At 72.3% G+C, this 55800-nt stretch carries 53 protein-coding genes, 3 tRNA genes and 1 pseudogene (1 of these 57 only partly in view); 25 read left to right on the plus strand and 32 right to left on the minus strand.

Features of this window, described 5'->3' with window-relative positions; translation table 11 throughout:
• Window positions 1-205 precede the first annotated feature (205 nt).
• On the plus strand, window positions 206-1225 hold the full coding sequence (locus ACFWUZ_RS22820; protein ID WP_384375772.1) for an adenosine deaminase: 1020 nt from the start codon (window positions 206-208) through the stop codon (window positions 1223-1225).
• A gap of 3 nt (window positions 1226-1228) precedes the next feature.
• Here ACFWUZ_RS22820 and ACFWUZ_RS22825 read toward each other — a convergent pair whose 3' ends face one another.
• The 7 genes from ACFWUZ_RS22825 to ACFWUZ_RS22855 form a co-directional block, all read right to left on the minus strand.
• Complete coding sequence (locus ACFWUZ_RS22825) at window positions 1229-1645, minus strand: hypothetical protein (protein WP_384375775.1); 417 nt, start codon at window positions 1643-1645, stop codon at window positions 1229-1231.
• A gap of 16 nt (window positions 1646-1661) precedes the next feature.
• Window positions 1662-2957 (minus strand): UDP-N-acetylmuramate dehydrogenase, encoded by a 1296-nt coding sequence (locus ACFWUZ_RS22830; RefSeq protein ID WP_384375778.1) that lies wholly within the window; start codon window positions 2955-2957, stop codon window positions 1662-1664.
• A gap of 587 nt (window positions 2958-3544) precedes the next feature.
• The gene (locus ACFWUZ_RS22835; protein ID WP_384375781.1) at window positions 3545-3973 is read right to left on the minus strand and encodes a MaoC family dehydratase; all 429 of its coding nucleotides are present in this window, start codon (window positions 3971-3973) and stop codon (window positions 3545-3547) included.
• 1 nt (window position 3974) lies between these two features.
• Window positions 3975-4427: a MaoC family dehydratase N-terminal domain-containing protein gene (locus ACFWUZ_RS22840; RefSeq protein WP_384375784.1), complete on the minus strand. Its 453-nt coding sequence runs from the start codon at window positions 4425-4427 to the stop codon at window positions 3975-3977.
• Window positions 4428-4618: 191 nt separating this feature from the next.
• A complete protein-coding gene (gene rpmG / locus ACFWUZ_RS22845) occupies window positions 4619-4783 on the minus strand; it encodes a 50S ribosomal protein L33 (protein WP_006604855.1) in 165 nt (54 codons plus the stop codon).
• Between the two features lie 88 nt (window positions 4784-4871).
• A tRNA-Met gene (locus ACFWUZ_RS22850) sits at window positions 4872-4944 on the minus strand.
• Window positions 4945-4992: 48 nt separating this feature from the next.
• Window positions 4993-5065, minus strand: a tRNA-Thr gene (locus ACFWUZ_RS22855).
• Between the two features lie 349 nt (window positions 5066-5414).
• Here ACFWUZ_RS22855 and ACFWUZ_RS22860 point away from each other — a divergent pair.
• Together ACFWUZ_RS22860 and ACFWUZ_RS22865 are read left to right on the plus strand one after the other, a co-directional pair.
• Window positions 5415-6803, plus strand: coding sequence for an amidohydrolase family protein (locus ACFWUZ_RS22860; protein WP_384375787.1), 1389 nt, complete (start codon window positions 5415-5417; stop codon window positions 6801-6803).
• Window positions 6804-6857: 54 nt separating this feature from the next.
• Window positions 6858-7514: an SDR family oxidoreductase gene (locus ACFWUZ_RS22865; protein WP_384375790.1), complete on the plus strand. Its 657-nt coding sequence runs from the start codon at window positions 6858-6860 to the stop codon at window positions 7512-7514.
• 16 nt (window positions 7515-7530) lie between these two features.
• Here the strand turns inward: ACFWUZ_RS22865 and ACFWUZ_RS22870 are convergent, their stop codons facing one another.
• A complete protein-coding gene (locus ACFWUZ_RS22870; RefSeq protein ID WP_384375793.1) occupies window positions 7531-7866 on the minus strand; it encodes a DUF3574 domain-containing protein in 336 nt (111 codons plus the stop codon).
• A gap of 260 nt (window positions 7867-8126) precedes the next feature.
• Window positions 8127-8208: transfer RNA gene (locus ACFWUZ_RS22875), tRNA-Tyr, on the minus strand.
• A gap of 200 nt (window positions 8209-8408) precedes the next feature.
• Between ACFWUZ_RS22875 and ACFWUZ_RS22880 the strand changes: the two genes are divergently transcribed.
• Together ACFWUZ_RS22880 and ACFWUZ_RS22885 are read left to right on the plus strand one after the other, a co-directional pair.
• Window positions 8409-8897, plus strand: coding sequence for a YajQ family cyclic di-GMP-binding protein (locus tag ACFWUZ_RS22880; RefSeq protein WP_384375796.1), 489 nt, complete (start codon window positions 8409-8411; stop codon window positions 8895-8897).
• Window positions 8898-9438: 541 nt separating this feature from the next.
• Window positions 9439-10683: an APC family permease gene (locus ACFWUZ_RS22885; protein WP_384376177.1), complete on the plus strand. Its 1245-nt coding sequence runs from the start codon at window positions 9439-9441 to the stop codon at window positions 10681-10683.
• A gap of 366 nt (window positions 10684-11049) precedes the next feature.
• Here ACFWUZ_RS22885 and ACFWUZ_RS22890 read toward each other — a convergent pair whose 3' ends face one another.
• From ACFWUZ_RS22890 to ACFWUZ_RS22945, 12 genes are all read right to left on the minus strand, one after another.
• Entirely contained in the window at window positions 11050-11442 is a 393-nt protein-coding gene (locus ACFWUZ_RS22890) for a YccF domain-containing protein (RefSeq protein ID WP_384375799.1), read from the minus strand.
• Window positions 11439-12302: a zinc metalloprotease HtpX gene (gene htpX / locus ACFWUZ_RS22895; protein ID WP_384375802.1), complete on the minus strand. Its 864-nt coding sequence runs from the start codon at window positions 12300-12302 to the stop codon at window positions 11439-11441. The genes ACFWUZ_RS22890 and htpX overlap by 4 nt, the downstream gene beginning before the upstream one ends.
• A gap of 210 nt (window positions 12303-12512) precedes the next feature.
• Entirely contained in the window at window positions 12513-14054 is a 1542-nt protein-coding gene (locus tag ACFWUZ_RS22900; RefSeq protein ID WP_384375805.1) for an NADH-quinone oxidoreductase subunit N, read from the minus strand.
• A complete protein-coding gene (locus ACFWUZ_RS22905) occupies window positions 14051-15610 on the minus strand; it encodes a NuoM family protein (protein WP_384376180.1) in 1560 nt (519 codons plus the stop codon). The genes ACFWUZ_RS22900 and ACFWUZ_RS22905 overlap by 4 nt, the downstream gene beginning before the upstream one ends.
• A gap of 38 nt (window positions 15611-15648) precedes the next feature.
• Window positions 15649-17652: an NADH-quinone oxidoreductase subunit L gene (locus ACFWUZ_RS22910; protein WP_384375808.1), complete on the minus strand. Its 2004-nt coding sequence runs from the start codon at window positions 17650-17652 to the stop codon at window positions 15649-15651.
• Window positions 17649-18014, minus strand: coding sequence for an NADH-quinone oxidoreductase subunit NuoK (nuoK, locus tag ACFWUZ_RS22915; RefSeq protein ID WP_384375811.1), 366 nt, complete (start codon window positions 18012-18014; stop codon window positions 17649-17651). The genes ACFWUZ_RS22910 and nuoK overlap by 4 nt, the downstream gene beginning before the upstream one ends.
• On the minus strand, window positions 18014-18619 hold the full coding sequence (locus tag ACFWUZ_RS22920) for an NADH-quinone oxidoreductase subunit J (RefSeq protein ID WP_384376183.1): 606 nt from the start codon (window positions 18617-18619) through the stop codon (window positions 18014-18016). Before ACFWUZ_RS22920 ends, nuoK begins: the two co-directional genes overlap by 1 nt.
• 14 nt (window positions 18620-18633) lie before the next feature.
• On the minus strand, window positions 18634-19266 hold the full coding sequence (locus tag ACFWUZ_RS22925; RefSeq protein ID WP_384376186.1) for a NuoI/complex I 23 kDa subunit family protein: 633 nt from the start codon (window positions 19264-19266) through the stop codon (window positions 18634-18636).
• On the minus strand, window positions 19263-20231 hold the full coding sequence (locus tag ACFWUZ_RS22930; protein ID WP_384375814.1) for an NADH-quinone oxidoreductase subunit H: 969 nt from the start codon (window positions 20229-20231) through the stop codon (window positions 19263-19265). Before ACFWUZ_RS22930 ends, ACFWUZ_RS22925 begins: the two co-directional genes overlap by 4 nt.
• Window positions 20228-21544, minus strand: a complete 1317-nt coding sequence (locus ACFWUZ_RS22935) for an NADH-quinone oxidoreductase subunit C (RefSeq protein ID WP_384375817.1) — start codon at window positions 21542-21544, stop codon at window positions 20228-20230. Before ACFWUZ_RS22935 ends, ACFWUZ_RS22930 begins: the two co-directional genes overlap by 4 nt.
• The gene (locus tag ACFWUZ_RS22940) at window positions 21541-22143 is read right to left on the minus strand and encodes an NADH-quinone oxidoreductase subunit B (protein WP_384375821.1); all 603 of its coding nucleotides are present in this window, start codon (window positions 22141-22143) and stop codon (window positions 21541-21543) included. Before ACFWUZ_RS22940 ends, ACFWUZ_RS22935 begins: the two co-directional genes overlap by 4 nt.
• Window positions 22134-22541 carry an NADH-quinone oxidoreductase subunit A gene (locus ACFWUZ_RS22945; RefSeq protein WP_031145989.1) on the minus strand — a complete coding sequence of 136 codons (408 nt, stop codon included), beginning with the start codon at window positions 22539-22541 and terminating at the stop codon, window positions 22134-22136. Before ACFWUZ_RS22945 ends, ACFWUZ_RS22940 begins: the two co-directional genes overlap by 10 nt.
• A 147-nt stretch (window positions 22542-22688) precedes the next feature.
• Here ACFWUZ_RS22945 and ACFWUZ_RS22950 point away from each other — a divergent pair, with 147 nt between their 5' ends.
• The 7 genes from ACFWUZ_RS22950 (at window position 22689) to ACFWUZ_RS22980 (ending at window position 32171) form a co-directional block, all read left to right on the plus strand.
• The gene (locus tag ACFWUZ_RS22950; RefSeq protein ID WP_384375824.1) at window positions 22689-23858 is read left to right on the plus strand and encodes a sensor histidine kinase; all 1170 of its coding nucleotides are present in this window, start codon (window positions 22689-22691) and stop codon (window positions 23856-23858) included.
• Window positions 23859-24146: 288 nt separating this feature from the next.
• Window positions 24147-25448, plus strand: a complete 1302-nt coding sequence (locus ACFWUZ_RS22955; RefSeq protein ID WP_384375827.1) for a sensor histidine kinase — start codon at window positions 24147-24149, stop codon at window positions 25446-25448.
• Window positions 25449-25639: 191 nt separating this feature from the next.
• A complete protein-coding gene (locus ACFWUZ_RS22960; RefSeq protein WP_384376189.1) occupies window positions 25640-26299 on the plus strand; it encodes a LuxR C-terminal-related transcriptional regulator in 660 nt (219 codons plus the stop codon).
• 149 nt (window positions 26300-26448) lie between these two features.
• Entirely contained in the window at window positions 26449-28392 is a 1944-nt protein-coding gene (locus tag ACFWUZ_RS22965) for a 2-oxoacid:acceptor oxidoreductase subunit alpha (protein ID WP_384375830.1), read from the plus strand.
• Window positions 28385-29464: a 2-oxoacid:ferredoxin oxidoreductase subunit beta gene (locus ACFWUZ_RS22970; RefSeq protein WP_384375833.1), complete on the plus strand. Its 1080-nt coding sequence runs from the start codon at window positions 28385-28387 to the stop codon at window positions 29462-29464. The genes ACFWUZ_RS22965 and ACFWUZ_RS22970 overlap by 8 nt, the downstream gene beginning before the upstream one ends.
• A 226-nt stretch (window positions 29465-29690) precedes the next feature.
• Complete coding sequence (gene rarD / locus ACFWUZ_RS22975) at window positions 29691-30644, plus strand: EamA family transporter RarD (protein WP_384375836.1); 954 nt, start codon at window positions 29691-29693, stop codon at window positions 30642-30644.
• A 210-nt stretch (window positions 30645-30854) separates the two neighbouring features.
• Window positions 30855-32171, plus strand: a complete 1317-nt coding sequence (locus ACFWUZ_RS22980; RefSeq protein WP_384375839.1) for a M28 family metallopeptidase — start codon at window positions 30855-30857, stop codon at window positions 32169-32171.
• A 183-nt stretch (window positions 32172-32354) separates the two neighbouring features.
• On the opposite strand, the gene ACFWUZ_RS22985 is transcribed toward ACFWUZ_RS22980, so the two are convergent.
• The 4 genes from ACFWUZ_RS22985 to ACFWUZ_RS23000 form a co-directional block, all read right to left on the minus strand.
• Window positions 32355-32771, minus strand: a complete 417-nt coding sequence (locus tag ACFWUZ_RS22985) for a hypothetical protein (RefSeq protein ID WP_384375842.1) — start codon at window positions 32769-32771, stop codon at window positions 32355-32357.
• Complete coding sequence (locus ACFWUZ_RS22990; protein WP_229337077.1) at window positions 32768-32971, minus strand: ribbon-helix-helix domain-containing protein; 204 nt, start codon at window positions 32969-32971, stop codon at window positions 32768-32770. The genes ACFWUZ_RS22985 and ACFWUZ_RS22990 overlap by 4 nt, the downstream gene beginning before the upstream one ends.
• Window positions 32972-33100: 129 nt before the next feature.
• A complete protein-coding gene (locus tag ACFWUZ_RS22995) occupies window positions 33101-34306 on the minus strand; it encodes an outer membrane lipoprotein carrier protein LolA (RefSeq protein ID WP_384375845.1) in 1206 nt (401 codons plus the stop codon).
• Window positions 34307-34531: 225 nt separating this feature from the next.
• Window positions 34532-35542, minus strand: coding sequence for a polyprenyl synthetase family protein (locus tag ACFWUZ_RS23000; protein WP_384375848.1), 1011 nt, complete (start codon window positions 35540-35542; stop codon window positions 34532-34534).
• Window positions 35543-35732: 190 nt separating this feature from the next.
• Between ACFWUZ_RS23000 and ACFWUZ_RS23005 the strand changes: the two are divergent.
• Window positions 35733-36503: pseudogene (locus tag ACFWUZ_RS23005) on the plus strand (peptide MFS transporter); the annotation flags it as partial.
• Between the two features lie 176 nt (window positions 36504-36679).
• Complete coding sequence (locus ACFWUZ_RS23010; protein ID WP_384375851.1) at window positions 36680-38683, plus strand: CocE/NonD family hydrolase; 2004 nt, start codon at window positions 36680-36682, stop codon at window positions 38681-38683.
• A gap of 45 nt (window positions 38684-38728) precedes the next feature.
• Here the strand turns inward: ACFWUZ_RS23010 and ACFWUZ_RS23015 are convergent, their stop codons facing one another.
• Genes ACFWUZ_RS23015 through ACFWUZ_RS23025 form a run of 3 tightly spaced genes read right to left on the minus strand, consistent with a single transcriptional unit; the run spans window position 38729 to window position 39969 of the window.
• Window positions 38729-38920: a DUF397 domain-containing protein gene (locus tag ACFWUZ_RS23015; RefSeq protein WP_384375854.1), complete on the minus strand. Its 192-nt coding sequence runs from the start codon at window positions 38918-38920 to the stop codon at window positions 38729-38731.
• A gap of 21 nt (window positions 38921-38941) precedes the next feature.
• On the minus strand, window positions 38942-39136 hold the full coding sequence (locus ACFWUZ_RS23020) for a DUF397 domain-containing protein (RefSeq protein ID WP_384375856.1): 195 nt from the start codon (window positions 39134-39136) through the stop codon (window positions 38942-38944).
• Window positions 39133-39969, minus strand: coding sequence for a helix-turn-helix domain-containing protein (locus tag ACFWUZ_RS23025; RefSeq protein ID WP_384375859.1), 837 nt, complete (start codon window positions 39967-39969; stop codon window positions 39133-39135). Before ACFWUZ_RS23025 ends, ACFWUZ_RS23020 begins: the two co-directional genes overlap by 4 nt.
• Window positions 39970-40075: 106 nt before the next feature.
• On the opposite strand from ACFWUZ_RS23025, the gene ACFWUZ_RS23030 reads away from it, so the two are divergent.
• From ACFWUZ_RS23030 to ACFWUZ_RS23040, 3 genes are read left to right on the plus strand one after another with little or no spacing between them, the layout of a single operon-like run.
• Complete coding sequence (locus ACFWUZ_RS23030; protein ID WP_384375862.1) at window positions 40076-40315, plus strand: hypothetical protein; 240 nt, start codon at window positions 40076-40078, stop codon at window positions 40313-40315.
• A complete protein-coding gene (locus ACFWUZ_RS23035; RefSeq protein WP_384375865.1) occupies window positions 40312-40620 on the plus strand; it encodes a hypothetical protein in 309 nt (102 codons plus the stop codon). The genes ACFWUZ_RS23030 and ACFWUZ_RS23035 overlap by 4 nt, the downstream gene beginning before the upstream one ends.
• A complete protein-coding gene (locus tag ACFWUZ_RS23040; RefSeq protein WP_384375868.1) occupies window positions 40617-40973 on the plus strand; it encodes a hypothetical protein in 357 nt (118 codons plus the stop codon). Before ACFWUZ_RS23035 ends, ACFWUZ_RS23040 begins: the two co-directional genes overlap by 4 nt.
• A gap of 18 nt (window positions 40974-40991) precedes the next feature.
• Here ACFWUZ_RS23040 and ACFWUZ_RS23045 read toward each other — a convergent pair whose 3' ends face one another.
• Entirely contained in the window at window positions 40992-41798 is an 807-nt protein-coding gene (locus ACFWUZ_RS23045; RefSeq protein ID WP_384375871.1) for an HAD-IIB family hydrolase, read from the minus strand.
• A gap of 141 nt (window positions 41799-41939) precedes the next feature.
• Here ACFWUZ_RS23045 and fahA point away from each other — a divergent pair, with 141 nt between their 5' ends.
• From fahA to ACFWUZ_RS23085, 8 genes are all read left to right on the plus strand, one after another.
• Window positions 41940-43166 (plus strand): fumarylacetoacetase, encoded by a 1227-nt coding sequence (gene fahA, locus ACFWUZ_RS23050; RefSeq protein ID WP_384375874.1) that lies wholly within the window; start codon window positions 41940-41942, stop codon window positions 43164-43166.
• Between the two features lie 140 nt (window positions 43167-43306).
• Window positions 43307-44077 (plus strand): GntR family transcriptional regulator, encoded by a 771-nt coding sequence (locus ACFWUZ_RS23055; protein ID WP_384375877.1) that lies wholly within the window; start codon window positions 43307-43309, stop codon window positions 44075-44077.
• 33 nt (window positions 44078-44110) lie between these two features.
• Window positions 44111-44338, plus strand: a complete 228-nt coding sequence (locus ACFWUZ_RS23060; protein ID WP_384375880.1) for a ferredoxin family protein — start codon at window positions 44111-44113, stop codon at window positions 44336-44338.
• Window positions 44339-44352: 14 nt separating this feature from the next.
• The gene (locus tag ACFWUZ_RS23065; RefSeq protein ID WP_384375883.1) at window positions 44353-45714 is read left to right on the plus strand and encodes an ABC transporter substrate-binding protein; all 1362 of its coding nucleotides are present in this window, start codon (window positions 44353-44355) and stop codon (window positions 45712-45714) included.
• A complete protein-coding gene (locus ACFWUZ_RS23070) occupies window positions 45711-46517 on the plus strand; it encodes an ABC transporter permease (protein WP_384375886.1) in 807 nt (268 codons plus the stop codon). Before ACFWUZ_RS23065 ends, ACFWUZ_RS23070 begins: the two co-directional genes overlap by 4 nt.
• On the plus strand, window positions 46514-47296 hold the full coding sequence (locus ACFWUZ_RS23075; RefSeq protein WP_384375889.1) for an ABC transporter ATP-binding protein: 783 nt from the start codon (window positions 46514-46516) through the stop codon (window positions 47294-47296). Before ACFWUZ_RS23070 ends, ACFWUZ_RS23075 begins: the two co-directional genes overlap by 4 nt.
• Window positions 47297-47307: 11 nt before the next feature.
• The gene (locus ACFWUZ_RS23080; RefSeq protein WP_384375891.1) at window positions 47308-50058 is read left to right on the plus strand and encodes a fumarate reductase/succinate dehydrogenase flavoprotein subunit; all 2751 of its coding nucleotides are present in this window, start codon (window positions 47308-47310) and stop codon (window positions 50056-50058) included.
• Between the two features lie 124 nt (window positions 50059-50182).
• The gene (locus tag ACFWUZ_RS23085) at window positions 50183-50788 is read left to right on the plus strand and encodes a hypothetical protein (protein ID WP_384375894.1); all 606 of its coding nucleotides are present in this window, start codon (window positions 50183-50185) and stop codon (window positions 50786-50788) included.
• A 180-nt stretch (window positions 50789-50968) separates the two neighbouring features.
• On the opposite strand, the gene nuoN is transcribed toward ACFWUZ_RS23085, so the two are convergent.
• The 3 genes in view from nuoN to nuoL are tightly spaced (at most 5 nt apart) and all read right to left on the minus strand, a layout consistent with a single transcriptional unit that may run on beyond the window.
• A complete protein-coding gene (gene nuoN, locus ACFWUZ_RS23090; RefSeq protein ID WP_384376192.1) occupies window positions 50969-52615 on the minus strand; it encodes an NADH-quinone oxidoreductase subunit NuoN in 1647 nt (548 codons plus the stop codon).
• A 5-nt stretch (window positions 52616-52620) separates the two neighbouring features.
• Window positions 52621-54222 (minus strand): NADH-quinone oxidoreductase subunit M, encoded by a 1602-nt coding sequence (locus ACFWUZ_RS23095; RefSeq protein WP_384375897.1) that lies wholly within the window; start codon window positions 54220-54222, stop codon window positions 52621-52623.
• A 1-nt stretch (window position 54223) separates the two neighbouring features.
• On the minus strand, window positions 54224-55800 hold the 3' portion of the coding sequence (gene nuoL, locus ACFWUZ_RS23100; RefSeq protein ID WP_384375900.1) for an NADH-quinone oxidoreductase subunit L. 319 nt of this gene lie beyond the right edge of the window; the window shows 1577 of its 1896 coding nt (coding positions 320-1896); the start codon falls outside the window, past its right edge — the gene reads right to left on this strand; the stop codon is at window positions 54224-54226.

Here is a 55800-nt window from a genome sequence, read left to right on the forward strand (position 1 = left end):
CTGCCCCCGCTCCACACCCCGCGGCCCCCTCCCCCGCCCACCCCCCCCCCGGCGCGTGGGCGGGGGCGCCCCCCGCCCCGCCCCCCCGCTCAGTCATGTCCGGCCCGCCCGCGGGGAGCCCCGCGGGCCCGCTCGCGCGTTCGGGCAAGCCCCCGATCGGTAAAACCCCCTCCCGCCGAGCGCAGCCGTACGGCAGGATCACCAGATGGAGCACGTACGCGATCTCACGCTTCTGCCGAAAGCCCACCTCCACCTGCACTTCACGGGGTCGATGCGACCGTCGACGCTGCTGGAACTCGCCGACAAGTACGGCGTCCGGCTGCCCGACGCACTGACCGCCGGCGAGCCCCCCAAGCTGCGGGCCACCGACGAACGCGGCTGGTTCCGCTTCCAGCGGCTCTACGACGCCGCCCGCTCCTGTCTGCGCGAGCCGGACGACATCCGGCGGCTCGTCCGGGAGGCCGCGGAGGAGGACGTACGGGACGGCAGCGGCTGGCTGGAGATCCAGGTGGATCCCACCTCCTACGCCCCCCTGCTCGGCGGGATGATCCCGGCCGTGGAGATCATCCTGGACGCCGTGGACAGTGCCTCCCGGGAGACCGGTCTCGGGATACGGGTCCTGATCGCCGCGAACCGCATGAAGCATCCGCTGGACGCCCGCACCCTGGCCCGCCTCGCCGTGCGCTACGCCGACCGGGGCGTCGTCGGCTTCGGGCTCTCCAACGACGAACGCCGCGGCTTGGCCCGCGACTTCGACCGGGCCTTCGCCATCGCCCGCGAGGGCGGTCTCCTCGCGGCCCCGCACGGCGGCGAGCTGGCCGGCCCGGCCTCGGTCCGTGACTGCCTCGACGATCTGGACGCCGCCCGCATCGGGCACGGCGTACGCGCCGCCGAGGACCCCCGGCTGCTGAAGCGGCTCGCCGACCGGCAGATCACCTGCGAGGTCTGCCCGGCCTCGAACGTGGCCCTCGGGGTGTACGAGCGGCCCGAGGACGTGCCGCTGCGCACGCTCTTCGAGGCCGGCGTGCCGATGGCGCTGGGCGCGGACGACCCGCTGCTGTTCGGGTCCCGGCTGGCGGCCCAGTACGAGATCGCCCGCACCCACCACGGCTTCACGGACCCGGAGCTGGCCGAACTGGCCCGGCAGTCGGTGCGCGGGTCGGCGGCGCCCGAGGACGTGCAGGCCAAGCTGCTGACCGGGATCGACCACTGGCTCACCGGGTGAGCGTCAGCGCGTGAGCCTGAGGTCGCCCTCGTAGCAGTCGGCGCGGACCCGTCCGCCGTCGGGGAAGCCGATCTCCAGGTGGGTGCGGCCCTGTTCGGGCAGCGCGTACTCGGCCACGGAGGCGATGGTCTCGCCGAGGTGGCGCAGGAACGGGTGGTCGCCGAGGTCCTCACCGACCTCGATGCGGCCCCATTCCCCCAGGTCGTACGGCTCGTGCGGCGCGGCGGACTCCACGATGAGGCACTGGTCGGACCCCGTGGTGATGCGGATGGAGTCGCCGATGCTGTCGATCAGCCAGACGTCGAGGGGGGCCTCGGACCGCTCGCCCTCGCTGATGTGCCAGGACGCGACGACTCTGCTGAGCGTGCGCCCCACGAGGCGGGTGGGGTCCGTACCGGCCCCGTGCAGGGGACAGAGCATGGGCGGCCGGGACTCCTCAGATGCTGACGCCGACCGTCACCGGTTCGTTGACCAGGGTGACGCCGAAGGCCGCGTGGACGCCCGCGACGACCTCGCGGGCCAGGGCGAGGAGGTCCTCCGTGGTGGCCTCGCCGCGGTTGGTGAGGGCGAGGGTGTGCTTGGTGGAGATGCGGGCGGGGCCGGCGCCGTAGCCCTTGGTGAAGCCGGCCTTGTCGATCAGCCAGGCCGCGCTGGTCTTCGTACGGCCGTCGCCCGCGGGGTAGGCGGGCGGGGCGGTTTCGGGGCCGAGGCGGTCCTGGACGCGGGCGAGGAAGGCGGCGTAGGCCTCGTCGCTCAGGATCGGGTTGTGGAAGAAGGAGCCGGCCGACCAGGTGTCGTGGTCGGCGGGGTCGAGCACCATGCCCTTGGTCGCGCGCAGGCGCAGCACGGTCTCGCGGGCGGTGGCGGCCGGGACCCGGTCTCCGGCCACGACGCCGAGGGCGCGGGCGGTCTCGGGGTACTTGACCGGCGCGGAGAGGCCGCCCGCGTCCTCCAGGGCGAAGCGCACGCGCAGGACGACGTACCGCTCGGGCTGGTCCTTGAAGGTGCTGTTGCGGTACCGGAAGTCGCACTCGGCGGCGGTCAGGGTGACCGTCTCGCGGCGGGTGCGGTCGTAGGCGACGACCTCGGTGATGGTGTCGCAGACCTCCTGGCCGTACGCCCCGACGTTCTGGATCGGGGTCGCACCGGCGGATCCGGGGATCCCGGCGAGGCATTCGATCCCGGCGAGGCCGGCCTCGACGGTGCGGGCGACGGCGTCGCTCCAGTTCTCGCCGGCGGCGAGTTCCAGCGCGGTGCCGTCGAGGGTGAAGCCGGTGGTCGCGATGCGCAGGGCGGTGCCGTCGAACCCCTTGTCGCCGATGACCAGGTTGCTGCCGCCGCCGATGACCAGGAGCGGGGTGCCGCTGTCGTCCGCGGCACGGACGGCGGCGATCACCTCGGCGTCGGTGGTCGCGGTGACCAGACGGGCTGCGGGCCCACCGAGGCGGAAGGTGGTCAGCGGGGCGAGGGGGGCGTCGTGGAGTTCCTGCACGTGGACAAGAGTACGGTCCGTACCCCTCGCATCCCTGCGGGGCCACGGACCGCGACGCGGCAGCCCCGTACGGCGGGCCGCTGAGCCGTCCGTCCGGTAGGCCGTCCCCTGCTCGGCGCGACGGCGCTCGGCCTCGCCCCAGCCGCCCGGGACCTCGGCCGCGGGCACGGTCCAGAAGGTGCAGGCCGACTCCTCCATGTACGCGGCGGCCTTGCGGGAGCCGGGGCCGGGGTGATCCACAGCGCGGGGACGGTCCCGCTATGACTGCCGCAGGGGGCCGGTGGGTTCCGAGACGACCGCCGGCGCCCACCGGAGCAGGGGCGGCGGCCGCCGGTCTCCCCCTCCACAGGGGTCGCAGGCGCCGAGAGGCATGCAGTGTCTCCCCACATGGTGGCGGCTCACTGTCCAACCCCGGACGGACCGCAGACGCCAAGCAACGTGCCGTGCCCACCGGACCGGTGGCGGCCTGTGCCCAGACCCAGACGGGTCACAGGCGCCGAAACGAGAAGGGTGTGCGGGGAGTGGATGCGCTCCCCGCTCCTGCCGATGATCTGGTCGAGGTCTGGCTCCGGCAAGGGCCCTGGAGGCCAGGCCCTGCAACGCTGACCGCCCCGCATGGGCATCGGTCCCCGGTGAGCGTCTTTTTGGGGGGTTCCCGTCGGTCCTGTCTTTCCGTGGCGGGGCGGGCGGTCAAGGGGGGCCGAAGGCCATCGCGAAGCGACGCGACGAAGGAGCGCCCTTGAGGGCCCGCCCCGCCACGGAGAGACGATAGGACTGGCGGGAAACCCCCAAACCCTCCCTGATCCCGAGAAGGGGTAACAGCCCCCTCAGCCCAGCACGACCACCGCGCGGGACATGCCCAGGACCTTCTGGCCCGCGCTCATGGCCGTCAGGTCCACCCGTACGCGGTTGTCGTCCAGCTTGGCCGCGACCTTGGCGGTGACCTCGATCAGGCCGCCTCGGTCGTCGTTGGGGACCACGACGGGCTTCGTGAAGCGCACCCCGTACTCGACCACCGCGCCCGGGTCTCCGACCCAGTCGGTGACCACGCGGATCGCCTCGGCCATGGTGAACATGCCGTGCGCGATGACGTCCGGCAGGCCCACCTCCTTGGCGAACTTCTCGTTCCAGTGGATCGGGTTGAAGTCACCCGACGCTCCGGCGTACTGCACCAGCGTGGCGCGCGTCACGGGGAAGGACGCCGCCGGGAGCTCGGTGCCGACCTCGACGTCGGCGTACTTGATCTGCGCTGCCATGTCAGGCCTCCTCGGGGGCGCGGGAGACGAGCTTCGTCCACGCCGTCACCACGTGCTCGCCGGTCTCGTCGTGGACCTCGCCGCGGATGTCGATGATGTCGTTGCCCGCCATCGACTTCACGGCCTCGATGGTGGAGGTCACGGTGAGCCGGTCACCGGCGCGCACCGGCCGGGTGTACGCGAATTTCTGGTCGCCGTGCACCACACGGCTGTAGTCCAGCCCCAGCTGCGGATCGGCGACCACCTGGCCGGCTGCCGCGAAAGTGATGGCGAACACAAAAGTCGGCGGGGCGATCACATCCAGGTGGCCGAACGCCTTGGCGGCCTCGGGGTCGGTGTAGACGGGATTCGCGTCACCCACCGCAACCGCGAATTCGCGGATCTTCTCCCGGCCGACCTCGTACGGATCGGTGGGCGGGTAGCTCCGCCCCACGAAGGACTGGTCGAGCGCCATGACTCACTACCTCCTGGTGAAGGGACTTGAAAGACACAAAGTCAGGTACAGCGGCAGACGCGAAGCCGGAAGCAATGGCATCTGCGCAACCTGGGGCCCCTCACGGGGCTGGTGACAGAAACGACACAAGGCCGCCCCCCAATGAAGGGGACGACCTCATGACGGTGCCTGTATACGGGACTTCGCTGGGGTCAGCGGGTCTCGCGGTGCGCGGTGTGCGAGTTGCAACGCGGGCAGTGCTTCTTCATCTCAAGACGGTCCGGGTCGTTACGCCGGTTCTTCTTGGTGATGTAGTTCCGCTCCTTGCACTCCACGCAGGCCAGCGTGATCTTCGGGCGGACGTCGGTGGCAGCCACGTGAGTGCTCCTTGACGGAAATTGGGACGGATGAACGCATACAAGAGTAGCCGACCGGGAGACCGACCCCGCAATCGGCTACTGTGTGTAGCGGCGACCGGACTTGAACCGGTGACACAGCGATTATGAGCCGCTTGCTCTACCGACTGAGCTACGCCGCTTTGATGTGATCAGCTCCCCACCCGAAGGTGGGGAACCTCTCTCACCAGAGCCCCAATGCGGAATCGAACCGCAGACCTTCTCCTTACCATGGAGACGCTCTACCGACTGAGCTATTGGGGCGAGCGATGAAGACATTACACGGTTGCCTGCCGATCGCCCAAATCCTTTGCGGGAGCTGGGCTCCGGGGGGCTTCGTACGGCTTTCTTGATCAGGCCGCCAAGGGCTTTCGGTGCCGATTCCGCCCGGATTGTGTGCGGGCTCACACCCGGGGATGCAGCAGCGGGGCGTCGGCGCCGTTCGCGGGGCGCTCCTGCGGCGCCGGGCGCGTGGGCACCACACCGGTACGACTATTGCGCTCTTCCCTGAAGCGGGGTGCGCCGCGCCCTAGGCTCTGAGCACGCTGCGTGATCTTGGGCCGCGGGCCACGGCCAGGCCCAGGAACCGCCCGAGCCACCGCAGGAGCGCGCGATGTCCGACAGCCAGCCGCAGCAGCCGTCCCACTCCCCTCGTAGCGGCCACGGCGAAGGCGGCACCCACGGACCCGCCGACGTACCCGGGACGCACGGCTCCTCCGGTCGCCCGGCGCGCACTTCCGGCACCGGCAGCGCGGCAGCCGGTGCCGGGGCCGGGGCCGGAAGCGGCAGCGCGGCAGCCGCCGAGGCCACCACCCTGCTGCTCGCCGGCGCGCGCCTGACGGACGGGCGGACCGTCGACGTCCGCCTCAGCGGCGGCCGGATCCAGGCCGTGGGCACCGCCGGCAGCCTCCCCTCCCCCGCCCTGTCCCGGGTGGACCTCGGCGGCTACCTGCTGCTCCCCGCCCCGGCCGAGCCGCACGCCCACGGGGACACCGCCCTGACGGCGGACGGGGAGGGGCCCGTCTCGTACACCCCCGACGAGGTCCAGCGCCGGGCCACCGAGGCGGCCCTGCTCCAGCTGGGCCACGGCGCCACCGCCGTCCGTTCGCACGTCCGGATCGCGGACGTGCACGGGCTCGGCCCGATGGAGGCCGTGCTCCAGGCCCGCCGGTCGCTGCGCGGGCTGACCGACCTCACCGCGGTGGCCGTCCCCCGGCTGCTGACCGGGGTTGCGGGCGCGGACGGGCTGGCCATGCTGCGGGACGCGGTCAAGATGGGCGCCTCCGTGATCGGCGGCTGCCCCGACCTGGACCCCGACCCGACGGGCTTCCTGGAGGCCGTCCTGGACCTGGCCGCCGAGCACGGCTGCCCCGTGGACCTGCACACGGACGGTGACGACCCGGGCCGCCTCGCCCGCCTCGCGGCGATGGCCGGCGGGCTGCGCCCGGGGGTGACCATCGGGCCCTGCGGCGGCCTGTCGCGGCTCCCGCTGGACGTGGCCGCCCGGGCCGCCGATCAGCTCGCCGCCGCCGGCGTACGGGTGACCTGCCTGCCCCAGGGGGACTGCGCGGCCCTGGAGCGGCGCGGCCTGCGGACCGCGCCCGTACGGCTGCTGCGGACCGCAGGGGTGCGGGTCTGCGCCGGGAGCGGTGCGCTGCGGGACGCGGGGAACCCGGTCGGCCGGGGCGACCCGCTGGAAGCGGCGTACCTGCTGGCCTCCCAGGGCGGGCTCCGGCCGGGTGAGGCGTACGCGTCGGTCAGTGCCGCCGCCCGGGAGGCGATGGGCCTGCCGGAGGTGCGGGTGGAGGCCGGTTTCCCGGCGGAGCTGCTCGCCGTGCGGGGGGACCGGATCGCGGGCGTGCTCTCCCTGGCGTACAGCAGGATCGTGATCCACCGGGGGCGCGTGGTGGCCAGGACGAGTGCTGTGCGCGAGTACTGCGACTCGGCGGTGGCGGTGGCGCTGGACCTGCCCCGGCAGGGCCGTACGGAGGCCGGACCCTGAGTGGTCGGCGTGCGTTCGCGGGCGGCGGCGCCCGGCTCGTCGTACGGTCGGGTCATGCGCATCGTCATCGCAGGTGGACATGGTCAGATCGCGCTGCGGCTGGAGCGACTGCTCGCCGCGCGCGGGTACGAGGTCGCGGGCATCATCCGTGACCACACGCAGGGCGACGACCTCAGGGAGGCGGGGGCCGAGCCGGTGCTGTGCGATCTGGAGTCGGCTTCGGTGGAGCACGTGGCGGGCATCCTGCAGGGCGCGGACGTGGCGGTCTTCGCGGCCGGTGCGGGGCCCGGCAGCGGCGTCGGGCGCAAGGACACCGTGGACCGCGGTGCGGCGGTGCTCTTCGCCGATGCCGCCGAACGGGCCCGTGTCCGGCGCTTTCTGATGGTGTCTTCGATGGGTGCGGACGCCCGGCACGAGGGTGATGACGTGTTCGACGTCTACCTGCGGGCCAAGGGTGAGGCCGACGACCACGTGCGCACCCGGCTGGGCCTGGAGTGGACGGTGCTGCGCCCGGGATCCCTGATCGACGACGCCGGTACGGGAGCGGTCCGTCTGGAGGCCCGCACGGGCCGCGGTTCGGTCCCGCGCGACGACGTGGCTGCGGTGCTGGCGGAGCTGGTCGAGACCCCGGCGACGGCGGGCCTGACCCTGGAGCTGGTCTCCGGTTCCACTCCGGTGTCGGTGGCCGTCAAGGACATGGCGGGCAATTGACGGGCCGTCGGCCGGGTCAGAACCCGGCGGTCACCTTGTCGTCGGAGCGTCCGACCGAATCCTGCTGGTAGTGGTCCTCGTAGGTCTGCCGGATCCGCTCGATGCGTGCGCTGCGCTCGTCGGCGTCCTTCTCGGGGTAGAGGAGCACCACCTCGTACGAGGTCTCCCGGATGCTCGTCCCGTCCTTGCCGCGCCACTGGCCGTACCCGTCGTGGACGGTCAGCCCCTCGGGGAAGGCGGGGGTGATCTCCCGGCCGAGGAACCGCATGAACTCGCCCTCGCCGACGGCGCCCCGGCCGTCCGGGCGTTCGGTGCCGAAATAGAGCCGGGTCTCCCGGTACGGCTCCCCCACCTCGGGGTGGAGCGCTGCCCCGACCAGGGCGGGAATTCCGGCGCCGAGGAGGGCGAGCAGGACTCCCCCCGACCTTTCCCCGTGTGTCAGATGTCCACTTCACGTCCGGTGAACGAACGGGGGACTGCGACGATGCGGGCCATGGGCGGTGCGGCCGTCGAACGGCCGAAGGGCTCGGCGGCGACGCGCCGTTCCGTGGGCACATACGAAGAGGACCCCCGTCCACTGCGTTTCCGCAGTAAACGGGGGCCTCACTCGCGTGGCGGCGCCAGGATTCGAACCTGGGTAGGCAGAGCCGACGGATTTACAGTCCGTTCCCATTGGCCACTCGGGCACACCGCCATGGGATGCTGCCGGTTTTCCGCCTTTCGGCGGTGCTCTGCGGCAACGACGTAAACGATACCCGATCCACGGGGGTGCTTCGCCACCGGATTGATCAGCGCCTCCGGCGGGCGTGGTGGCTAGGCTTTGCGGAACGGTCCGGGCCCGTCCGGCCGCGCCCTCCGGGGCCTGTCACCACCGACTTCAAGGAGCCACAGCACATGGCCGACTCCAGTTTCGACATCGTCTCGAAGGTCGAGCGGCAGGAGGTCGACAACGCCCTCAACCAGGCCGCCAAGGAGCTTTCGCAGCGCTACGACTTCAAGGGCACCGGCGCCACGATCGCCTGGTCCGGCGAGAAGATCCTGATGGAGGCGAACTCCGAGGAGCGCGTCAAGGCCGTCCTCGACGTCTTCGAGACCAAGCTGGTCAAGCGCGGGATCTCGCTCAAGGCGCTCGACGCCGGCGAGCCGCAGCTGTCCGGCAAGGAGTACAAGATCTTCGCCACGATCGAGGAGGGCATCTCCCAGGAGAACGCCAAGAAGGTCGCGAAGATCATCCGGGACGAGGGCCCCAAGGGCGTCAAGGCACAGGTCCAGGGCGAGGAGCTGCGCGTCAGCTCCAAGAGCCGTGACGACCTGCAGACCGTGCAGGCGCTCCTCAAGGGCAAGGACCTGGACTTCGCGATCCAGTACGTGAACTACCGCTGACCCAGGTCCGCGACCCGCTCCCACGCCGGCCCGGCGGTCCTCACGGACCGCCGGGCCGCGGCGGTTGCGGAGGTACGGGGTGCGGGGGCGTGAGCGGCGCGTGCGCCTGTGCGGGCCTCGGTGGGCACTTGGGCGGGGGCGGGTGCGCCCAGCACGCTGGGTGGCATCCATCACCGCGTGGCAGGGGGTGCTGGTGGCGACGGCCGGCGCGATCGTGGTGACCAGTCTCTTCGAGGGCGTGCTGGTCGGGCTGGGGCTCGCCGTCGCGAAGGCCGCGTGGGAGACCTCCCACGTGCACGTCGAGGAGGTGTGGGAGGGCGAGGAGCTGTGCGTCCGGATGGTGGGGAACGCCAGCTTCCTTCGGCTGCCCAAGCTGCTGGACGCCCTGGACGCGCTGCCGCACGGCCGGCCGGTGTGGCTCGACCTGAGCGGGTTGCGCCATCTCGACCACGCCTGCCTCACCGCCCTGGAGGGGTGGGAGCGCATACGAACGCCGCTGCCCGGCCGGGAAGGCGTCATCCAGCCCGGCTACCCTCCAGCCGTGGATCACGGACTGAAGCGCACCCTGGGAGTGTCCGACGCCGTCGTCGTCGGACTCGGCGCGATGGTCGGGGCGGGGATCTTCGCCGCCCTGGCGCCTGCGGCGCGCGCGGCGGGCGGTGCGCTCCTCGGGGCCCTCGCGCTGGCCGCCTTCGTCGCCTACTGCAATGCGCACTCCTCGGCGCGGCTCGCGGCCCGCTACCCGTCCTCCGGCGGCACGTACGTGTACGGGCGCGAACGTCTGGGGCCGTTCTGGGGCCATCTGGCCGGCTGGGGCTTCGTGATCGGCAAGACCGCCTCCTGCGCCGCGATGGCGCTGACGGCCGGCGTGTACCTCTGGCCGGGGCGGCAGCACGCCGTGGCCGTCGCGGCGGTGGTGGCGCTGACCGCCGCGAGTTACGGCGGGGTGCAGAAGTCGGCCCGGATCGCCCGGCTGGTGGTGGCGGCGGTGCTGGCGGTGCTGGCCGCCGTGGTGGTGGTGTGCCTGGGCTCCGGCGCGGCCGGCGCCGGGCGGCTGGGCGGGGGGGACTGGACGGCCGGGGGGCTGTTGCAGGGCGCCGGGCTGCTGTTCTTCGCCTTCGCGGGGTACGCCCGGATCACCACCCTGGGCGAGGAGGTCCGCGACCCGGAACGCACCATCCCGCGGGCCGTGCCGCTGGCCCTGGGGATCGCGCTGCTGGTGTACGCGGCCGTGACGGTGGCGGCTCTGTCGGTGCTCGGCGCCGACGGGCTGGCGGGGTCGGCGGCGCCGCTCGCCGACGCGGTCCGGGCGGCCGGACGGCCCGGACTGGCCCCGGTCGTCGGGGTGGGCGCGGCACTGGCCGCGCTGGGTTCGCTGCTGGCCCTGGTCCTCGGGGTCTCGCGGACCGTGCTGGCGATGGCCCGGGACGGCCATCTGCCCCGGGGGCTGGCCGCCGTGCATCCCCGGCGGCAGGTGCCGCACCGTGCGGAGCTGGTCGTGGGTGCGGTCGTGGCGGTGCTCGCGGCCACCGTCGATCTGCGGGGTGCGATCGGTTTCTCGTCCTTCGGCGTGCTCGTCTACTACGCGATCGCGAACGCTTCCGCCTGGACTCTCGATTCAGCTGTCAAGGGTCGGGCCGTGGCAGCGGTCGGGCTGTCCGGCTGTGTGGTGCTGGCCTGCACGCTGCCCGTCGCGTCGGTGGCCACGGGGGCGGCGGTGCTGGCTGTGGGAGCACTGGCCTACGGGGTGCGGGCAGGGTGGGCGCGGTTCGGATCCGGGATGTGAATCCGGCCCGGTGCGCCGGATCCGGCATGGGCGGCGGATCCGGGCAGGGGCGGCGGGGCGCGCCCGGGGGCGGAGCCGGGTCCGGCTTCGCCGCGGGCGGTCCTGCCGGGGCGCGCGGGCACGGGCGCGGGCAGGCGCACACGCACGGGCAGGAGCAGGCGCACGGGTACGGGCACGGGCAGAGGCCTTCGGGACGCCTTCGCGGACGTCCGTACACGGCCGGCGACTTGCTGCAGCAACTGCTCGGTCTGGTTCATGACCCCATGGTGGCGGAGACCGCCGACATCGCGCTCGGCCTGTGGACAACCCACTCCCGGCGGTGCCGGGAGCGGGCTCCGTCCTCGTCCCCGGAGGGGCGGAACTCCGTCAGCGCGAGGCGAACGGCGCATCCGTCGGGACGATCTCGCGGCCCAGAGGGAGCAGGGAGAGCGGGACCATCTTGAAGTTGGCGATGCCGAAGGGGATGCCGATGATCGTGATGCAGAGGGCGATGCCGGTGACGATGTGGCCCAGGGCGAGCCACCAGCCTGCCAGGACCAGCCACAGGACGTTCCCGACGGAGGAGCCCGCTCCGGCGTCGTGCCGCTCCACCGTGGTGTAGCCGAACGGCCAGAGGGCGTAGAGGGCGATGCGGAAGGCGGCTATCCCGAAGGGGATGCCGATGACGGTGATGCAGAGGATCACGCCCGCGAGGCAGTAGCCCAGGAACAGCCAGATGCCGCTGAGGACGAGCCAGATGAGGTTCAGGATGGTCTTCACTGCCGGCGGCCTGCCATCTGTTCGAGCCGGGCGATGCGCTCGGCCATGGGGGGATGGGTGGAGAACATCCTGGAGAGGCCCTCACCCGGACGGAAAGGGTTGGCGATCATCATGTGGCTCGCGGTCTCCAATCGGGGTTCGGGGGGCAGCGGGAGCTGCTTGGTGCCCGCGTCCAGCTTGCGCAGGGCGCTGGCCAGGGCGAGCGGGTCCCCGGTGAGCTGGGCCCCGGACGCGTCCGCCTCGTACTCGCGGGAGCGGCTGATGGCGAGCTGGATGACGGAAGCGGCCAGCGGCCCGAGGATCATGATGAGCAGCATCCCGAAGAGGCCGGGGCCCTCGTCGTCGTTCGATCGGCCGACAGGAATCAGCCAGGCGAAGTTCACCAGGAACATGATCACCGAGGCGAGTGCTCCGGCGACCGACGAGATCAGGATGTCCCGGTTGTAGACGTGGCTCAGCTCGTGGCCGATGACTCCGCGCAGCTCCCGTTCGTCGAGGATGCGCAGGATGCCTTCGGTGCAGCAGACGGCCGCATTGCGCGGGTTGCGGCCGGTGGCGAAGGCGTTGGGTGCTTCGGTGGGCGAGATGTAGAGCCGGGGCATGGGCTGACGCGCGGACGTGGAGAGCTCGCGCACCATGCGGTACAGCTCGGGGGCTTCGAACTCGCTGACGGGGCGGGCGCGCATCGCGCGTAGAGCCAGCTTGTCGCTGTTCCAGTACGCGTACGCGTTCGTCCCGAGGGCGATGAGGACGGCGACGACCAGGCCGGTCCGTCCGAAGAAGCTGCCGATGACGATGATGAGTGCGGACAGCCCGCCGAGGAGTACGGCGGTCTTGAGCCCGTTGTGCCGGCGGTGCACGGTACGCCCTCCTAGTGGTGCGGCAGGGGGACCCCGTCCAGGATCTGCAGAGCTGAGGGTCTACGGTCCAGTGGACGCTCCCTTCCTGGTCAACGCCAGATGGAGGCTTCTGGTTCCCAGGGCGCACCGGGGCCGCCGCCCCCGTGGCCGGGGCCGTGGGGCGGCGGTGGGCGTTGCTCCGTACGGGTTACCGCGGTCGCGGCGTACGGGCTACAGCGGGAAGAGGCTGCCCGTGGCGAAGCGCAGGACCAGCTGCGGGGCGCCCGAGAGGACGAGCGCCGCGGCCGCGGTGAGCGCGATGGCGGCGGTGACCGGCCGGGGGGCTCGCGCGGGGGTCCCGGCCGGGGCGTCGGCCGTCTCCGGGGTCCGGAAGAGCAGGGCCGTCCAGCGCAGGTAGTAGTAGAGGGCGATGACGACGTTGACGGCCATGACCACGGCCAGCCAGCCCAGGCCCGCGTCGACCGCGGAGCGGAAGACGGTGACCTTGGCGAAGAGGCCGATGATGCCCGGGGGCAGGCCGGCCAGGCAGAGCAGGAAGAAGGCCAGCGCGAGCGCGGCCAGGGGGCGCTCGGCGTACAGGCCGCGGTAGTCGCTGATCCGGTGGAGCGGCTTCGTCCGGGCGACCAGTGCGGCGACGGCGAAGGCACCGAGGTTCACGGCGGCGTACATGAGGGCGTAGGCGACGGTGGAGCCGATCTGGTCCCGGTCGGCGTACGCGGCCGCGGCGATCGGGACGAGCAGGTACCCGGCCTGGCCGACCGAGGACCAGGCGAGCAGCCGTACGGCGCTGTTCGGGCGGTCCGCGGACTGGCGGAGCGCGGCGGCGTTGCCCAGGGTCATGGTGAGGGCGGCGAGGACGGCCAGGGCGGGGCCCCAGATGTCGGAGTACGCCGGGAAGGCGATCACGGTGACGAGGATCAGACCGGTGAAGCCGACGGCCTTGCCGATCACCGAGAGGTAGCCGGCGACGGGCAGGGGCGCGCCGACGTAGGTGTCGGGGACCCAGAAGTGGAAGGGCACGGCCGCGGTTTTGAAGGCGAAGCCGACGAGGGTGAGCGCGACACCGGCCATGGCGAGGGTGTCGAGCTGCCCGGGGACGTCTTCGAGCCGGTCGGCGACCTGGGTGAGGTGCAGGGAGCCGGTGGCGGCGTAGACGAAGCTGACGCCCATCAGCGACACGGCGGTGGCGGTGACGGAGGAGAGGAAGAACTTGAGGGCGGCCTCGGAGGAGAGCCGGTCGCCGCGGCGCATGCCGACGAGGGCGAAGGCGGGCAGCGAGGCCACTTCGAGGGCGACGATCAGGGTCGCGAGGTCGCGGGAGGCGGGCAGCAGGGCCGCGCCGGCGGCGGAGGAGAGCAGCAGGAACCAGTACTCGCCGGCGGGCAGGCGGGTGTCGCGGACGGCGGTGACCGACAGCAGTGCGGTGACCAGGGCGCCGCCGAGGACCAGGAACTGGACGGCGAGCGCGAAGTGGTCGGCGGTGTAGCTGCAGGCGGCCGGGTCGCCGGTGAGGCAGAAGGTGGTGCGGTCGCCCGCGCGCAGCGGCAGCAGGGAGGCGGTCGCGACGGCCAGCCCGGCCACGGAGATCCAGCCGAGGAGGGGCTTGCGCCGCTCGGCCACGAACAGGTCGGCCACCAGGACGGCCAGGGCGACCGCGGCGGTGACGACCACGGGGGCGATGGCGAGCCAGTCGACGGACTGGACCAGGCTCGCGGTCGGTCCGGTGGCGGCTGTGGTGGACAGGGCCGTCATGAGTTGCCTCCTGCGAGGAGCTTCTGGACGGCCGGGTCGGTGAGGCCGAGGAGGACAGCGGGCCACAGGCCGGCGAGGACGGTGAGGGCGGCGAGCGGGGTCCAGGCCGCGAACTCGTAGCGCTGGACGTCCGCGAGGGCGCCGGGGGCGGCGCTCTCGGCCTTCGGGTCGCCCATGCAGACGCGCCGCACGACGATCAGGAGGTAGGCGGCGGTGAGCAGGGTGCCGAACGCGCCGATGGCCGTGTAGGTGAGGAACGCGGGACGGGACAAGCCCTCGGCCGGGTCGAAGGCCCCGAACAGGGCCAGCATCTCGCCCCAGAAGCCGGCCAGGCCGGGCAGGCCCAGCGAGGCGACGGCGGCGAAGGCGAGGAGTGCGCCGAGGCGGGGGGCGCGGCCGTAGAGGGCGGCGCCGGTGGCTCCGGCGAGGGTGTCGAGGTCGGCGGTGCCGTACCGGTCCTTGAGGGCGCCGACGAGGAAGAAGAGGAGGCCGGTGATCAGGCCGTGGGCGATGTTGGCGAACAGGGCGCCGTTGACGCCGGTCGGGGTCATGGAGGCGATGCCGAGCAGGACGAAGCCCATGTGGCCGACGGAGGAGTACGCGATGAGGCGCTTGAGGTCGCCCTTGTTGCCCTTGCGGGCCAGTGCGAGGCAGGCGAGGGAGCCGTAGACGATGCCGACGGCCGCGAACGCGCCGAGGTAGGGGGCGAGGGTGTGCATGCCGTCGGGGGTGACGGGGAGCAGGATGCGGACGAAGCCGTACGTGCCCATCTTGAGCAGGACGCCGGCCAGCAGGACGGATCCGACGGTGGGAGCGGCGGTGTGGGCGTCCGGGAGCCAGCTGTGCAGCGGCCACATGGGGGTCTTCACGGCGAGGCCGATGCCGATGGCCAGGACCGCCAGGAGCTGGGTGGTGCGGGTCAGTCCGCGGCCGTTGTCAGAGGCCAGTGCCACCATGTCGAAGGTGCCGCTGTTCAGTCCGATGAGGAGCAGGCCGAGCAGCATGACGACGGAGCCGAGGAGGGTGTAGAGGATGAACTTCCAGGCGGCGGCCTGCCGCTGAGCACCGCCCCAGCGGGCGATGAGGAAGTACATCGGGATGAGGACCATCTCGAAGGCGAGGAAGAAGAGCAGCAGGTCGAGGACGGCGAAGGTGGCGAGGGTGCCGGACTCGAGTACGAGGAGCAGCGCGACGAAGGCCTTCGGGGAGGGGCCCTCGGGGAGCTTGAAGTAGCTGTAGAGCGCGCAGAGGAAGAACAGCAGCGCGGTCATCAGGAGGAGGGGGAGCGAGATGCCGTCGACGCCGAGGTGGATCCGGACGTTCAGCGCCTGGATCCAGCTGATGTCCGTCGTGGCCTGGAAGCGGGACGGGGCGTCGTGGTCGAAGCCGAGGGTGAGGGCGATCGCCGCGGCGAGGATCACGCCGGTCACGGTCACGCCGTGGCGGAGCACGGCCTGTTCGGGGCTGCGGCCCCTGAGCCCGGGCGGGGGCGGCAGGAGGGCCGCGGCGGCGCCGAGGAGCGGTGCGGCCACGAGGAACGCCAGAAGGAACTGCATCACGGACGGGCTGATATCAATCACGGCTGACTCACGGCTCACGATCCGGCGTTGACGTTGGCGAGGACGGCGGTGGCGATCGCCAGGACCACGGCGCCGGCGAGCAGGGCGCTCAGGTAGCTCTGCACGTTGCCGGTCTGGGCGCGGCGGACGAGGCTGCCGAGCAGCCGGGGGGCGATGCCCGCGCCGCGGACGTAGGCGTCCACGACCTCGCGGTCGAGGAAGCGGACCAGGCTCGCGGCGCCGCGTACGGGGCGGACGAAGAGCCGGTCGTAGACGGCGTCGAGGTGGAAGCCGTCGGCTGCGTGGCGGTGCAGGGGGCCGAGGAGTGCCTTGCCGGGGTCGGGGGCGGTGCCGGCGGGGACGGCGGGGTGGTCGTGGGTGACCTCGGCGACCTCGGGGGTCTCGGCGGCCGATTCCGCGGCGGCGGCCGCCACGGGCACTGCGGCGCCGGTTCCGGCTCCGGTGGCGCTCCTGGCGACGGCGTTCTGCCACAGGCCGTAGGTCAGCAGGACACCGATGAGGGCGGCGCCGGTGCCGAGGAGCGAGGTCGTCAGGGTCGGGACGAGCTGACCGCCGTCGAACCAGTCGGCGATCGGCCACGCCGCGACGCCGAAGGCGAGCGAGGGGATCGCCAGGAGCCACAGGACGCCGGTCATGGCGACGGGTTCCTTGCCGTGGTCGGGGGCGGCGGCGCCCCGGCCGCGGAAGGCCATGAGCCACAGCCGGGTGGCGTAGGCGGCGGTGAGCAGGGCGGTCAGCAGGCCGCCGACCAGTACCAGCCAGCCGGCGGCGGCCGGTGCCTGCTCGGCGTGTCCGGCGGCGGCGGCTTCGGCGGCGACGAGGACGGCTTCCTTGGAGAAGAAGCCGGCGAAGGGCGGGAAGGCGGCGAGCGCGAGGAGCGCGACCGTCATCGTCCAGAAGGCGTCGGGGATGCGCTTGGCCAGGCCGTCCATGCGGGCCATGGCGGCCAGGGAGTTCGTCCCGGCGGCGTGGATGATCACGCCTGCGCCGAGGAACAGGAGCGCCTTGAAGGCGCCGTGGGACAGGAGGTGGAAGACGGCCGCGCCGCGGTCGCCGACGGCCAGGGCTCCGGTCATGTAGCCGAGCTGGCCGACCGTGGAGTAGGCGAGGACGCGTTTGATGTCGTCCTGGGCGAGGGCGGCGAGGCCCGAGCCGATCATCGTGACGGCCGCCATGACGGCCATGACGACCAGCGCGGCCTGCGAGGCCGCGAAGACCGGGAGGAGGCGGGCGATGAAGTAGACACCGGCGGCGACCATCGTCGCGGCGTGGATCAGCGCGGAGACCGGGGTGGGGCCCGCCATGGCGTCCGGGAGCCAGGTGTGCAGCGGGAACTGCGCGGACTTGCCCGCGACGCCGGCGAGCAGGAGCAGCGCGATCGGCGTGGGGTGGTCGAGGCCGCCCGCGGCGACCGTGTCCAGGATCTTCGTGATGCGGAAGGAGTCGGCGTCGGCGGCGAGCGCGAACAGGCCGATCAGGAAGGGGACGTCGCCGAGCTTGGTGACGAGGAAGGCCTTGAGGGAGGCGGAGCGGGCCGCTTCGGTCTCCCAGTAGTGGCCGACCAGGAAGTACGAGCAGATGCCCATGATCTCCCAGCCGACCAGCAGCACCATCAGGTCGCCGGAGTAGACGACGAGCAGCATGGCGGAGGTGAAGAGGGACACCAGGGCGGCGTACGAGGGGTAGCGGGGGTCCTCGCGGAGGTACGCCGTCGAGTACAGCTGTACGCAGGTGGCGACGATCCCGACGAGGACGGCGACCAGCACGGCGAAGCCGTCCAGCTGGAGCGAGAGCTCGATGGGAACGGAGCCGGTCGGGGTCAGCTCGGTCGCGGTGGCGATGGCCGGGCCGCCGCCTTGGCGGACGGCGACGAGCACGGCCAGGACGGCGGCGCCCAGGGTCGGGAGCACGGCGAGCGGCCGGACGAAGCCGGGGGCGCTGCGGCCGAGGAGGAGTCCGGCCACCGCACCCAGGAAGGGGAGGAGGGGGACGAGCACGGCGAGGGTCGGGGTGGTCACGCGGCGGCCTCGCTCTGCGCGTTCGGGCTGGTCGGCGTGGTGGACGCGGGCTCGTGGCCCTCGGCGGTGTCACGGAGCCTGTCGACGTCCGAGGTGCCGCGGTTGCGGTACACCATCAGCACGATCGCGAGGCCGATGCCGATCTCGGCGGCGGCGATGGCGATGGTGAAGAGGGTGAGGGCCTGGCCCGCGTGGAGGGTGTCGCGCAGCCAGACGTCGAAGGCCACCAGGTTGAGGTTGACGGCGTTGAGCATCAGCTCGACGGACATCAGGACCAGGATGGCGTTGCGGCGGGCGAGCACTCCGTACAGGCCCGTGCAGAAGAGGAGCGCCGCGAGCACGGCGGGGTAGGCGAGGTGCATCAGCGCTGCCCCTTGTCACGGGCGTCGGCGGCGGTGGCCGCTGGGGTGCCGGCTTCGGCGTCGGCCGGTCCGGTCCTGCGGGACAGCACGATGGCGCCGATCAGGGCGGCCAGGAGGAGGACGGAGAGGGCTTCGAAGGGCAGCACCCAGTGCTGGAAGAGGATCTCGCCCGAGACCTTCGTCGAGCCCTGGACGGGTCCGTCGAGGTCGATCCAGGTGGTGCGGAAGGCGTCGACGACGACCCAGACGAGCGCGACGGCGGCGGTGACGGCGACGCCGAGCGCGACCCAGCGGTTGCCGGAGTCGGCGTCCGGGGAGCGGCCGATGGGGGCCTTGGTGAGCATCAGTCCGAAGAGGAGGAGGACGACCACGGATCCGAGGTAGATCAGGACCTGGACCCAGGCGATGAACTCGGCGGTCAGCAGCAGGTACTCGACGGCGATGCCGCCGAGCGCGACGACCAGCCAGAGCGCGGCGTGCACCAGCTGCTTGGTGGTGACCGTGACGACGGCCGCGCCGAGGGTGGCGAGGCCGACGAGGACGAAGGCGATCTCGACGCCGGTCGGGGACAGGAAACCGGGCCCGGCCGAGGCGGATGCGGCCAGGGTGGCGGCGGGGGTCACGCGTTTGCCTCCGGGGTCGCGGTGGTCGGCGGTTCGGTCTCCGTGCCGGTCCCGGCCGCGGTGGCGGCCTCCGCGGCGGCCTCGGCGGCGGCCTCGGCGGCGGCTGCGGCGGCTTCGGCCTTCTCCACCGCCTTGCGGGCGGCGGCGACTTCCTTGGGCTCCTCGGCGGCCGGATCCAGGGCGGGCGGCGCAGGGACGGTCCACATCCACTCGCGGAGCTTGTCCCGCTCGTGCGTCAGTTCGTGGATGTCGGTCTCCGCGTACTCGAACTCCGGCGACCAGAAGAGGGCGTCGAAGGGGCACACCTCGATGCAGATGCCGCAGTACATGCAGAGGGAGAAGTCGATGGCGAAGCGGTCGAGGACGTTGCGGCTGCGCTCGCGGCCACCGGGGGTGGACGCGGGGACCGTCTCCTTGTGGGAGTCGATGTAGATGCACCAGTCGGGGCACTCGCGGGCGCACAGCATGCAGACCGTGCAGTTTTCCTCGAACAGGCCGATGACCCCGCGGGAGCGGGGCGGGAGTTCGGGCTGGACCTCGGGGTACTGGGCGGTGTGCGAGCGCTTCGTCATCGTGCGCAGCGTGACCGCCAGGCCCTTGGCGAGGCCGGATCCGGGGATGGGCATCAGTTGATCGCCACCTTCACGATGCCGGTGAGCGCGATCTGGGCGAGCGCGAGCGGGATGAGTACGGTCCAGGCGAGCTTCTGGAGCTGGTCCTCGCGCAGCCGCGGGTAGCTCACGCGGAGCCAGATCACGAGGAAGGCGAGGACCGCGGTCTTGAGGAGGGTCCACACCCAGCCGAGGCCGTCGGCCCCGAGGGGGCCGTGCCAGCCGCCGAGGAACAGGACGGTGGTGAGGGCGCAGAGCACGACGATGCCGGCGTACTCGGCGAGCAGGAACAGCGCGAAGCGCAGGCCGGTGTACTCGGTGTACGCGCCGAAGATGATCTCGGAGTCGGCGACGGGCATGTCGAAGGGGGGCCGCTGGAGTTCGGCGAGGCCGGCGGTGAAGAAGACGAGCGCGCCCACGATCTGCCAGGGCAGCCACCACCATTGGAAGGCGTCCACGATGCCGGGGAGGGAGACCGTCCCGGCGGCCATGGCCACGGAGGCCGCGGCGAGGAGCATGGGGAGCTCGTAGGCGAGCAGCTGGGCTGCGGTGCGCAGGCCTCCGAGCAGCGAGAACTTGTTCGCGGAGGCCCAGCCGGCCATCAGCGAGCCGAGGACTCCGACGCCCATGACGGCGAGGACGAAGAACACGCCGGCGTCGATGACCTGCCCGACCGCGCCTTCGCCGGGGCCGATGGGGACGGCGACGAGGACGAGGAGGTACGGGAGCAGGGCGACGGCGGGGGCGAGCTGGAAGATCCGCCGGTCGGCATTGGCCGGGACGATGTCTTCCTTCTGCGCGAACTTCACGCCGTCGGCGACGAGCTGGGCCCAGCCGTGGAATCCGCCGGCGTACATGGGGCCGAGGCGGCCCTGCATGTGCGCCATCACCTTGTGCTCGGTCTGCCCGACGACGAGCGGGAGCACGAGGAAGACGGCGAAGACGATCAGCAGCCGCAGGGCGACGTCGAGGACCTCGTTCACGCGTCGCCTCCGTTGTCGCGGGTGGGTTCGGCCTCGGGCGCGGTCTTCGGCCCGGGCGCGGGCGCCGGATCGGGCTTCGCCGCGGGCTCGGGCTTCGCCGTGGGCTTGTCCTGCGGTTCGGCCGCGGGCTGGGGCTCGGGCTGCGCGTCGGCGGCGGGCTCGGGCTGGGGCTCGGGCTGCGCGTCGGCCGCGGGCTCGGGCTGGGGCTCGGGCTGCGCGTCGGCCGCGGGCTCGGGCTTCGCCGCGGGCGCGGGGGCCGGCTTCGCCGGGGGCTCATCGAAGGCGGGCTTCGGGTCGTGCCAGGGGGCGTCGGAGCTGCGCGGCGCCGGGCGGGCGGGAGCCTGCGGCGGCTCCGACCCCGGGCCGGCCTGACTCGCCGAACCGTCCGACACCGAACGGGTACGACGCACCGGCCGCACCGGGGCCTCCGACTCCGAAACAGGGGCGTCCGACACCGGACCCGCCTGACTCGCCGAACCGTCCGACACCGAACGGGTACGACGCACCGGCCGCACCGGGGCCTCCGACTCCGAAACAGGGGCGTCCGACCCCGGACCCGCCTGACTCGCCGAACCGTCCGACACCGAACGGGTACGACGCACCGGCCGCACCGGGGCCTCCGGCTCCGGGGCGGCCGTGCCCTCCGCCGCGGGGCGGGGGCGGCGGGCCGGGGCGCCCTCGCGGGCGGCGCCGGCGGCGCGGGGGGTACGGGCCGGGCGGGCGGGGGCCGGCGGGAGCTGGCCCTTCATCGGCCCCCAGTCGTTCGGGTCCGGGACGCCCGGCGGAAGCATCTGGCGGCGCTTGGGCGCGTCCGGGTCGTGGGCCTCGCCCGGCTCCTTGGCACCGGGCCAGGCCTTGGCGACGCGCGCGGCCAGGACGAAGTCCTTGCGCAGCGGGTGCCCCTCGAAGTTCTCGGGGAGCAGCAGGGGGACGAGGTTCGGGTGGTCCGTGAAGGTCACCCCGAACATCTCGAAGGTCTCGCGCTCGTGCCATTCCGCGCCCGCGTAGACCGCGACCGCGGACGGCAGGGCGGGGGCCGTGTGCGGGACGGTCGTACGGAGCAGCAGCCGGCGTACGCGGTGGTTCTCCAGCGAGACCAGGTGTGCGCAGATCCGGAAGCCGGTGCCCGGCTCGTCGACGGCGCTCAGCCAGTCGAAGTACGTGCAGCCCAGCTTGTCCCGGGCGATCTCCAGCGAGGAGATCCACGAGCCGACGGGCACGTCCACCGTCAGGACGTCGTACGCGAACGAGCCCACGGCCTCTTCGCCGAAGACCGCCGGCGCCGCGTCGGGCAGGGAGTCGTAGAGGTTCACGCGCCGCTCCCGGGGGCCTGCGGAGGCGTGACCAGGCCGCTGGTGAGCTGGGACACGGACGGGTCCGTCGCGTAGCGGTCGGCGAGCGACTCGCGGGCGATCTTCTCCTGGAGCTTGAGGATGCCCTGGAGCAGCGCCTCCGGCCGGGGCGGGCAGCCGGGGACGTAGACGTCGACCGGGATGATCTGGTCCACGCCCTTCGTCACCGAGTACGAGTCCCAGTAGGGGCCGCCGCAGTTGGAGCAGGCGCCGAAGGAGATGACGTACTTCGGCTCCGGCATCTGCTCGTAGAGCCGCTTCACCGCGGGCGCCATCTTGTCCGTGACGGTGCCCGAGACGATCATGAGGTCGGCCTGGCGGGGCCCCGGTGCGAAGGGGATGACGCCGAGGCGGATGAAGTCGTGGCGGGCCATCGACGCGGCGATGAACTCGATCGCGCAGCAGGCGAGGCCGAAGTTGAAGACCCACAGGCTGTACCGGCGGCCCCAGTTCAGGACCACCTTCATCGGTTCCGGCGCGAGGCGGGAGAGCACTCCCAGACGCTTCGGCTCCGGGAGCAGCTGGGGCTCGGCCGGTGTGCGGGCCGGTGTCACGTCCATTCGAGGACGCCCTTCTTGTACGCATAGAGCAGGCCGACGGCCAGGAAGCCCAGGAAGATGAACATCTCCACGAGGGTCGTGGCGCCGTAACCGGCGGCGGCGAACACCGTCGCCCACGGGAACAGGAAGATCGAGTCGACGGCGAAGATGACGTAGAGGAAGGCGTAGACGTAGTAGCGGACCTGGGTGTGCGCCCAGCCCTCGCCCACCGGGTCCACACCGCATTCGTACGTCAGCAGCTTCTCGGGGGTCGGTACGACGGGGCGCAGCAGGCGGCCGGCGCCGAACGCCACGGCCACGAACAGCACACCGAGGACGGCCAGCAGGCCGACGACCGAATAGCTCCGGAAATAGTCGGCTGCGAGCACGGTTACGGTCGATACCGTTGGGTCGGACACGTCCGTTCCTCGCTCCTTGGCCACTGTCGGCGATCTGTTACGCACGGGAGTCTAGGGCCTGCCTCACACGGGGTGGGGTTATCCCCCGTTCACAGCACCCCGGCCACCCCATGGCATCAGTGCGTCGCGCTTGACAGGCTGTGGCGCATGACCACGAGCCATGACATCCCCGACGGGGACCAGCCTCCCCCCGTGCGTGCCGTCTTCGCTGCCGCGACGTGGAAGGAGATGGCCCATCTCCTGACCAACCTGCCGGTGGCGATCGTCGGATTCGTTTACACAGTTGTCATGGTTGCCACCGCCGGCGGTCTTTCGGTGACCGCGATCGGTCTTCCGCTGCTCGCTTGCGGTCTTTTCGGGTCCCGGCAGCTGGGACGGCTGGAGCGGGCTCGGGCCCGCGCGCTCCTGGGCGTACGGGTGGACGAGCCGACGCCGATTCCCGGTCCACGGCGGGCCGGGGGGTTCTTCCCCTGGCTGTGGACGTCCATCAAGGATCCCGTCGGCTGGCGGACCGTGCTGTACGAGCTGATCCGGCTGCCGTGGGGCGTCCTGACCTTCAGTATCGCGCTGACCGGGCTGTTCGTGCTGTGGCCGGTGCTGCCGTACGTGGTGCGCGGCCTGGCGAACGCGGACCGGGCGATGGTACGGGGCCTGCTGTCGCCCTCGGACGAGCTGGAGCGGCGGATCGCCGAGCTGGAGTCCGGCCGGGGCGTGGTGGTCGACACCGCGGCCGCCGACCTGCGGCGCATCGAGCGGGACCTGCACGACGGGGCGCAGGCGCGGCTGGTGGCGCTGGCGATGGGGCTGGGCCTGGCGAAGGAGAAGCTGCTGGAGGACCCGGAGGGGGCGGCGGCGATGGTCGACGAGGCGCACGGGGAAGTGAAGCTGGCCCTGCAGGAACTGCGGGACCTGGCGCGGGGCATCCACCCGGCGGTGCTGACCGACCGCGGTCTGGACGCGGCGCTGTCGTCGGTGGCGGCGCGGTGCGTGGTGCCGGTGAAGGTGTCGGTGGACCTGCCGGCGCGGCCGGCGGAGGCGATCGAGGGGATCGCGTACTTCGTGGTGTCGGAGCTGCTGCAGAACGTGAGCAAGCACGCGCGGGCGCAGGGTGCGGGCGTCGAGGTGTGGCGGTCGGGGGCGCGGCTGCTGATCCGGGTCTCGGACGACGGGCGGGGTGGTGCGCGGTTGTCCGGCGGGACGGGGATGGCGGGGCTCGCGGAGCGGTTGGGGGCGGTGGACGGGGTGTTCGTCCTGGACTCCCCCGAGGGGGCGGGGACGGTGGTCACGGCGGAGCTGCCGTGGCGCGGCCGCGGGTAGGTGGGGTGGTGGTGCTTGAGCGGGGCTCCCGGCCGGGTCGGCGGGGGCCCCGTTCGTGCGTCCGCGCGGCGACGCCTCCCGGGGCGCCGCCCCGGACCCCGCGCCTCGAACGCCGGCCGGACCGGATCTGCCCCCCGGCTGCCCGGGCTCGGCCGGGCTGGAGTCCGTCCGGGTGTGGGTGGGGGGTTAACCCCCCTGTCGAGAGGCCCACTCGCCGCATGGTCCGGCGGCATGGGGGGCGGGAGGGTGGGGGGTGTGGAGAGAAGACGGGAAGGGTGGGTCGGGAGCATGGACGACGGCTTGGGTTCGGGGACGGGGATCGGTGCGGCGCTGCGGGCGCCCGTCGCCGGGCGGACGTGGCGGGAGCTGGGGTACCTGCTGCTCGGGCTGCCGCTCAGCACCCTGTACTTCTCCCTCGCCGTGGCCGGCGTGAGCGTCGGCGCCGGGCTTCTGGTGACCTTCCTCGGGATCCCCGTGCTGGCGGGGGTGCTCGCGATGTGCCGCGGGTTCGGGCAGCTGGAGCGGGCCCGGGCACGGGTCCTGCTCGGTGTGCGCTTCGCCGGCCCCGCGCCGGTCCGGGCGCGGAAGGGCGGGGCCCTGGCCGCCATGGGGGCGATGCTCAAGAGCGGGAGCGCCTGGCGGCACCTGCTGTACTCCGTGGTCCACTTCCCGTGGGCGGTGTTCGGCTTCTGCGTGGCGCTGACGTTCTGGACGACCGGCTGGAGCCTCCTGCTGTACCCGGTCTGGTTCTGGGTCTTCCCCGCCTTCACCGACCAGCCCGGCCTGCAGCTCTTCCAGAACGGCGACTACTCCTACTACCTCGACTCGCCCGCCGCGATCCTCCTGACCTTCCTGGTCGGGGCAGTCCTCACCCTCGCCACCCCGTGGGTGCTGCGGGCCCTGACCTGCGTCGACCGGCTGATGGTCGGCGGGCTGCTCGGGCCGTCGCGCCTGGACGACCGCGTCAGCGAGCTGGAGTCCGGCCGCGGGGTGGTCGTGGACACGGCCGCCGCCGACCTGCGGCGCATCGAGCGGGACCTGCACGACGGGGCCCAGGCCCGCCTCGCCGCCCTCGCCATGGACCTGGGGCTGGCGAAGGAGAAGCTCACCGAGGATCCGCGGGCCGCGGCCCGGGTGGTGGACGAGGCGCACGGGGAGGTCAAGATCGCCCTCCAGGAGCTGCGCGACCTGGCCCGGGGGATCCACCCGGCGGTGCTGACCGACCGCGGCCTGGACGCGGCGCTGTCGTCGGTGGCGGCGCGGTGCGCGGTGCCGGTGCGGGTGTCCGTGGACCTGCCGGCCCGCCCCGCGGCCGCGATCGAGGGGATCGCGTACTTCACCGTCTCGGAGCTGCTGCAGAACGTCAGCAAGCACGCCCTGGCCCGGTCGGCCTCCGTGGACGTGTGGAAGGCCGGGGAGCGGCTGCTGATCCAGGTGGCCGACGACGGCCGCGGCGGGGCGGACGCCGGGGCCGGGACGGGGCTGGCGGGGCTGACCGGGCGGCTGGACGCCGTCGACGGGCTGCTGGTCGTCGACTCCCCGGCCGGCGGCGGGACCACGGTCACCGCCGAGCTCCCCTGGCGCGCGTGACCGCCGTCCCGCCCGGCCGGGACGGGCGTGCGTGACCGCCGTCCCGCCCGGCCCGGACCCGAAAACTCCCGCCGCACGTCCACCCGTTGTCCCGGCTCTGCCTGGATCCGGCCTCGAGGCTGGGATGCTTGGCTGGGTAACGGGATGCGGGAACGAGTGGACGCGGGAGCTGCTGGATCGTGGAAGACAGGGTGCGGGTGGTCATCGCCGAGGATTCAGTGCTGCTGCGCGAGGGCCTGACCCGGTTGCTGACCGACCGGGGGCATGACGTCGTCGCGGGCGTCGGGGACGCGGAAGCCCTGATCAAGACGGTGGGGGAACTGGCGGCGGAGGACGCGCTGCCGGATGTGGTGGTGGCCGACGTGCGGATGCCGCCGACCCACACCGACGAGGGCGTACGGGCTGCCGTACGGCTGCGTCGCGAGCATCCCGGGATAGGCGTGCTGGTGCTGTCGCAGTACGTGGAGGAGCAGTACGCCACCGAACTCCTCGCCGGTTCCAGCACCGGGGTGGGGTACCTGCTCAAGGACCGGGTCGCCGACGTGCGGGAATTCCTGGACGCCGTGGTCCGCGTGGCCCGGGGCGGTACCGCCCTGGACCCCGAGGTGGTGGCCCAGCTGCTCGGCCGCAGCCGGAAGCAGGACGTGCTCGCGGGCCTGACCCCGCGCGAGCGCGAGGTGCTCGGCCTGATGGCCGAAGGCCGTACCAATTCCGCCGTGGCCAAGCAGCTGGTGGTCAGCGACGGGGCGGTGGAGAAGCACGTCAGCAACATCTTCATGAAGCTCGGCCTCTCGCCCAGTGACGGGGATCACCGGCGTGTTCTGGCCGTTCTCACTTACCTGAGATCGTGATCGACTGACACTCTGTCAGATATGGCATACCGGTCGGATCGTCTCAAGGGGCGGTCCGACGGTCCAGAATGTGGTCGCCCTCTTGGACCTGATCGCTACGGACGTAGGGTGGGTCTTGGGGAACCACGCCTCGGAGGAGGTCCAGTTCAGTGACCAGCCAGGTCAGCAGCCCAGCCGAGCAGGCCGACGGGGCCGACGGAGCGACCGTCGGCGGACAGCGCACTCCGGCGGCCCCCGGCGGCAAGGAAGTCCGCCGCCTCGATCGTGTGATCATCCGATTCGCAGGCGACTCGGGTGACGGTATGCAACTCACCGGTGACCGGTTCACGTCGGAAACGGCGTCGTTCGGCAACGACCTGTCGACGCTGCCGAACTTCCCGGCCGAGATCCGGGCACCTGCCGGAACCCTGCCGGGCGTCTCCTCGTTCCAGCTGCACTTCGCCGACCACGACATCCTCACGCCGGGCGACGCCCCGAACGTGCTGGTGGCGATGAATCCGGCGGCGCTGAAGGCGAACATCGGGGACGTGCCGCGCGGCGCGGAGATCATCGTCAACACCGATGAGTTCACCAAGCGCCCGATGGCCAAGGTCGGGTACGCGACCTCCCCGCTGGAGGACGGCTCCCTCGACGCCTACAACCTGCACCCGGTCCCCCTGACCACGCTGACGGTCGAGGCCCTGAAGGACTTCGGGCTGCCCCGCAAGGAGGCCGAGCGCAGCAAGAACATGTTCGCGCTGGGGCTGCTGTCGTGGATGTACCACCGGCCGACGGAGGGTACGGAGGCCTTCCTGCGGCAGAAGTTCGCGAAGAAGCCGCAGATCGCGGAGGCGAACGTCGCCGCGTTCCGGGCGGGCTGGAACTTCGGGGAGACGACCGAGGACTTCGCGGTCTCCTACGAGGTCGCGCCCGCGAGCCAGGCCTTCCCCACCGGCACCTACCGCAACATCTCGGGGAACCTCGCCCTGTCCTACGGCCTGATCGCGGCCGGCCAGCAGGCGGACCTGCCGCTGTACCTGGGCTCGTACCCGATCACCCCGGCCTCCGACATCCTGCACGAGCTGTCCCGGCACAAGAACTTCGGCGTGCGGACCTTCCAGGCCGAGGACGAGATCGCCGGGATCGGCGCGGCGCTGGGCGCGGCGTTCGGCGGGGCCCTGGCGGTGACGACCACCTCGGGGCCGGGCGTGGCGCTGAAGTCGGAGACCATCGGGCTGGCGGTGTCGCTGGAGCTGCCGCTGCTGATCGTGGACATCCAGCGCGGCGGCCCGTCCACCGGCCTGCCGACCAAGACCGAGCAGGCGGACCTGCTGCAGGCCATGTACGGGCGCAACGGCGAGGCCCCGGTCCCGATCGTCGCTCCCCGCACCCCGGCGGACTGCTTCGACGCGGCGCTGGAAGCGGCCCGGATCGCCCTGACCTACCGGACGCCGGTGTTCCTGCTCTCCGACGGGTACCTCGCCAACGGCTCCGAGCCGTGGCGGATCCCCGAGGTCGCCGACCTGCCCGACCTGAAGGTCAGGTTCGCCACCGCGCCCAACCACACCCTGCCCGACGGCAGCGAGGCCTTCTGGCCCTACAAGCGCGACCCGCAGACCCTGGCCCGCCCCTGGGCCGTCCCGGGCACCCCGGGCCTGGAGCACCGCATCGGCGGCATCGAGAAGCAGGACGGCACCGGGAACATCTCCTACGACCCGGCCAACCACGACTTCATGGTCCGCACCCGCCAGGCCAAGATCGACAACATCACGGTCCCGGACCTGGAGGTGGACGACCCCCACGGCGCCCGGACCCTGGTCATCGGCTGGGGCTCCACGTACGGCCCGATCACCGCCGCGGTCCGCCGCGTGCGCGCCGCCGGCCGGCCCGTCGCCCAGGCGCACCTGCGCCACCTGAACCCCTTCCCGGGGAATCTGGGGGCGGTCCTGGGGCGTTACGACAAGGTAGTGGTACCGGAGATGAACCTCGGGCAGCTGGCCACTTTGATCCGGGCGAAATACCTGGTCGACGCCCAGTCGTACCACCAGGTCAACGGAATGCCGTTCAAGGCCGAGCAGCTCGCCACGGTTCTCGAGGAGGCCATCAATGACTGAGGTGACGGACGCTCCCGCCGGCCACCGCGACCTGCTGTCGCTGGTGCCCAAGGCCGACGCGAAGCAGTCGATGAAGGACTTCAAGTCCGACCAGGAGGTCCGCTGGTGCCCCGGCTGCGGCGACTACGCCGTCCTCGCCGCCGTCCAGGGGTTCATGCCCGAACTCGGCCTGGCGAAGGAGAACATCGTCTTCGTCTCCGGGATCGGCTGCTCCTCCCGCTTCCCGTACTACATGAACACCTACGGGATGCACTCCATCCACGGCCGTGCCCCCGCCATCGCCACCGGGCTGGCCACCTCGCGCCGCGACCTGTCCGTCTGGGTCGTCACGGGTGACGGTGACGCCCTGTCCATCGGCGGAAACCACCTGATCCACGCGCTGCGCCGCAACGTCAACCTCAAGATCCTGCTGTTCAACAACCGGATCTACGGGCTGACCAAGGGCCAGTACTCCCCCACCTCGGAAGTCGGCAAGGTCACCAAGTCCACGCCGATGGGCTCCCTGGACGCCCCCTTCAACCCGGTGTCCCTCGCCATCGGCGCCGAGGCCTCCTTCGTCGCCCGCACGGTCGACTCCGACCGCAAGCACCTGACCGAGGTGCTGCGCCGGGCCGCGGACCACCAGGGCACCGCCCTGGTGGAGATCTACCAGAACTGCAACATCTTCAACGACGGGGCCTTCGAAGCGCTCAAGGACAAGGACCAGGCCCTGGAAGCGGTGATCCGCCTCGAACACGGCCGTCCCATCCGCTTCGGCGCCGACGACGCCAACGGGGTCGTGCGCAACCCCGCGACCGGCGACCTGGAGGTCGTCACGGTGACCCCGGAGAACGAGGCGCGCGTCCTCGTCCACGACACGGGCGTCGCCAGCCCCACCCACGCCTTCGCCCTCTCCCGCCTCGCCGACCCGGACACGCTCCACCGCACGCCCATCGGGGTCTTCCGCGACGTCGAACGGCCCGTCTACGACACCCTCATGGCCGACCAGCTCGACACCGCGATCGACCGCAACGGCAAGGGCGACCTCACCACCCTCCTGCACGGCAACGACACCTGGACCGTCGTCGGCTGAGCTGCCGGCGCGGCGACCCGCCGGAGGCGCACACCGCCGGACGCGGCCCCGCAAACGCACGGAGCCCGGATCTCCCAGAGATCCGGGCTCCGTGCGTTGCGGGCTCCGGCCCCCTCCGGGCACCACCGGCCGAGATGTCATGAGTATCTCCGTAAGACGGACATGACATCGGGCTCGCGCGGCGCTACCGTCGTCACGGTTGGCTGGAATGCGTACAGGAGGTCCCGTGAAGGCGGAGAACGATCAGCGCGCGGGTCTGCTCAGCGGATTCGGCGCCTACGGGCTGTGGGGGCTGGTCCCCCTCTTCTGGCCCCTCCTGAAGCCCTCGGCACCCGTCGAGATCCTCGCCCACCGCATGGTGTGGTCACTGGCCGTGGTCGGCCTGGCGCTGCTCGCGCTGCGCCGCTGGGGCTGGATACGGGAGCTGCTCCGCCGCCCCCGCAAGCTCGCCCTGACCACGCTGGCCGCCTGTGTGATCACCGTGAACTGGGGCCTGTACATCTGGGCCGTCAACAACGGCCACGTCGTCGAGGCGAGCCTCGGCTACTTCATCAACCCCCTGGTCAGCATCGCGATCGGAGTGCTGGTGCTCGGGGAACGGCTGCGCCGGGCGCAGTGGGCGGCCGTCGCCATCAGCTTCGCGGCCGTGCTGGTGCTCGCGATCGGGTACGGCCGGCCGCCGTGGATCTCACTGGTCCTGGCCTTCTCCTTCGCCACGTACGGGCTGATCAAGAAGAAGCTCGACATGGGCGGGCTGGAGTCACTGACGGCCGAGACCGCCGTGCTGTTCCTGCCCGCCCTCGGTTACCTGCTGTGGCTGGGCACGCAGGGCCGCTCCACCTTCGCCACCGAGGGACTGGGCCACTCCGCCCTGCTCGCCTCGACCGGAGTGGTCACCGCGATCCCGCTGGTGCTCTTCGGCGCGGCCGCGATCCGGGTCCCGCTGTCCACGCTCGGGCTGCTGCAGTACACGGCCCCGGTGTTCCAGTTCGGCCTCGGCGTCCTGTACTTCCACGAGGCGATGCCCCCCGAGCGCTGGGCCGGCTTCTCGCTGGTGTGGGCCGCGCTCGCCCTCCTGACCTGGGACGCGCTGCGCACGAACCGCCGGTCGCGGATGCGGCTCGCGGCCGCGGCGAAGGCACCGGCGGCGGTCGCGGCTCCGACGCGCGAGCCGGCGTAACAGCACACGCTCCACCCCCACGATCCCCGGTGCGGACCCCCCGCACCGGGGATCGTCCGTTTTCCGAACTGCCCTGACCGGATTATGGTCTTGACCGATTGTCATGTTCTCGCTGACCATCAGGCTCGCACTGACGCACTGACGCACGAATGCTCACTCGCGCCACCACCGCACGTTCCGTCATATCCCCGCGGAATCCCGGAGCCCCCCATGAGCCTGTCCGTCTCCCGGCGCCTTGCCGCTGTGACCGCCTTCGCGGTCGCCGGCCTGTTCGCCACCGCCACTCCCGCCGCACTCGCCGCCCCCACGGCGGTCACCGCGGCGCCGACGCCTCCCGACATTCCGCTGGCCAACGTCAAGGCCCACCTGTCGCAGTTCTCCACCATCGCCGCCAACAACGGCGGCAACCGCGCGCACGGCCGGCCCGGCTACAAGGCCTCGATCGACTACGTGAAGGCCAAGCTGGACGCGGCGGGCTTCACCACCACCCTGCAGACCTTCACCTCCAGCGGCGCCACCGGCTACAACCTGATAGCCGACTGGCCGGGCGGCGACCCCAACTCGGTCCTGATGGCGGGCGCGCACCTGGACTCGGTCAGCTCGGGCGCGGGCATCAACGACAACGGCTCGGGCAGCGCGGCCGTGCTGGAGACGGCCCTCGCGGTCTCCCGGGCCGGCCTCCAGCCCACGAAGCACCTGCGCTTCGGCTGGTGGGGCGCGGAGGAGCTGGGCCTGATCGGCTCGAAGCACTACGTCAACAACCTGCCGGCCGCGGAACGCGCGAAGTTCTCGGGCTACCTGAACTTCGACATGATCGGCTCGCCGAACCCGGGCTACTTCGTCTACGACGACGACCCGGCGATCGAGCAGACCTTCAAGAACTACTACGCGGGCCTCGGCGTGCCCACGGAGATCGAGACCGAGGGCGACGGCCGCTCCGACCACGCCTCGTTCAAGAACGTCGGCATCCCGGTCGGCGGCCTGTTCACCGGCGCCAGCCGGACGAAGTCGGCAGCTCAGGCACAGAAGTGGGGCGGCACCTCCGGTCAGGCCTTCGACCGCTGCTACCACTCCTCCTGCGACTCGCTGTCGAACATCAACGACACCGCGCTGGACCGCAACGCGGACGCCGTCGCCTACGCGATCTGGAACCTCGGGGCGGCCACCCCGGTCCCGCCGGGCCCGTCCTTCGAGAACACCGCCGACGTGAACATCCCGGACTCCCCCGCCGCCGCGGTGAACTCGCCGATCACGGTCTCCGGCGTGGCGGGCAACGCTCCCGCGACCACCAAGGTCGACGTGAACATCGTCCACACCTACCGCGGTGACCTGGTGGTCGACCTGGTCGCCCCGGACGGCACGGTCTACAACCTGCACAACCGCTCCGGCGGCAGCGCCGACAACCTCGTGCAGTCGTACACCGTCAACGCCTCCAGCGAGGTCGCGAACGGGGTCTGGCAGCTCCGCGCCAAGGACGGGGCGGCGCAGGACGTCGGCTACATCAACAGCTGGAAGATCAGCTTCTAGGAGACCGCCTCCCAGGAGCCGTCTCCGGGCCGATCGCCCCGATCACCCCCATGGCCTCGGCCGCCGCCGCGGACCCCGCCCCCTCACGGTGCGGGAGCGGCGGCGGCCGAGGTGTTCGGCGCTCCGGGCGTACGGCGGACCGCGTGCGGGTCCCGCACCCCGGCGGGGCGCCGGGTGGTGGTGCTACGCGTCCTCCGCCTCGCCCCGCAGCGAGGCGGGCAGCGGGTCCTGTATGCGGGCGCGCAGTTCCTCGGCCACGGCGGCGACGTCCGCGCGGCCCAGCTTCGCCGCCTCGACCAGGTCGCCGAGCACTTCCGGCGACGGCAGCTGGCCGGCGCCGGCCACGCGCAGGTACGAGCGGGTGGCGGCGGCCGCGTAGAACTCGTTCATCGGGGATTCCAGCGCCGGGCACACCGCGAGGGTGTGCAGGAACGCGGCGGCCCGCCACGCGGTGTCCGGGGCGGGCTGTTCGGGCACCAGGACGAGGTCGTTCTGGTGACGGGCGACGGCGGCGGCCACCCCCGAGGGGTCCCACACGGCGGGGTCGGACGGGAGATGGTGGGCCAGAGCGGTCCAGGCCCACTCCATGGTGATCTTCAATTGCCGAACCGCTCCTGGAAGTAGCTCCAGTGGTCGGCGAACTCCTCTATGCCGGACAGGAAGTTCTTCCGGTCCTCGTCGAGTTCGCGTTCCGTGACCTCGGTGATCAGCGCGGTGACCGTCGTCCCCAGTGCCGCCGCGCGCGCCTTCAGGCGTTCGTGGAACTCTTCGTCCAGGCGGATGGTGACGTGTCTCGACATGCCCTCCACCGTACAGCGGGTGTGCTGTACGCAGGAGGGGAACGGCGGAAGGGTGGGCCGGGACACATCCCCGGCCCACCCTTCGGACAGTCTTCCTACGGGTGACTGCTCGTGACTGACTGCCTGCGACTACTTGTTGGCGTCGGCCGCCTTCACCAGTGCGTCCTTCGTGACGGCGCCCACGTAGACCTTGCCGTCGTCGGTGATCAGCGCGTTGACCACGCGGGTGGAGAAGACGCGGCCCTCGCCGAACTTCCCGGAGACCTTGTCCCCGAGGGAGTCGAGGAACTGCTTGGCCTCCTTGGGCGCGTTCTTGTCGTTCTCCAGGTCCTTGAGGCCCTTGCCCTGGCCGGAGTCGATCCGGGCGATCGTGGCCCAGCCCTCGCCGAGGACCTTCACGTCACCCTTGCCGTTCGCCCCGCCGATCAGGCCCTCCAGCCCCGGGAAGGACTCCAGCGCCTTGAACTCCTTCTCCCCTCGGGCCGACTCGGCCGCGCCCTCGGTCACCTTGGCGCCCTTGGGCGGGGTGAAGGCGAAGGTGTCGGCGGACGGCTTGGCGAAGTCCACCTTGGTGAAGCCCGCGTCCACGATCGGCTTGCCGCCCTGGGTGGACAGCACCTGCACGCGCAGCGGCACGCCGTTCCTGGCGTCCACCGCGATCTGGACCGAGGCGATGGTGGAGCCGCTCTGCTTGGGCTTGAGCACCAGCTGGTAGGCGTCGCGGCCGGCCACCTGGGCCGTGTCGCCGACGCTGACGTCGGTGGTCGGACCGGCTGCCTTCAGGAGGTCCTCGGCGAGCTGCTGGGGCGAGGCGGCCAGGCGGTCACCCGTCTTGTGGTCCTTGCCCTCGCCCTTGCCGCCGTCCCTGCCCGGCTCGGCCTTCTCGTGGAAGACCTCGTTCGACTTGGAGTCGTACCCCCACACGTCGGCGCCGTTGTGGATGAGGCTGTACTCGTCCTTGCCGTCCAGGAAGGTGAGCTTCTGGCGGTCCGGGCCGTCGGCGGCGACACGGAAGGTGTGCGTACCGCTCGCCAGCTGGGCGACCTTGTCCTCCGGGTCGGCGGAGCCTCCCGCCACGCCGCCTCCGCCGAGCAGGCCGGTGGCGATCGTCGGCAGGCCGAGGTCGGTGCTGAGCCTGGCCGTGCCGGACAGCTCCTGGACGTCGGAGGCGGCGACCTTCTCGATCAGCTGCTGCGCCGTCACCTTCGGAAGGTCGGGTCCGCCGGCATTGGCGAAGGCCGGGACCATCGCGACGGTCGCCGCGGCCACACCTGCCACCGCGACCGGTACGGCGTACCGGGCGACCTTGCGAGAAGTCTTCGTATTCGCTGCCATGTGAGTGCCCTGCCCTCTGTGTCGACGGCGGCGACCCCCGTGTCGCCGCGCTCACCCGATCTGGTGGGGTTTGATGACTCCATCTGACCAAATCCGGGGCCCGGGGGCGTCAGTCCCCGGAATCAACTGCGCGTACGACCGTGGGATGACACGGAAGGGGCCCCTCTCCCCCGACCCGTAGGGGTCGACGGGGCGGAAGGGCCCGTTCCATCGTCTCGGGGCGTCTCAGCCCGCGCGGTGGACCACCGCGTCGCACAGCTCTTCCAGCGCCGACTTCGCGAAGCACTCCGGCAGCGGGGCGAGCGTGGCCCGGGCGTCCTCCGCGTACCGGATGGTGTCGCGGCGGGCCTGTTCCAGGGCGGGGTGCGCCCGCAGCCGGGTCAGGACCTCGGCGTGCCGGGCGTCGTCCGTCAGGTCGCCGTCCAGGAGCCGTACGAGCTCCAGGTCCTCCTCCCGGCCGTCGCGGGCCGCGGCCTCGCGCAGCCGCAGCACGGGCAGGGTGGGGATGCCCTCGCGCAGGTCGGTGCCCGGGGTCTTGCCGGACTCGTGCGCGTCGGAGGCGATGTCGAGGACGTCGTCGGCGAGCTGGAAGGCCGTACCGAGCCGCTCCCCGTACTGGGTGAGGATGTCGACGACCGATTCGTCGGCACCGGCCATCAGCGCGCCGAAGCGGCCGGACACGGCGATCAGCGAGCCGGTCTTGCCGGCGATGACGTCGAGGTAGTGGGCGACCGGGTCGCGGCCGTCGCGCGGGCCGGCCGTCTCCAGGATCTGGCCGGTCACCAGCCGCTCGAAGGCCTCGGCCTGGATGCGCACGGCCTCGGGGCCGAGGTCGGCCAGGATGTGCGAGGCGCGGGCGAACAGGAAGTCACCCGTCAGGACGGCCACCGAGTTGCCCCAGCGGGTGTTGGCGCTGGCCACCCCGCGGCGCACGTCCGCCTCGTCCATCACGTCGTCGTGGTAGAGCGTCGCCAGGTGGGTCAGCTCCACCACCACGGCCGACGGCACGATCCCGGGCGCGTACGGATCACCGAACCGCGAAGCGAGCATCACCAGCAGCGGGCGGAAGCGCTTGCCTCCGGCGCGCACCAGGTGCTGTGCGGCCTCGGTGATGAAGGGGACTTCGCTCTTGGTGGCCTCCAGCAGACCCGCCTCGACGGCGGCCAGTCCGGCCTGGACATCGGTCTCAAGAGCCTGGTCCCGCACGCTCAGTCCGAACGGCCCGACGACGGTCACGAGGGGTACTCCTGTCTGCTGACGATCACGGTGACGATCACCTGGATTGTCGATGTGTCGCTGCCATCACTCAAGCCAGCGTATCGGGTCTGTTTTCGATCACCGAGAGCGCCTGCCCGGCCGCCACCCGCGCACCGCCCCAAATGCACCGGTATGTTCTTGAGGAGCCGAATCAACCGGAGATCATGTTTTGTCCAGAACTGCGCCCGACACGGAGGAGCCGGACCCGGAGGCGGACCAGCCGCCACCGGGTGACGACCACGCCTTCCTCGGCCATCCCCGGGGTCTGGCCACCCTCTCCGGACTGGAGGTCTGGGAGCGGTTCTCGTTCCTCGGCATGCAGGCCATCCTCGTCCTCTACTTCGCGGACGCGGTGGCGGACGGCGGCCTGGGCATGGACCCGGGCACCGCGGCCTCCGTCTCGGCGGCCTACGGGACCATGGTCTACCTCGTCTCCGTCGCCGGCGGATGGCTCGCCGACCGGATCCTCGGCTCCTACCGCGCCGTGCTCTGGGGCGGCATCCTGATCGCCTGCGGCCACTACGCCATGGCCGTCCCGACCGCCGTCATGACCTGGACGGGCCTCGGCCTGATCAGCGCGGGCACCGGCCTGCTCAAGCCGAACGTGGCCACCATGGTCGGCAAGCTGTACCGGACGGACGACGACCGGCGCGACGCCGGCTTCGCCCTCTACTACATGGGCATCAACATCGGCGCCTTCGCCGGACCGCTGATCACCGCCTGGCTCGGCGAGCGCCAGGGCTGGCACTGGGGCTTCTCCGCCGCCGCGATCGGGATGACCGCCGGCCTGGTCCAGTACGTCCTGGGCCGCCGGCACCTGGCCGGACGCAAGCACTCCGCAGAGTTCGCCCTCGCGCCCCGGGCGCTGCGCCCCGCCGTGACGAAGATCATCGCCGGCTGCGTCGCCCTCGCCGTGCTCGCCACCCTTCTGGCGACGGCATCCAGGCGCAGGTGGTCAAGGTCTACGGCCAGGTGTCCCACCCCGTGTACTTCGGCTTCAACGGCGCCGTCGCGGTGGCCGCCGGCCTGGTCGTGATCGCGCTGGCGCCGTGGCTGCGGCGCACCATGCACCCCGTCCACTGAGGCTGCGGCCGAGGCGATTGGTGGCTGAACCTGATGATCATCCGCACCGACTTCCCGTACGGGACCACCCGCGAGGACGTCCGGATCCCGATGGCCGACGGCGTGGAGCTCTACGCCCGGATCTGGCGGCCGGTGACGGAGGAGCCCGTACCGGCCCTGCTGGAGTACCTGCCGTACCGCCTGACGGACTGGACGGCGCCGCGTGACCGGCAGCGCCACCCCTGGTACGCGGGGCACGGCTACGCCTCGGTGCGGGTGGACGTGCGCGGCCACGGGTGCAGCGGCGGCCGGCCCGGCGACGAGTACGACGCCCGTGAACTGGCCGACGGCGTCGCGGTCGTGGAGTGGCTCGCGGCCCAGCCCTGGTGCACCGGCTCGGTGGGCATGTTCGGGATCTCCTGGGGCGGGTTCAACTCCCTCCAGATCGCCGCCCTGGCCCCCGAGCCGCTCAAGGCGGTCGTCACCGTCTGCTCGACGGACGACCGGTACGACAACGACGTGCACTACATGGGCGGCTCGGTGCTGGCCGTGGACATGCACGCCTGGGCGGCGGCCATGCTGGCCTTCGCCTCCCGCCCGCCGGACCCGCTCTTCGCCGGGGACGGCTGGCGCCGGCAGTGGCTGGACCGGCTGGAGTCCCTCGAACCGCTCGTCCACACCTGGCTCTCCCACCAGACCCGCGACGGTTACTGGCGCCACGGCAGCGTCTGCGAGGACTACGGGGCGATCGGCGCGGCGGTCCTGGCCGTGGGCGGCTGGCACGACCCCTACCGGGACACCGTGCTCCGGCTGGTCGAGCACCTGCCCGCCGACCGCGTACGGGGCCTGATCGGCCCGTGGTCGCACCAGTACCCCGACCGCGGGCTCCCGCCCGGCCCGGCGATCGGTTTCCTCCAGGAGACCCTGCGCTGGTGGGACCACTGGCTCAAGGGCGCGGACACCGGCGTCATGCGCGAACCGCTGCTCCGCGCCTGGATCAGCGACTCCCACCCGCCCGCCACCGTGTACGAGGAGCTGCCGGGCCGCTGGGTCGGGGAGAAGGCCTGGCCGTCGGCGTCCGTCGTCCCCGTCCCGTACGGGCTCCAGGGCGCCCCCGTGCTCGTGGCCTCCCCGCAGCACACCGGGGTGGACGCGGGCCGCTTCTTCCCCTTCGGCAACGAGGCCGACCTGCCGCCGGACCAGCGCGAGGAGGACGCGAAATCGGCCTGTTTCGAGTTCCCGGTGGGCGAGGGCGAACCGGTGGAGGTCCTCGGCCGGCCCTCGGTGACGCTGCGGCTGCGCCTGGACGTGCCGTACGGGCAGGCCGTGGCCCGGCTGTGCGACGTGGCGCCGGACGGCTCCTCGACGCTGGTCACCCGGGGAGCGCTGAACCTCTCCGCGCGCCGGGGCCGGGAGCAGGCGGTGCCGTGGCCGGTGGGCGCGTACGAGGACGTCACCTTCGAGCTGAACGGGATCGGGCACTCCTTCCCGCCCGGGCACCGGATCCGGCTCGCGGTGTCCTCGGCCTACTGGCCCTGGATCTGGCCGCGAGCGGGCTCCGAGGCGGGCTGGACGCTGGACCCTGCGGGCAGCACCCTGACCCTGCCGGTCCGCACGCCGTCCCCGGGCGACGACGGGATCGTCTTCGACGAGCCGGAGCAGGCGGAGCCGCTGGGGGTGGTCTTCCCCGCGACCCTGGACGAGCCGCGCCCGGAGCGGCTCGTCGTACGGGACGTGGCGCGCGGGACCTGGCGGCTGGAGGTCGACCCGCGGTACGGGGGCACCCGGGTGTACCCGGACGGCCTGGAGTTCAGCGAGGACGCGCGGGAGGTGTACGAGATCCAGGAGGCCGATCCGCTCTCGGCGCGGACCCGCTCGGAGTGGAAGATCCGGCTCCACCGGCCGGAGCTGGGGTGGGACGCGCGGGTGGAGACCCGGTCGGAGATCTCGTGCGACGAGGGCGGTTTCCTGACGTCGGACGAGGTCGTGTGCCGGGAGGGGGACGAGGTCGTCTTCCACCGGACCTGGCAGCGCCGTCTGCCGAGGGCGGCGGGCTGACCTGCCGGGCCCCGGGCGTCCTGCCGGGGCCCGGCGGGCCACCGCTCAGACGGCCTTGACGCCGTCCACGAAGGTGGCGAACGCGGCGGCGGTGAAACCGAGCACGGGGCCCTCGGTGTGCTTGGAGTCCCGGACGGGCACGATGCCGCGCGCGGCGACGAGGTTGGTGGCGACCTCGACGCACTGGCCGCCGTTGTCGCTGTAGGAGGACGTGAACCAGCGGGGGGAATCGCTCATCGCTACGTGCCCTTCGGTCGGTCAGACGGCCTTGACGCCCTCCACGAAAGCAGAGAACGCAGCGGCGGTGAAGTCGAGTTCGGGGCTGTCATCACGCTTGGAGTCCCGGATGGGGACGACACCGCGCGAGGCGACGAGGTTGGTGGCGACCTCGACGCACTGGCCGCCGTTTTCGCTGTAGGAGGACCTGAACCAGCGGGGGGATTCAGTCGTCACGACGTGCCCTTTCGTAGTTGACCGATCATGGCCACAGATGCCGCCTGCGTGTGCGCTTCGGCCTGGAGCTGATGGTAGGCCGTCAGCATGGGCACCACCGAGTTGTTGTCCCGTTCCAGATGGCCCCGTTGGGCGGATTCGGCGTAGGACATGATCGAGCGGTCGGGCAGCGTCAGTACGGTGACCGGCAGACTGAGCGGACGACGCTCTCCCATGTCGAACGGGGCGATCTGAAGCACGGTGTTCGGCAGTTCGGCGAATTCGAGCAGCCGCTCGAACTGGCCCTTCATGAGGGCGGGGCCGCCGATCGGTCGGCGGAGGCAGCTCTCGTCCAGCACCGCGAAGACCACGGGCGGCGGGGTACGGAGCAGAGCGGTCTGTCGCGCCGCAATGACAGCGATGCGCTCGCTCGCCTGATCCGCAGTGATGGCGCCCCTCTTGACGGTGCTCTCGGTGACCACCGTCGCGTACTCCGGCGTCTGGAGCAGCCCCGGTATGACACCCACCTCGTACAGGCGGATCTCCACCGCCCGGCTCTCGTAGGCGAGGAACTCCGGGAAGCCCTCCAGCAGTACGCCGTGCCGGATCTCGCGCCACTCGCGCTCGAACGACCGCTCGCCCTGGCCGGTGCCGAAGACCTCGTCGGCACTGCGCGAAAAACGCAGAGTCGGCACTTTCCGTCCAGTTTCGACCGCCGAGACGTGCGTACTGGAGTACCCGAGCCGCCCGCCCAGGGTTTCCTGCGTCCAGCTCTGCTCCTCCCTCAAGCTGCGCAGACGCGCACCGAAGGCTGCCTGGGGTCCGCGCTCCGGGTTCAACTCCTTGCGGTTCAAGGGCTGTCGACCAATCTTCCGTTCCGATCCGACAGGTTGAAGCCTCCCCCGCCCAGGGCCACTCTGAACCCGATCGGTAGCGACTCGGCTACGGAGAGGAACGGCCATGTCTGCATCGAACGACCCCCATCCCCCGCCCCCCGGCACCGTCGTGGTGGACACGGGACGGGACGACCGCGTCGGGGAGTTCCGCGGGGTAGCCGGCCCGTACTGGGCCCTCCGGCCCGTGCGCGGTGGGCCGGAGTGGGAGGCGGAGCCCCGGGACGTCCGCCCCGCCGAGCCCATGGAGCGGCTACGGGCCGAGATCGCCCGGCGCAACGCCCGCAGCGCGGAGGGGCTGCTGTGACGGCGGACCCGCACCCGGAGCCGTCCGAGGAGGACCGGCCGCTCGCCGAGCTGCGCCGCATCGAGTCGGACCCCGCCTACCGGGCCCTGTTCCTGTCCCGGCTGGACACGGCGATCGCCGGGCGGGAGGCGGAGCGGGACGCGTTCGCGGCGGCCGTGGCGGCGGCGGCCGACCGGCTCCGGGGGCTGCTCCGCTCCCGCCCGGCGAGCGACGAGGCGCGGCGGGAGGCCGTGACCGTGACTCTCGGGGCGGTCGCCTGGACCTGCTGCCTGGCAGCCGTCGTCGCACGGGAGTGGATCGCGTGAGCCGTACACCCGACCGCCTCGCCTGCGGCGCACACGGCACCCTGTCCGCGACGCACCTGACCGCACTGGCGCAGCTCCTGTCCGCGGACGGGCGCGCCCTCATGGAGGTGCTCCGGGGCGGTCCGGTACTGCGGTGCTCGCTGGAACGGCACGTCGGGGACCACATGGACCTCGTCCACGACGGCGGGGCGGGGGCCGCTCTGTGGGCCCGGTGGTCCGAGGCGGGCGGCCCCGACGCGCTCCTGGTGCTCCCGGACTGCCCGGCCACCGACGGCAGCGGCGCAGGATGCGGTCAGTACCTGTCCCATGCCGGCGGGCACACGTGGGAGGTCACCGACCCCGAGCTGCCCTGACGGGCCCGGCTCGGGACGCTACGCGTAGAGGCGTTCCAGGACCACCGCGACGCCGTCCGCCTCGTTGGACAGGGTCATCTCGTCCGCGACCGCCACCAGTTCGCGGTGGGCGTCGGCCATGGCCACTCCGTGGGCGGACCACGCGAACATCGGGATGTCGTTCGGCATGTCCCCGAAGGCGATCGCCGACGAGGCCGGCAGGTCCAGGACGGCCGCGGCGCGGGCCAGGCCGGTCGCCTTGTCGATGCCCGGCGGCTGGAGCTCGACCGTGTGCTCGCCCGCCATGGTGACGTTCACCAGGTCCCCGACCACCGACCGGGCCACGCGCGTCAGCTCGTCGTCGTCCAGCTCCGGGTGCTGGAGCAGCACCTTGTTGATGGGGGCCGACCACAGGTCGGCGCGCCGGGGCACGCGCACCGTCGGCAGGTGCGGGTGCCACATCCGGTAGCCCGGCCCTATCAGCATCTCCGCGTCCGCCCCCTCCTGGTTGACCGCGGCGTAGACCTCGCCGATCTCGGCCTCGATCTTGCCGAGGGCCACCTCGGCCAGCCCCCGGTCCATGGAGACGGAGTGCAGCAGCCGGCCGCGCGCTGCGTCGTACACCTGCGCGCCCTGCCCGCACACCGCGAGCCCCGTGTAGCCGAGGCGGTCCAGGACGTGTCGGACCTGTGGCACGGGGCGGCCGGTGACGACGATGTGCTGTGCGCCGGCCGCGCGGGCTGTCGCGAGGGCCTGGTACGAGCGGGCGGAGACGGCGTCTCCGGCGCACAGCAGGGTCCCGTCCAGGTCGGTGGCGATCAAGGCATAGGGGAGGGCGGAAGTCACGGCGCCAAGGATACGGACCCCCTTGGACAAGTCCTACAAATTACGCCCGAATCCCGCCTCCCGCACGCCCCACCGGCCACGTAACGTGTCAACCAGCCCCCGGGACACCCCCGGACCGCGTCGAAAGCGAGGCAGCACCCCATGCCCCAGCAGAGCCCCCTCGATGTCCCCGAGGGCGACCCGTTCGGGCCGCACAACCTCCCGTACGGCGTCTTCTCCACCCCACAGGACCCCGCGCGCCGCCGGATCGGCGTGCGGATCGGCGGGCACGTGCTCGACGCGGGGGCGGCCGCGGCCGCGCTCGGCTCCCCGTACGCCGGGCTGCTCGGGCAGTCCTCCCTCAACCCTCTGCTGGCCGCCGGGCGGACCGCCTGGCGCGACGTGCGGCGCGCCCTGACCGCCTGGGTCACCGACCCCGGCCACCGCCCCTCGGTGGAGCCGCACCTGTTGCCGCTGGACGAGGTCGTGCTGCACCTGCCGTACGAGGTCGCCGACTACGTCGACTTCTACGCGAGCGAGCACCACGCCACCAACGTGGGGAAGATGTTCCGGCCGGACGGGGACGCCCTCACGCCCAACTGGAAGCACCTGCCGATCGGTTACCACGGCCGGGCGGGAACGATCGTGGTGTCGGGCACGGACGTCGTACGGCCCTCCGGGCAGCGCAAGGCCCCCACCGACCCGGCGCCCGTCTTCGGCCCCTCCGTCAAGCTCGACATCGAGGCCGAAGTCGGTTTCGTCGTCGGCACCCCGTCCGAGCTGGGCCGCCCGGTGTCCCTGGGCGAGTTCGAGGACCACGTCTTCGGCCTGTTCCTCCTCAACGACTGGTCGGCGCGCGACATCCAGGCCTGGGAGTACGTGCCGCTGGGCCCCTTCCTCGGCAAGTCCTTCGCGACCTCCGTCTCGGCGTGGGTGACCCCGCTGGAGGCCCTGGACGCGGCGCGGGTCGCCCCGCCCGCCCGCGACTACCCCCTGCTGCCCTACCTGGACGACGCGGGCAGCGACCGCCCCGGCGGATTCGACCTGCACATCAGCGTCGCCGTCAACGGGCAGGAGGTGGCGCGGCCGCCGTTCGCCTCCATGTACTGGACGGCCGCCCAGCAGCTGGCCCACATGACCGTCAACGGCGCCTCGCTGCGCACCGGCGACGTCTACGGCTCCGGCACCGTCAGCGGCCCCGAGACCGGCCAGCGGGGCTCCCTGCTGGAGCTCACCTGGAACGGCCGCGACGCCATCGAACTCGCCGACGGCAAGCGCACCTTCCTGGAGGACGGCGACACCGTCACCCTCACCGCCTGGGCCCCCGGCGCCGACGGCACCCGCGTGGGCCTCGGCGAGGTCACCGGCCGCATCGTGGGATCCCGCTAGTCCGGCATGTGGTCGGCGGGGTGGCGGATCTTTCCGACGCCCCGCCGGAACCGCAGGTCAGAGCCGCTGTGCCGGGGGCATCCGGTGGCGCAACACTGCGGCAACACCATCACCGCCGGGCCGCCGGTACGTTCCCTGCCATGCCAGCCGAACGCACCCGTGAGCACGCCGTCCCGGTAGCCGCCGCGCGCCGGCGGCGGCTGCGCGCGGACCGGGCGCGACAGCTCGCCGACCTGCTGCGCCACCAGATCCTGGCGGGCGGATACCCCGGCGGGGTCCTCCCGCTGGAGGACGTCCTCGCCGCCGACTACGCGGCCGGCCGCAACACCGTCCGCCAGGCCCTCGACCTGCTGCGCGGCGAGCGTCTCGTGGAGCGCCGCCCGGGCGTGGGCACCGTCGTCGTCTGCGAGAAGTACCCGCACGGCCTGGACCGCCTCCAGGGACTGGCAGAGACCCTGCACGAGCACGGCCGGGTGACCAACGAGGTCAGGACCGCCGGCCCCGTCCGCGCCCCCGCGCCCGTCGCCGGGCGGCTCGGCCTGCCCGAACACAGCGACGTCCTCTACATCGAACGGCTGCGCCGCCTGAACGGGCTGCCGCTCTCCCTCGACCTCACCTACGTCCCCCTGGACATCGGCGCGGAGCTGCTCGACCGCGACCTGGAGCACACCGACGTCTTCCGGCTGCTGGAACAGGTGACCGGACAGCCCCTCGGCCGGGCCGAGATCACCCTGGAGGCCGTCAGCGCCGACGCGCACTCCGCCGCCGTGCTCCAGGCCCCGCGCGGGGCCGCCCTGCTGATGCTGGAGCGGCTCAGCCACCTCGCCGACGGACGCCCCGTGGACCTGGAGTTCATCCGCTTCCGCGGTGACCGGATCACCATGAGCGGGCTGCTCCACCGCTCCCTCTAGACCACCGCCCCCACCCCTTTCCTGGAGACAGCCATGCCTCTGGTCCCCCAGCGCGGCGACGTGCCCGTGACCATCGACGAGTCCCTGTGCATCGACGGCTGCACCCTCTGCGTCGAGATGTGCCCGCTCGACTCGCTCGCGATCCGCGAGGAGGACGGCAAGGCCTACATGCACGTGGACGAGTGCTGGTACTGCGGCCCGTGCGCCGCGCGCTGTCCCACCGGCGCGGTCACCGTCAACATGCCGTACCTGCTCCGGTGAAAGGTCTCCCCGTCATGCCCGCCGTGCCCGTCCGCCGTCCGAAAGCCCTCGCCCCCGCTCTCGTCCTGCTCCTCGCCCCCCTCGCCACCGCCTGCGGCGACGCCTCCGGTGCGGCCGGTCCGCGCACGGTCACCGTGACCGTCGGGTACCAGTCCAAGACCATCAACACCGTCACCGCCGGCACGCTGCTGCGCTCCCTCGGCTACTTCGAGGAGGAGCTGGCCGCGCGCGGCAAGAAGGACGGGAACACCTACAAGGTCGACTGGCAGGACTACGCCACCGGCGCCCCCATCACCGCCCAGATGACCGCCGGGAAGATCGACATCGGGTCGATGGGCGACTTCCCGCTCCTGCTCAACGCGGCGCGCGGCAAGGAGCTGAAGCAGCCCACCCGCCTCGTGTCCGTGACCGGGTACAACCTGCGCGGCGGCCTCAACACCGTGGTCACCGCGCCGGACTCGAAGCTGGAGTCCCTCGCCGACCTGCGCGGCAAGAAGGTGTCGACCTCGGTCGGCTCGGCGGCGGACGGCACCCTCGTGCGGGCCCTGCAGCGGGCCGGGATCGACCCGGAGAAGGGCATCGAGAAACTCAACCAGCAGCCCAGCGTGGGCGCTTCGGCGCTCCAGGCGGGCAGCGTGGACGCACTGTCGCAGTTCGTGGCCTGGCCCGGCCAGCTGGCGTACGAGGGGCGCGCGAAGGCCCTCTACGACGGCGCGGAGCTGAACCTGCCCACCTTCCACGGGGTCACGGTGCGGGAGAAGTTCGCCCGCGAACGGGACGGCGTGCTGGAGGACTTCCTGCGGGCGCAGCGCAGGGCCACCGACCACCTGCGCACGGAGCCGGTCGCGGCCGCCGAGTCGGTGGCGAAGGAGACGGGGCTGCCCGCGGAGGTGGTCCACCTCTACAACGGCGCGAACGGCATCGCGACCTTCGACCCGGAGCTGCGCCCGCAGCTGATCGAGGCACTGAAGCAGGACGTCCCCGTCCTCCGGGCCGCCGAGCTGGTCGGCGAGGTCGACGTCGACGCCTTCGTGGACCCGGAGCCCCTGCGACGGGCCTCGGCCGGAACGGCCCCCTACCCCGAGGCCGCGCCCGCCCGGCCCGAGCTGTGGCTGAAGGGGCACGACCGCACGCAGAGCTACGACTCCCCGCGCGAACTGCTGAAGGCGGCGCGCGGCGCCGACGTCCGCGCCGCGTACGTGCCGGACGCGGTCACCGGCACGCTCTGGTTCGCCGACCGGGCCGTGTGGGTGGCCGAGGGCCCGGAGCTGCGCGCCTTCGTCACCCGTGCGGGAGCGACGTCGTACGTCGACCGGCACGCGGCGTCCGGGGCCCGGCTCGTGAGCTTCGCCGAGGCCGGAGCCCTGGCGTCATGACCGCCGGACGCCGACTGCTGCGGGTGGCTTCGCTCGGCGCGGCCCTCCTGCTGTGGCAGGTGCTGACCTCCCTGGACGTGAACCTGTGGCTGCGGTTCGAGCAGTTCCCGACGGTCGGCGAGATCGCGGCGAAGTGCGCCGAACGGGCCCGGGCCGCGCCGTTCTGGCAGGACCTGGCCGCCAGCCTGCGCCGGATCGTGGCGGGCTTCGCCCTCGCGGCCGTCCTGGGCGTGACGGTGGGCACCGCGATCGCCCGCTCCCGGACCGCGTCCGACGTGCTGGGGCCGGTCCTGGAGGTGCTGCGCCCGATCCCGGCCATCGCCCTGGTGCCCGTGGCCATCCTGCTGTTCCCCACCAACGAGCAGGGCATCGTCTTCATCACCTGCGCGGCCGCCTTCTTCCCGGTGCTGGTCTCGACCCGGCACGCGGTGCGGGCCCTGGCCCCCGTCTGGGAGGAGGCGGTCCTGACCATGGGCGGCGGGCGCGGGCGGATCCTCTTCTCCGTGGTCCTCCCCGGGGCCCTGCCGGGGATCTTCGGCGGCCTGTCCGTCGGGATCGGCGTCTCGTGGATCTGCGTGATCTCGGCCGAGATGATCTCCGGGCAGTACGGGGTCGGCTACCGGACCTGGCAGGACTACACGGTCGTCGACTACCCCGGCGTCTTCGTCGGCATGGTCACCATCGGCGCGCTGGGCTGGCTGACCTCCACGGCCGTGGAGCGCGCGGGCCGCCGTCTGACGCGCTGGCTGCCCTCGCGCGACCCCGAGCACACGAAGGCCCGTATCCGGGAGGTGGCCGCATGAGCCGGACCGACACCGACGCCGGCACCGACACCGACACCGACGCCGGCACCGGTGTCCGGGCCGGGGCCCGCGGGGCCCGGCTCGCGCTGCGCGGCGCGCGGCTCGGGCACCGCGGGAGCCCGGTCGTCGACGGGCTCGACCTCGCGGTCGAGGCCGGAGAGCTGCTGACCGTCGTGGGCCCGTCCGGCTGCGGCAAGTCCACCCTGCTGCGCACGCTGGCGGGGCTGCTGCCCCCGCTGGGCGGGGCGGTGGAGCAGGACGGCACCCCGGTCACCGGCCCGGGAGCCGACCGGGCGCTGGTGTTCCAGGACGACGCCCTGCTGCCCTGGCGGACCGTACGCGCCAACGTGGAACTCCCCCTCGCCATCCGCCGCGAGGCGCGGGCCGGGCGCCGGCGGGCGGCCGGTGCCTGGCTGGAGCGCGTGGGCCTCGCCGGGCACGCGCACAAGTTCCCGCACCAGCTCTCCGGCGGGCAGCGCCAGCGCGTGCAGCTCGCACGCGCCCTGGCCGGGAGCCCGCGCGCCGTCCTGATGGACGAACCCTTCGGCGCGCTGGACGCCCAGACCCGCGCCGGGATGCAGGACCTCCTCGTGGACGTGTTCACCGGCACCGGCGCGACCGTCGTGTTCGTCACCCACGACGTGGACGAGGCCCTCTTCCTCGGCGACCGGGTCGCCCTGCTGGGCTCCGGCGAGGTGCTCCGCGTCCCGCGGCCGCGCGAGCGCGCCGCGCACGACGCGCACGCCGGGCTCCGCCGGCAGATCATCGACTCCCTCTGAAAGGCAGCACCGTGGACATTCCCGCGATCGGCGACGCCGAGGAAATCTCCTGCGACGTCCTCGTCATCGGCGGCGGCACCGCCGGCACGATGGCGGCACTCACCGCCGCCGAGCGCGGCGCGCGGGTCCTGCTCCTGGAGAAGGCGCACGTGCGCCACTCCGGGGCCCTCGCCATGGGCATGGACGGGGTCAACAACGCCGTCATCCCCGGCCGGGCCGAACCGGACGACTACGTCGCCGAGATCACCCGCGCCAACGACGGCGTCGTCGACCAGTCCACCGTCCGCCAGACCGCAACCCGCGGCTTCGCGATGGTGCGGCGCCTGGAGTCGTACGGGGTGAAGTTCGAGAAGGACGAGCACGGCGAGTACGCGGTGCGCCAGGTCCACCGCTCGGGCTCCTACGTCCTGCCCATGCCGGAGGGCAAGGACGTCAAGAAGGTCCTCTACCGGCAGTTGCGGCGCCGCGAGATGCGCGAGCGGATCCGGATCGAGAACCGGGTGATGCCGGTCCGGGTCCTCACCTCACCCGAGGACGGCCGGGCGATCGGCGCGGCCGCCCTCCACACCCGCACCGGCGCGTTCGTGACCGTCCGCGCGGGCGCGGTCGTACTGGCGACGGGCCCCTGCGGACGCCTGGGGCTGCCCGCCTCCGGCTACCTCTACGGCACGTACGAGAACCCGACCAACGCGGGCGACGGCTACGCCATGGCCTACCACGCGGGGGCGGCGCTCACCGGGATCGAGTGCTTCCAGATCAATCCGCTGATCAAGGACTACAACGGTCCGGCGTGCGCGTACGTCGCGAACCCGTTCGGCGGCTACCAGGTCAACCGGCACGGCGAGCGGTTCGTGGACTCCGACTACTGGTCGGGGCAGATGATGGCGGAGTTCGCGGCCGAACTCGCCTCGGACCGGGGACCGGTGTACCTGAAGCTCAGCCACCTGCCGGAGGAGTCGGTGGCCTCGCTCGAATCGATCCTGCACACCACGGAGCGGCCGACGCGCGGCACCTTCCACACGAACCGCGGCCACGACTACCGCACGCACGACATCGAGATGCACATCTCGGAGATCGGGCTGTGCGGGGGCCACTCGGCCTCGGGCGTACGGGTGGACGACCACGCCCGCACCACGGTCCCGCGCCTGTACGCCGCCGGGGACCTGGCGTCCGTACCGCACAACTACATGATCGGGGCGTTCGTCTTCGGCGACCTGGCGGGCGAGGACGCGGCGCGGTACCGGGCCTACGAGGGCCCCCTGCCCGCCGATCAGCTGGCGGCCGCGCACGAGCTGGTCTACCGTCCGCTGCGCCGTCCGGACGGGCCGCCGCAGCCGCAGGTGGAGTACAAGCTGCGGCGCTTCGTGAACGACTACGTGGCGCCGCCGAAGACGGGCGCGAAGCTGTCGCTGGCGGTGGAGGCCTTCGACCGCATGTCCGGGGAGATCGCGGAGATGGGGGCGACCACCCCGCACGAGCTGATGCGCTGCGCGGAGGTGTCCTTCATCCGGGACTGCGCCGAGATGGCCGCCCGGGCCTCGCTGGCCCGTACGGAGTCCCGCTGGGGCCTGTACCACGAGCGGCTCGACCACCCCGCGCGGGACGACGCGGGCTGGCTGCACCACCTGGACCTGCGCAAGTCGGCGTCGGGGGCGATGGAGTTCACGGCCCGCCCGGTCGAGCCGTACCTGGTCCCGGTGGACGGGTTCGACCCGGCCGGCGGCCCCTCACGGCACCTGGGCGAGGTCGCGCTGGTCCCGGTCGCGACGGCGGGCCCGGGGGCCGCGGCCGGGCGGGCGGCCGCCCCCGGCCCCGGCCCCGCGGCGCAAGCCGCACCGGAGGCCGCACCGGAGGCCCCACCGGTCTCCGCGGGGCGGGCCGGGGACACCGCCTCCCCGCGGATCCTCGAACTCCTCGCCCTGGCGGAGGAGTCACCGGACCTGGCCGCCCTGCGCCCCTACCTCACCGACCCGGACGCGGCGGTGCGGACGGCGGCCGTCGCCGCGCTCGGCGAGACCGTGCCCCCGGGGGCGGGCCCCGCGCTCGCCGCCCGCCTCACCGACCCGGCCCCCGCCGTGCGGGCGGCCGCCGCGGGCGCGCTGCGGGAGCTGGTCGAGGTCCTGCCGGGCGGGCCGGAGCTGGGTGCGGGCCTGCGGGCCGCCCTCGCCGTGCCGGACCCGGTGGTGCGCGCGGCGGCGCTCGAGGCGCTGCGGGCCCTGCGGCTCGGGGACGCCGGGCTGTACGCGGGCGCGCTGGCCGACGCCGACCCGGAGGTCCGCATCCACGCCGTGCGGGCGCTGGTCTCGGTGGACGCGGTCCCGGCGCTGGCCGCCGCCGCCGCGGACCCCGCCCGCGAGGTCCGGGTGGCGGTGGCCAAGGGCCTGGCGTCGGTGCACGCTCCGGCCCCGGCGCCGCTGGACCCGCTGCTGGCCGACCCGGATCCGCTGGTGCGGGGGGCCGCCCTGGGGGCGCTGGCCCGGGCCGGCTGCCCGGACGGGTACGCGCGGGCCGCCGCGGCCGCACTGGCCGATCCGGCCTGGCAGGTGCGGGCCGGTGCGGCGGCCGCGCTGTCGGCCGCCGCTCCGGGGGTGGCCGTACCGCCGCTGGCCGGGGCGCTGGCCGATGCCGACGCCGACGTCCGCAAGGCGGCGGTCCTGGCCCTGCTGGCCCACGGGGACACCGCGGAGGCCCGCGCCGCGCTCGCCACGGTGCTCTGCGACCCGGACGCGGACGTGCGCGCGTACGCGGCCCGGGGGGCCTGAGGGCCGGGGCCCCGGCCGCCCCGTTCGGAGGCGCGCCGCGTGCGCGGGGCGGGCGGGGCCGGGATGGTGGACGGACCGCACCGGGAACCCGTACCCCGTACCCCCACCACGAGGAGCCGCCGCCATGACCGTACGCAGCCTGAAGACCGTCCTCGCCTGCGCGGCCGCCGCTTCGCTCGGCCTGGCCGCCGTGACCCCGGCGCACGGGGTGGAGGGCCCCGCTCCCGACCCGCGCGACCACCGGGCCATGAAGGACATGGCGACGGCGATCCGGGCGACGGCCAGGTACACGGACGAGCGGGAGGCCCTCAAGGACGGGTACGTCCCGCGCGGCGAGGAGTGCATGTCCAACCCGTTCGGGGTGGGCTCGATGGGCTACCACTACGTCAAGGACGCCAACTGGGGTTCGAAGGACCCGGCCCGGCCGACCGCGCTCCTCTACAGCAAGGACAAGGACCGCAGCGGCCGCCGCAAGCTCCAGGCCGTGGAGTGGATGGCGACCGACCGGGACCAGGACCTGAAGACGAGCGACGACCGGCCGGGCATGTTCGGGCTGCCCTTCGACGGGCCGATGCCCGGCCACTGGGCGGGCATGCCGAAGCACTACGACCTCCACATGTGGGCGTACGAGAAGAACCCGGCCGGCCGCTTCCACAACTGGAACCCGGCGCTGACCTGTCCCAGGAAGGCCCCGGTCCCGGGCGGTGCGCCGCACGGGCACGGCCACTAGTCCTGCGACCGCAGCGCCGTCAAGCGCCTCCCGCATTCGAGGTCTCCGTCCCGTTCCCCGTCAGCCTGGACCTGACCGCGATCACACCTGAGCGGCGAAGGCCCGGCTGGCGCACACGGCGAAGGGCCCGGATCCCCCCCCCGAGGGGATCCGGGCCCTTCGCCGTTGCGCGAACCGGGGTCAGCGGACGAACGTGCTCGCCTGCCCCGCCAGGTCCAGGAAGTACTGCGGGGCCAGGCCCAGGACCAGGGTGACCGCGACGCCGACCGCGATCGTCGTCATCGTCAGCGGCGAGGGGACGGCCACGGTCGGACCGTCGGCCTTCGGCTCGCTGAAGAACATCAGGACGATCACCCGGATGTAGAAGAACGCGGCGATCGCGGACGAGATCACACCGACCACGACCAGCGCGCCCGCCCCGCCCTCCGCGGCCGCCTTGAACACGGCGAACTTGCCGGAGAAACCGGACGTCAGCGGGATCCCGGCGAAGGCGAGGAGGAACACCGCGAAGACGGCCGCGGTCAGCGGCGAACGGCGTCCCAGGCCCGCCCACTTGGACAGGTGCGTCGCCTCACCGCCCGCATCGCGCACCAGCGTGACCACCGCGAAGGCGCCGATCGTCACGAAGGAGTACGCCGCCAGGTAGAAGAGGACGGACTGGACGCCCTCCGCCGAGGTGGCGATCACACCGGCCAGGATGAAGCCCGCGTGCGCGATCGAGGAGTAGGCCAGCAGCCGCTTGACGTCCGTCTGGGTCACGGCGATCACCGCGCCCGCCAGCATGGTGACGATCGCGACGCCCCACATCACCGGCCGCCAGTCCCAGCGCAGGCCCGGCAGGACCACGTACAGCAGCCGCAGCAGCGCGCCGAAGGCCGCGACCTTCGTCGCCGCCGCCATGAAGCCGGTGACGGGGGTCGGGGCGCCCTGGTAGACGTCCGGGGTCCACATGTGGAAGGGGACCGCGCCGACCTTGAAGAGCAGGCCCATCAGGATCAGCGCCCCGCCGATGAGCAGCAGCACGTCGTTGCCCATGGTGTCGGCCAGCACCGGGTCGACCTTGGAGACGGTGCCGTCCACGACGTCGGCGATCGCCGCGTACGAGACCGAGCCCGCGTACCCGTAGAGCAGGGCGATGCCGAACAGGAGGAAGGCCGAGGAGAAGGCACCCAGCAGGAAGTACTTGACCGCGGCCTCCTGCGACATCAGCCGCTGGCGGCGGGCGACGGCGCAGAGCAGGTACAGCGGGAGGGAGAAGACCTCCAGCGCGATGAACAGCGTCAGCAGGTCGTTGGCCGCCGGGAAGATCAGCATGCCGGCGATCGCGAACATCGCCAGCGGGAAGACCTCGGTGGTCGTGAAACCGGCCTTGACGGCGGCCTTCTCGCTCTCGCTGCCCGGTACGGACGCCGCCTGCGCCGCGAAGGAGTCGACCCGGTTGCCGTGCGACGCCGGGTCCAGGCGCCGCTCGGCGAAGGTGAAGACGGCGACGACCGAGGCCAGCAGGATGGTGCCCTGCAGGAAGAGCGCCGGGCCGTCCACGGCGATGGCGCCCATGGCGGCGATCTGCGCCTTGGTGGACCCGTACCCGCCGGCCGCGAGGCCGACGACCGCCGCGAAGGCCGAGGCCAGCGCGGCGACGGCGAGGAACACCTGGACGTAGTAGCGGGACCGGCGGGGCACGAAGGCCTCGACGAGGATCCCGAGGACCGCCGCGCCCACCACGATCAGCGTGGGCGCGAGCTGCGCGTACTCGATGGTCGGCGCCGGGATCCGGTCGACCGGAGCCTCGGCCGCCACGGTCCACAGGCTGTGGGCGGAAGTCAGTGCACTCACTGCGCCGCCACCTCCTTCTTGATGGGCTCGGCCTCGACGACCACGTCCGGCTTCGGATCGGTCTGCTGCACGTCCGACATGGTGTGCTCCACCGCCGGGTTGACGATGTCCGTGAGCACCTTCGGGTAGACGCCCAGGCCGATCAGCAGCGCGATCAGCGGGGCCACCACCAGCACCTCCCGCAGGCGCAGGTCCGGCATGGTGCGGACCTCCTCCTTCACCGGGCCGGTCATCGTGCGCTGGTAGAGCACCAGCGTGTACAGCGCGGCCAGCACGATGCCGACGGTGGCGATGATGCCGACGACCGGGTACCGGGCGAAGGTGCCGACCAGGACCAGGAATTCGCTCACGAAGGGCGCGAGGCCCGGCAGGGAGAGGGTGGCGAGACCACCGATCAGGAAGGTTCCGGCGAGGACCGGAGCCACCTTCTGCACACCGCCGTAGTCGGCGATGAGCCGCGAGCCGCGCCGGGAGATCAGGAATCCGGCGACCAGCATCAGTGCCGCCGTCGACAGGCCGTGGTTGACCATGTAGAGGGTCGCGCCCGACTGGCCCTGGGAGGTCATCGCGAAGATGCCCAGGACGATGAAGCCGAAGTGCGAGATCGACGCGTAGGCGATCAGCCGCTTGATGTCCCGCTGCCCGACCGCGACCAGCGCGCCGTAGACGATGCTGACCAGGGCCAGGACGAGGATCACCGGCGTGGCCCACTTGCTGGCCTCGGGGAAGAGCCCGAGGCAGAAGCGGAGCATCGCGAAGGTGCCGACCTTGTCGACGACCGCGGTGATCAGTACGGCGACCGGGGCGGTGGCCTCGCCCATCGCGTTCGGCAGCCAGGTGTGCAGCGGCCACAGCGGGGCCTTCACCGCGAAGGCGAAGAAGAAGCCGAGGAACAGCAGCCGCTCGGTGTTGGTCGCCATGTCGAGCGTGCCCGCGGCCCGCGCGGCGGCGATCTCCTGGAGCGAGAAGTTCCCGGCGACCACGTACAGGCCGATGACGGCCGCCAGCATGATCAGGCCGCCGACCAGGTTGTAGAGGAGGAACTTGACCGCCGCGTACGAGCGCTGCGCGGCCGCCTTCTCGTCGGAACCCGAGTGCGCCCGGTCCCCGAAGCCGCCGATGAGGAAGTACATCGGGATGAGCATGGCTTCGAAGAAGATGTAGAAGAGGAAGACGTCGGTGGCCTCGAAGGAGATGATCACCATCGCCTCGACCAGCAGGATCAGGGCGAAGAAGCCCTGCGTCGGCCGCCAGCGCGACGAACTCGTCTCCAGGGGGTCGGCGTCGTGCCAGCCGGCCGCGATCACGAAGGGGATGAGGAGCGCGGTGAGCCCGATGAGCACCACCCCGATCCCGTCCACGCCCAGTTCGTAGCGGACGCCGAAGTCGGCGATCCAGGGGCGGGACTCGGTGAGCTGGTAGCGGTCGCCGCCGGGCTCGAAGCGGATCGCCACGAGTACGGCGAGGGCCAGGGTCGCCAGCGAGAAGAGCAGCGCGAGCCATTTGGCGACGGTCCTGCGGGCGGCCGGTACGGCCGCCGTGAGGATCGCGCCGACCGCGGGGACCGCGGCCGTCACGGTCAGAAGCGGGAAGTTCATGTCACACCGCCCTCATCAGCAGGGTCGCGGCGATCAGGATCGCCGTGCCCCCGAACATCGAGACCGCGTAGCTGCGGGCGTAGCCGTTCTGGAGCTTGCGCAGCCGGCCCGAGAGCCCGCCGACGGAGGCGGCCGTCCCGTTGACCACGCCGTCGACCAGGCTGTGGTCGACGTACACGAGCGAGCGGGTCAGGTGCTCCCCGCCGCGCACCAGCACGACGTGGTTGATGTCGTCCTGGTACAGGTCCCGCCGGGCCGCCCGGGTGAGGAGCGAGCCGCGCGGGGCGAGGACCGGGACGGGCCGCCGTCCGTACATCGACCAGGCGATGCCGACGCCGACGACGAGGACCGCCATGGTGGCCAGCGTGACCGTCATCGCACTGACCGGCGGGTGGCCGTGCTCGTAGCCGGTGACGGGTTCCAGCCACTTCACGAACCGCTCGCCGATCTCGAAGAACCCGCCGGCGAAGACCGAGCCGAACGCCAGGACGATCATCGGGATGGTCATGGACTTCGGGGACTCGTGCGGACGCGGCTCGCGGCCCTCCGCGTCGGGCTGCCAGCGCTTCTCGCCGAAGAAGGTGAGGAGCATGACGCGGGTCATGTAGAAGGCGGTGATGCCCGCGCCCAGCAGGGCGGCCCCTCCCAGGATCCAGCCCTGGGTGCCGCCCTTCGCGAAGGCCGCCTCGATGATCATGTCCTTGGAGAAGAAGCCGGACAGGCCCGGGAAGCCGATGATCGCCAGGTAGCCCAGACCGAAGGTCACGAAGGTGACCGGCATGTACCTCCGCAGGCCGCCGTACTTGCGCATGTCCACCTCGTCGTTCATCCCGTGCATCACGGAACCGGCGCCGAGGAAGAGGCCCGCCTTGAAGAAGCCGTGCGTGACCAGGTGCATGATCGCGAAGACGTAGCCGATCGGGCCGAGGCCCGCCGCAAGGATCATGTAGCCGATCTGCGACATCGTCGACCCGGCGAGGGCCTTCTTGATGTCGTCCTTCGCGCAACCGACGATCGCACCGAAGAGCAGCGTGACCGCGCCCACGATGGTGACCACCAGCTGGGCGTCCGGCGCCCCGTTGAAGATCGCGCCCGAGCGGACGATGAGGTAGACGCCCGCGGTGACCATCGTCGCGGCGTGGATGAGGGCCGAGACCGGGGTCGGGCCCTCCATCGCGTCGCCGAGCCAGGACTGCAGCGGCACCTGGGCCGACTTGCCGCAGGCGGCGAGCAGCAGCATCAGGCCGATCGCCGTCAGCGTGCCCTCGGAGGTCTCGCCGACCGCGCCGAGCACCGGCCCGAAGGCGAAGGTCCCGAAGGTGGTGAACATCAGCATGATCGCGATCGACAGGCCCATGTCGCCGACGCGGTTGACGAGGAAGGCCTTCTTGGCGGCGGTGGCCGCGCTGGGCTTGTGCTGCCAGAAGCCGATCAGGAGGTAGGAGGCGAGGCCCACGCCCTCCCAGCCGAAGTACAGCAGCAGGTAGTTGTCGGCGATGACGAGCAGCAGCATCGCCGCGACGAACAGGTTCAGGTAGCCGAAGAAGCGGCGGCGGCGCTCGTCGTGCTCCATGTACC

It is taken from the genome of Streptomyces sp. NPDC058646, from assembly GCF_042716875.1.
In the GTDB taxonomy this organism is placed as follows: domain Bacteria; phylum Actinomycetota; class Actinomycetes; order Streptomycetales; family Streptomycetaceae; genus Streptomyces.

What these genes read in the sequence shown, in the direction of transcription:
- ACFWUZ_RS23055 (WP_384375877.1), top strand. Translation starts at nt 43,307, where the DNA reads ATGCCAGCCGAACGCACCCGTGAGCACGCCGTCCCGGTAGCCGCCGCG.
- ACFWUZ_RS22865 (WP_384375790.1), top strand. Translation starts at nt 6,858, where the DNA reads ATGCGCATCGTCATCGCAGGTGGACATGGTCAGATCGCGCTGCGGCTG.
- ACFWUZ_RS23015 (WP_384375854.1), bottom strand. Translation starts at nt 38,920, where the DNA reads ATGAGCGATTCCCCCCGCTGGTTCACGTCCTCCTACAGCGACAACGGC.
- ACFWUZ_RS23060 (WP_384375880.1), top strand. Translation starts at nt 44,111, where the DNA reads ATGCCTCTGGTCCCCCAGCGCGGCGACGTGCCCGTGACCATCGACGAG.
- ACFWUZ_RS23010 (WP_384375851.1), top strand. Translation starts at nt 36,680, where the DNA reads ATGATCATCCGCACCGACTTCCCGTACGGGACCACCCGCGAGGACGTC.
- nuoK (WP_384375811.1), bottom strand. Translation starts at nt 18,014, where the DNA reads ATGCACCTCGCCTACCCCGCCGTGCTCGCGGCGCTCCTCTTCTGCACG.
- ACFWUZ_RS22955 (WP_384375827.1), top strand. Translation starts at nt 24,147, where the DNA reads ATGGACGACGGCTTGGGTTCGGGGACGGGGATCGGTGCGGCGCTGCGG.
- ACFWUZ_RS23085 (WP_384375894.1), top strand. Translation starts at nt 50,183, where the DNA reads ATGACCGTACGCAGCCTGAAGACCGTCCTCGCCTGCGCGGCCGCCGCT.
- ACFWUZ_RS22820 (WP_384375772.1), top strand. Translation starts at nt 206, where the DNA reads ATGGAGCACGTACGCGATCTCACGCTTCTGCCGAAAGCCCACCTCCAC.
- ACFWUZ_RS22880 (WP_384375796.1), top strand. Translation starts at nt 8,409, where the DNA reads ATGGCCGACTCCAGTTTCGACATCGTCTCGAAGGTCGAGCGGCAGGAG.
- ACFWUZ_RS22950 (WP_384375824.1), top strand. Translation starts at nt 22,689, where the DNA reads ATGACCACGAGCCATGACATCCCCGACGGGGACCAGCCTCCCCCCGTG.
- ACFWUZ_RS22995 (WP_384375845.1), bottom strand. Translation starts at nt 34,306, where the DNA reads ATGGCAGCGAATACGAAGACTTCTCGCAAGGTCGCCCGGTACGCCGTA.
- ACFWUZ_RS22825 (WP_384375775.1), bottom strand. Translation starts at nt 1,645, where the DNA reads ATGCTCTGTCCCCTGCACGGGGCCGGTACGGACCCCACCCGCCTCGTG.
- ACFWUZ_RS22900 (WP_384375805.1), bottom strand. Translation starts at nt 14,054, where the DNA reads ATGACGGCCCTGTCCACCACAGCCGCCACCGGACCGACCGCGAGCCTG.
- ACFWUZ_RS23075 (WP_384375889.1), top strand. Translation starts at nt 46,514, where the DNA reads ATGAGCCGGACCGACACCGACGCCGGCACCGACACCGACACCGACGCC.
- ACFWUZ_RS22835 (WP_384375781.1), bottom strand. Translation starts at nt 3,973, where the DNA reads ATGGCAGCGCAGATCAAGTACGCCGACGTCGAGGTCGGCACCGAGCTC.
- ACFWUZ_RS22840 (WP_384375784.1), bottom strand. Translation starts at nt 4,427, where the DNA reads ATGGCGCTCGACCAGTCCTTCGTGGGGCGGAGCTACCCGCCCACCGAT.
- ACFWUZ_RS23095 (WP_384375897.1), bottom strand. Translation starts at nt 54,222, where the DNA reads ATGAACTTCCCGCTTCTGACCGTGACGGCCGCGGTCCCCGCGGTCGGC.
- ACFWUZ_RS22970 (WP_384375833.1), top strand. Translation starts at nt 28,385, where the DNA reads ATGACTGAGGTGACGGACGCTCCCGCCGGCCACCGCGACCTGCTGTCG.
- ACFWUZ_RS22990 (WP_229337077.1), bottom strand. Translation starts at nt 32,971, where the DNA reads ATGTCGAGACACGTCACCATCCGCCTGGACGAAGAGTTCCACGAACGC.
- ACFWUZ_RS22860 (WP_384375787.1), top strand. Translation starts at nt 5,415, where the DNA reads ATGTCCGACAGCCAGCCGCAGCAGCCGTCCCACTCCCCTCGTAGCGGC.
- ACFWUZ_RS23070 (WP_384375886.1), top strand. Translation starts at nt 45,711, where the DNA reads ATGACCGCCGGACGCCGACTGCTGCGGGTGGCTTCGCTCGGCGCGGCC.
- ACFWUZ_RS22980 (WP_384375839.1), top strand. Translation starts at nt 30,855, where the DNA reads ATGAGCCTGTCCGTCTCCCGGCGCCTTGCCGCTGTGACCGCCTTCGCG.
- ACFWUZ_RS22940 (WP_384375821.1), bottom strand. Translation starts at nt 22,143, where the DNA reads ATGGACGTGACACCGGCCCGCACACCGGCCGAGCCCCAGCTGCTCCCG.
- ACFWUZ_RS23030 (WP_384375862.1), top strand. Translation starts at nt 40,076, where the DNA reads ATGTCTGCATCGAACGACCCCCATCCCCCGCCCCCCGGCACCGTCGTG.
- ACFWUZ_RS22905 (WP_384376180.1), bottom strand. Translation starts at nt 15,610, where the DNA reads ATGCAGTTCCTTCTGGCGTTCCTCGTGGCCGCACCGCTCCTCGGCGCC.
- fahA (WP_384375874.1), top strand. Translation starts at nt 41,940, where the DNA reads ATGCCCCAGCAGAGCCCCCTCGATGTCCCCGAGGGCGACCCGTTCGGG.
- ACFWUZ_RS23065 (WP_384375883.1), top strand. Translation starts at nt 44,353, where the DNA reads ATGCCCGCCGTGCCCGTCCGCCGTCCGAAAGCCCTCGCCCCCGCTCTC.